Here is a 56,206-nt window from a genome sequence, read left to right as displayed (position 1 = left end):
GCCGCCTACACTGTCACTGATCCGCCACTCAAGCTTCTGCGGCGGGTCATCCCGCCGCTGCGTCTCGGGGGCGTGGCGCTCGATCTGTCCTTCTTCGTATTGATGATCATCGTGTACATCCTGATCACCGTCGTGAGGTCGGTGTTGTTGGTGTGAACGATACGGTCTTGCCGATTGCCGACGACTACGTTGAGGTGAAGTAGAGATGCCGTTGACCCCCGAGGACGTGCGGAACAAGCAGTTCACGACCGTCCGCCTCCGAGAAGGCTATGACGAGGACGAGGTCGATGCCTTCCTCGATGAGGTCGAAGCCGAACTGACCCGGCTCCTGCGGGAGAACGAGGACCTGCGCGCCAAGCTGGCCGCCGCCACCCGTGCCGCGGCGCAGAACCAGCAGCAGCAGGGTCTGCGCAAGGGACCGGACCAGCAGCAGGAGCAGCCGCAGCGTCCTGGGGCTCCTGTGCCCGCCGCCATATCCGGTCCGCAGCCGGTCCCGCCGCAGCAGCAGGGGATGGGTGGCCCGCCCCAACTGCCCGGTGGTGCACCGCAGCTGCCTCCTGGTCCCGGTGGCCACGGCCCCGGTCCGCAGGGCCCGCACGGCCCCGGTCCGATGGGCCCCGGCGGCCCCATGGGTGGCCCGATGGGCGGCCCCGGCGGACCGCAGCAGCTTCCCGGCCCCGGTGGCGGTCAGCAGGGCGGCCCCGGCGGTGACAGTGCCGCGCGCGTGCTGTCGCTGGCGCAGCAGACCGCTGACCAGGCGATCGCGGAGGCCCGTTCCGAGGCCAACAAGATCGTCGGCGAGGCCCGTAGCCGTGCCGAGGGCCTGGAGCGGGACGCCCGCGCCAAGGCCGACGCGCTGGAGCGGGACGCGCAGGAGAAGCACCGCGTGGCGATGGGCTCGCTGGAGTCGGCCCGCGCGACGCTGGAGCGCAAGGTCGAGGACCTGCGGGGCTTCGAGCGCGAGTACCGCACGCGGCTGAAGTCGTACCTGGAGAGCCAGCTGCGTCAGCTGGAGAACCAGGCGGACGACTCGCTGGCCCCGCCGCGGACCCCGGCCGCCCCCTCCCTGCCGCCGTCGCCCTCGATGGCGTCGTCCGGTGCGGGTGGCATGGGCGGCAACCACACCATGGGTGGCAACCAGCCCATGGGCGGTGGCAACCACTCCATGGCCGGTCAGTCCAGCGGTGGTCCGTCCTACGGCGGTCAGCAGCAGATGTCGCCGGCGATGACCCAGCCGATGGCTCCGGTGCGGCCGCAGGGTGGTCCGGCGCCGTTGCAGCAGACGCCGTCGCCGATGAGGGGCTTCCTCATCGACGAGGACGACAACTGAGGTCCGCCTAGCGCGTACCGTCGGCAATCAGGGCCGGGCCCCGAGGGATTCCCTCGGGGCCCGGCCCTTTTGTGTGCGTGGTGTGCCGTGCGCAGTGCGCCGTCGAGGGCCGGCCCGGGGGCCGGGGACGGAGCACGGCTGCCCCGGCGCGGGTGACGCCGGGGCAGCTGTGCGAACGGTCGGATTACGCCTTACGGAGGCGGAACGTCAGTGCCAGTGCCTCGTCCGAGAAGGCGGGGCCGAAGCTGTCGTCCGCCTCGCCGGTGGCGAAGTCCGTGGCGAGCACCTCGTCGGCGATCAGGGCGGCGTGGTCGGTCAGCGCCGTGGTGGCCTCGTCGTCCGTGGACCGCCAGCGCAGGGCGATCCGGTCCGCGACGTCCAGGCCGGAGTTCTTCCGGGCCTCCTGGATCAGCCGGATCGCGTCGCGGGCCAGGCCCGCCCGGCGCAGCTCCGGGGTGATCTCCAGGTCGAGGGCGACCGTGGCACCGGCGTCGGACGCCACCGACCAGCCCTCGCGCGGGGTTTCGGTGATGATGACCTCGTCGGGGGAGAGGGTGACGGTCTCACCGTCGACCTCGACGGCGGCCGTGCCCTCGCGCAGCGCGAGGGAGAGGGCCGCGGCGTCCGCGCCGGCGATGGCCTTGGCGACCGCCTGGACGCCCTTGCCGAACCGCTTGCCGAGCGCACGGAAGTTGGCCTTGGCGGTGGTGTCGACGAGGGAGTCGCCGCCCCCTCGACCAGAGGAGGAGTCGGTGAGCGAGGCCAGCGAGCTGACGTTGAGCTCCTCGGCGATCTGCGCGCGCAGGTCCTCGTCCAGGTCCCCAAAGCCCTGAGCCGCGACCAGCGTGCGGGACAGCGGCTGCCGGGTCTTGACACCGGACTCGGCGCGGGCGGCGCGGCCCAGTTCCACCAGCCGGCGGACCAGCAGCATCCGCTCGGAGAGGGCCGGGTCGATGGCGTCGCGGTCGGCGACCGGCCACGACGACAGGTGGACCGAGTCCGGGGCGTCCGGGGTGACCGGGACGACCAGGTCCTGCCAGACCCGCTCGGTGATGAACGGGGTCAGCGGCGCCATCAGCCGGGTGACCGTCTCGATGACCTCGTGGAGGGTGCGCAGCGCGGCCGCGTCGCCCTGCCAGAAGCGGCGGCGGGAGCGGCGGACGTACCAGTTGGAGAGGTCGTCGACGAAGGCCGACAGCAGCTTGCCGGCGCGCTGGGTGTCGAACGCCTCCAGGGCGCCGGTGACCTGCTCGACCAGGGTGTTCAGCTCACCCAGCAGCCAGCGGTCCAGCAGCGGGCGGTCGGCGGGGGCCGGGTCGGCGGCGGACGGTGCCCAGTCGGAGGTGCGGGCGTACAGCGCCTGGAAGGCCACCGTGTTCCAGTACGTCAGCAGCGTCTTGCGGACCACTTCCTGGATGGTGCTGTGGCCCACCCGGCGCGCGGCCCACGGGGAGCCGCCGGCGGCCATGAACCAGCGGACCGCGTCGGCGCCGTGCTGGTCCATGAGCGGGATCGGCTGGAGGATGTTGCCCAGGTGCTTGGACATCTTCCGGCCGTCCTCGGCGAGGATGTGGCCCAGGCAGACCACGTTCTCGTACGACGACTTGTCGAAGACCAGGGTGCCGACGGCCATCAGCGTGTAGAACCAGCCGCGGGTCTGGTCGATGGCCTCCGAGATGAACTGCGCCGGGTAGCGCTTCTCGAACAGCTCCTTGTTGCGGTACGGGTAGCCCCACTGCGCGAACGGCATCGAGCCCGAGTCGTACCAGGCGTCGATCACCTCGGGGACGCGGGTGGCGGTGAGCGTGCAGCCCTCGTGGGTGCAGGGGAAGGTGACCGCGTCGATGTACGGGCGGTGCGGGTCCAGGCCGGACTGGTCGGTGCCGGTCAGTTCGCTCAGCTCGGTGAGCGAACCGACGCAGGTGAGGTGGTTCTCCTCGCAGCGCCAGATGGGCAGCGGGGTGCCCCAGTAGCGGTTGCGGGACAGCGCCCAGTCGATGTTGTTGTTCAGCCAGTCGCCGAAGCGGCCGTGCTTGACCGACTCGGGGAACCAGTTGGTGTTCTCGTTCTCCCGGAGCAGGGCGTCCTTGACCGCGGTGGTGCGGATGTACCACGACGGCTGGGCGTAGTAGAGCAGCGCGGTGTGACAGCGCCAGCAGTGCGGGTAGCTGTGCTCGTAGGCGATGTGCCGGAACAGCAGGCCCCGGGCGTCGAGGTCGGCCACCAGGGCCTCGTCGGCCTTCTTGAAGAACTGGCCGCCGACGAGCGCGAGCTGCTCCTCGAAGGTGCCGTCCGGGCGGACCGGGTTGACGACCGGCAGGCCGTACGCCTTGCAGGTCTTGAGGTCGTCCTCACCGAAGGCGGGCGCCTGGTGGACCAGGCCGGTGCCGTCGTCGGTGGTGACGTACTCGGCGTTGACGACGAAGTTGGCGCCCTCCAGCTCGACGAGGGAGAACGGGCGCTCGTAGGACCAGCGCTCCATCTCACGGCCGGTGAAGGACTGACCGGTGGCCTCCCAGCCCTCGCCGAGGGCCTTCTCCAGCAGCGGCTCGGCGACGACCAGCTTCTCCGTGCCGTCGGTGGCGACGACGTAGCGCACGTCGGGGTGCGCGGCGGCGGCGGTGTTGGAGACCAGGGTCCAGGGGGTGGTGGTCCAGATGAGGAGGGACGCCTCGCCGGCCAGCGGGCCGGAGGTGAGCGGGAGGCGGACGTAGACCGAGGGGTCGACGACGGTCTCGTAGCCCTGCGCCAGCTCGTGGTCCGACAGGCCGGTGCCGCAGCGCGGGCACCAGGGGGCGACGCGGTGGTCCTGGACCAGCAGGCCCTTGGCGAAGATCTCCTTCAGCGACCACCACACCGACTCGATGTAGTCGGGGTCCATGGTGCGGTACGGGGCGTCCAGGTCGGTCCAGTAGCCCATCCGCGTGGTGAGCTCGGCGAAGGCGTCGGTGTGGCGGGTCACCGACTCGCGGCACTTGGCGTTGAACTCGGCGATGCCGTACGCCTCGATGTCCTTCTTGCCGTTGAAGCCCAGCTCCTTCTCCACGGCCAGCTCGACCGGGAGGCCGTGGCAGTCCCAGCCGGCCTTGCGGTCGACGTGGTAGCCCTGCATCGTGCGGAACCGGGGGAAGACGTCCTTGAAGACCCGGGCCTCGATGTGGTGGGCGCCGGGCATGCCGTTGGCGGTCGGGGGGCCCTCGTAGAAGACCCACTCGGGCCGGCCCTCGGACTGCTGGAGGGTGCGGGCGAAGACCTTCTGCTCCTGCCAGAAGTCGAGCACCGCGTGCTCGAGGGCGGGAAGGTCTACCTGGGCGGGTACCTGTCGGTACCGGTGCTGCTCACTCATCGGGGCTTCCTCCGGCGGATCCCTGCTGCTTCTCCGTCCGGAGGGACGAGAGCCTGGGCTCCCGCGGTACCACCCTCCTTGGCGGTGCTGGCGCACCGCCCCCTCATTGGGGTCGCGCTGCCGGTTCTACTCGCCTTGGGTGGCCCGAGGCCCGTGGGCAGAGCCCACTGTCCAAAGCTTTCTTCCGGCGGCTCCGGGGTGATCTTCACGTCGGGCACGCCCCCGGGCTTCCACCGTCCCCGGGTCGCTACCGGCTGCGTACGACGCTACTCGTCCCATCGTTGCCTCTCGCTGGGGCCCAGTGTACGGGGCGGGGCCGGGCGCGGCCGACCGAATTCCGGCGGTCCGGGGCGAGGCCGGTGCGGGGTGCCCGGCGGCCGGCCCCGGGGCGTGACCCGAATGGCCAGTGGCCCGCAGTGCCCGGCGGTGGAGCGGTTACCGGGCCGACAGGAGGGCACAACCGAGGCAGACCGGACTTCCGGGCCGGTGGCAGGACCCGTCGGGGCGGTGCGTCCCGTTGCCGCGTGGCGTGTGGCGATTTATCGTTCCCGTCACGATTCGCGAACGAAGTCACATGTGTGAAGGGGTCGCGGCCATGGTGGCGAAAAAGACCGCCGCGGAGAAGAGCACGACGCCTGCCGACGAGGCCGTCGCGAAGCAGCCTGCACCGAAGAACGGCGCTCCGAAGAAGGCGGCTCCGAAGAAGGCCGCCGCCAAGAAGACGGCGTCCGGCACGGGCACGCCCAGGAAGGCCACGGCCGCGAAGGCCACGGCCAAGAAGGCTGCGGCGAAGAAGGCCGCGAAGAAGGCTCCGGCCAAGAAGACCGCGGTGTCCGCCAAGAAGACGGGAGCCAAGACGGTGGTGGCGAAGAAGACGGCGGCCGCGACGGCCAAGGGACAGGGCGCCGGCGCGGCGTCGCCGACCAGGGTGGCCGCGGCGCCCGGCGAGCTCGCCGTACGGCCCGGTGAGGACCCCTGGACGCCGGCCGAGGTCGCGGAGGCGCGCACCGGGCTCCTGGAGGAGGCGGAGCGGCTGCGGCTGGAGATCACCTCGGCCGAGGACGCCATCGCCGGGCTGATGCGCGACTCCGGCGACGGGGCCGGTGACGACGAGGCCGACACCGGCACCAAGAACATCACCCGCGAACACGAGCTGGCGCTGGCCTCCAACGCCCGCGAGATGCTCCTGCAGACCGAGCGGGCGCTGGGCCGGCTGGACGCGGGCACCTACGGGCTGTGTGAGAACTGCGGCAATCCCATCGGCAAGGCGCGGATGCAGGCCTTCCCGCGGGCGACGCTGTGTGTGGAGTGCAAGCAGCAGCAGGAGCGCCGCTGAGCAGGGCCCCCGCAGCAGGTCGTCGCGGGCCGCACCCGTAGCGCCCGGCGCCGCTGGGGTGTGCCGTACTCTCGTGGTTCAGCCAGGCACGGCCTGGCCGCGGACACAACGGCCTGAGGGACTCACACGTGGCAGAGGCGGAGCGCATCACCGGTACGCCGGAACCCGAGCCGGGTTCCGGGACGGATCCCACACCGGGAACCGAAGGGGGCGGGCCGGCGGCACCCGAGCAGGGTGCCGGCCGCGGCAAGCGGCGGATCACCGCGCTGCTGCTGGTGGCGCTGGTGGCGTACCTGCTCGACCTGGGCAGCAAGCTGCTGGTCGTGGCGAAGCTGGAGCACCACGAGCCGGTGCAGGTCATCGGGACGTTGCTGCAGTTCAGCGTGATCCGTAACCGCGGGGCCGCCTTCAGCATCGGCGAGGCCCTGACGATCTTCCTCACCATCATCGCGGCGGTGGTGATTCTGGTGATCTTCCGGATCGCCCGCAAGCTCTACAGCCTGCCCTGGGCCATCGCGCTGGGGCTGCTGCTCGGCGGCGCCTTTGGCAACCTCACCGACCGGATCTTCCGCTCGCCGGGCGTCTTCGAGGGCGCGGTGGTCGACTTCATTGCCCCCGCGCACTTCGCGGTCTTCAACCTCGCCGACTCCGCGATCGTCTGTGGCGGCATCCTGATCGTCATCCTCTCCTTCCGGGGGCTGGACCCCGACGGGACGGTCCACAAGGACTGACCCCGCAGGCCGGGGCTGACGGGCCGTCGGGCCCCGGCCCCCGGCCGCCGGGCAGGTCACCCCGGTGCAACTGCCATACTCGTGGGGTGAGCACCCTTCCCGAGATCCGCACCCTGCCCGTACCGGACGGCCTTGAGGGCGAGCGCGTGGACGCCGCGCTGGCCCGGATGTTCGGCTTCTCCCGGACGAAGGCGGCCGAGCTGGCCGCCACAGGCAAGGTCCGGGTCGACGGGGCGGAGGTGATGAAGTCCGAGCGGGTGCGCGGCGGCGCCTGGCTGGAGGTCGAGATCCCGCGGGTCGCGCCGCCCGTGGAGATCGTCGCCGAGCCCGTCGAGGGCATGGAGATCGTGCATGACGACGACGACATCGTCGTGATCGTCAAGCCGGTCGGGGTGGCCGCCCACCCGAGCCCGGGCTGGACCGGCACCACCGTGATCGGCGGCCTGGCCGCGGCCGGGTACCGCATCTCCACCTCCGGTGCCGCCGAGCGCCAGGGCATCGTGCACCGCCTCGACGTCGGCACCTCGGGCCTGATGGTGGTCGCCAAGTCCGAGCGCGCCTACACCCTGCTTAAGCAGCAGTTCCGGGAGCGGACGGTCGACAAGCGCTACCACTCCCTGGTCCAGGGCCACCCGGACCCGATGAGCGGCACCATCGACGCCCCCATCGGCCGGCACCCGCAGCACGACTACAAGTGGGCGGTCACCGCCGACGGCAAGCCGTCCGTCACGCACTACGACCTGATCGAGGCGTTCCGCGCGGCCAGCCTGCTCGACATCAAGCTGGAGACCGGGCGCACCCACCAGATCCGCGTCCACATGGCCGCCCACCGCCACCCGTGCGTCGGCGACCTGACCTACGGCGCGGACCCCACCCTCGCCAAGCGGCTGGGCGTCGGCCGGCAGTGGCTGCACGCGGTCCGGCTGGGCTTCGAGCACCCCTCCGACGGCCGCTGGGTCGAGTACGCGAGCGGTTACCCCGACGACCTCCAGCACGCGCTGGACACCGTCCGGGACGAGAGCAGCTGACGGACCGCACGCCGCGCGTCCGTGCCACACGTCCGGAGACCGGGCCCGGCCGCAGGCGTCTGGCACGCTGGGGGCGGAAAGTGATCGAATTCGACCACCCCGGAGCGTAGCCACCGTGGAACAGCTGGCTCTGTTGTTCGTCCTGCTGCTCGGAGCCGTGGTCATGGTGCCGGTCGGGGACCGGCTGGGGCTGCCGTCACCGGTGCTGATGACCCTCGCGGGGGCCGTCCTGGCGCTGGTGCCGTTCGTCCCCAACGTCGACATCCCGCCCGAGTTCATCCTGCCGGTGGTGCTGCCGCCGCTGCTCTACGCGGCGGTGCAGCGCACCTCCTGGCGACAGTTCACCGCCAACCTGCGCCCGATCTTCCTGCTCGCGGTGCTGCTGGTGTTCGCCACCACGGCCGCGGTCGCCGCGGTCGCCCAGGCCGTGGTGCCCGGGATGCCGGTGGCCGCCGCGGTGGTGCTCGGCGCGCTGGTCGCCCCGCCCGACCCGGTCGCCGCGACCGCCGTCGCCGGCAAGCTGGGGCTGCCCCGCCGGATGCTCTCGATCCTGGAGGGCGAGGGGCTCTTCAACGACGTCACCGCGATCGTGCTCTACCACGTCGCGCTGGCCGCCGTGGTCACCGGCTCCTTCTCGGTGCCCGCCGCGCTCGGCTCGCTGGTGCTCTCCGCGGTGGTCGCCATGGCGGTCGGCCTGGCGCTGGGCTGGGCCACCAACAAGCTGATGAGCCTGCTCGGCGATCCGACGCTGCAGATTGGGCTGACGCTGCTGGTGCCCTTCCTCGGCTACGTCCTGGCCGAGTCGCTCAAGGGGTCGGGGGTGCTGGCGGTGCTGACCACCGGGCTGTTCCTGGCCGAGTACGCGGTGGACCCGGACGATGTGCTGGGCCGGCTCGCCGGCTACACCTTCTGGGAGGTCGTCGACACCCTCGTCACCGGCGTCGCCTTCGGGCTGATCGGCCTGGAGCTGCACACCATCCTCGCCACCGCCGCGCACCGCTGGGGCGAGCTGATCGGCGCCGGCGTCGCCGTCGTCGGGGTGGTCGTCGGCGTCCGCCTGCTGTGGCTGCTGCCCGCCGCCTGGCTCGCCAAGCGCATGCACCGGCGCCGCGACTACGACGAGGACATCCCGGTCAGCTGGCGGGAGACGGTGATCGTCTGGTGGTCGGGGATGCGCGGGGTGGCCTCGGTGGCGCTGGCGCTGGCCCTGCCGTACGGCATCGACGGCGCGGAGTTCCCCTACCGCGGCGAGATCCTCTTCATCGCCTTCACGGTGGTGCTCTCCACCCTGCTGGTCCAGGGGCTGACGCTGCCCTGGCTGGTGCGCCGGCTGCGGGTGCGGGCCGACGCCGATGCGGCCGACGCGCTGGAGCGGGAGCTGGCGCTGCGGGTGATCAAGGCGGCCAAGCGGCGGTTGCAGGAGGTGCTGGAGGTCGAGGAGGTGCCCGAGGAGGTCCGGGACCAGCTGGCGCGCCGCGCGTTCGACATCGGGGCCCGGATCACTCCGGAGATCATCGACGACGAGCGGCGCGAGCTGTTCGACAAGCGCATCTCCCGGGTGCGCAAGGTGCAGCGCATCCAGGGCGAGATGCTCTCGGCGGCCCGGCACGAGGTGCTGGCGGCGCGCAGTGAGCCGGGCGTCGACCCCGAGGTCGTGGACCGGGTGCTGCGCCACCTGGACATCCGCAGTCTGCGGGCGGTGCCGTAGCGCGGGCCGCTTCCCGTGCCCGGTCCCGTGTCGTGGTCCGCGTCCGCGTCCCTCGTACGGCGCGGCCTCACCGCTCCGGCTGCCCGCCGGCGCGGTCCAGCGGGGCCGGCCCGGTGCTGATCCGCGGCAGCGCGTAGGCGTGCTCGGTCCGCAGCCAGTCGAGCATCCGCTCGCGGACCTCGCAGCGCACCGTCCAGATGGTGTCCGAGTCCCGGGCGGTCACCAGCGCCCGCACCACGATCGTCGACGGTGTGGTGTCGGTGACCACCAGGCTCCAGGAGCGGCCGTCCCAGTCCGGGCTCTCCTGGAGGATCTCGTGCAGCCGCTGGCGCATCTTCTCCACCGGGGCGCTGTGGTCCAGGTGGAACAGCACGGTGCCGGTCATCTGCGCCCCGCCGCGCGACCAGTTCTCGAAGGGCTTGCCGGTGAAGTACGACACCGGCATGGTGATCCGCCGCTCGTCCCAGGTCCGCACGGTCAGGAAGGTCAGGGTGATCTCCTCGACGGTGCCCCACTCGCCGTCGACGACGACCGTGTCACCGATCCGCACCATGTCGCCGAAGGCGATCTGCAGCCCGGCGAAGAGGTTGCCGAGGGTGGACTGGGCGGCGATACCGGCGACGATGCCCAGCAGCCCGGCCGACGCCAGCATGGAGGTGCCCACCGCCCGCATCTGCGGGAACGTCAGCAGCATCGAGGCGGCCGCGACCACGATCACCACGGCCGTCACCACCCGCTGGATCAGCGTCACCTGGGTCCGCACCCGGCGTACCCGCGCCGCGTCCCGGGCGCCGGCCGCATAGCGCGAGTACGACGACTCCACGATCGCCGCCGCGGCCCGGACGACCAGCCAGGCGGTGGCCGCGATCAGCACCAGGCTCAGCGCCTGCCCGATCCCGTCCGCGTGCTGCTCGGTGTACGCCAGCCCGGTCTCGTCGTACGCGCCGCGCAGCAGGGCCGCGCACAGCGCCACCCGGAGCGGTATCCGGCAGCGGCGGAGCAACCCCCACAGCGGGGTCTCGGGGTGCGCGGCATCGATCCGGCGCAGCATCCGGTCGGCGAGCCAGACCAGGACGAGCGTGACCAGGACCGAGCCGCCGACGACGACGACCGGACGCAGCACGTGCTCCACGGACACGGGGTTCCTCCTCGGGCAGGGGGCGCTGTGGTGTGCTGGTACCCGGTCTCCGCGCTAGTAACTGGCACGATGGGGCCACAAGAGTTCTACCCAGGGAAGTGATGCAGTGCCGCCTACCACCGAGCCCACGGCCAGCGGGCCCTCGACGATCGTGCTGTTCCATTCGGTGTGCGGGCTGCGCCCCGCGGTGCACGCCGCCGCGGACCGGCTGCGCGCCGCGGGACACGAGGTGATCGTCCCCGACCTGTTCGACGGCCGCACCGCGGAATCGGTGCCGGACGGCATCCTCATCAAGGACGAGATCGGCAAGGACGAGTTGCTCAAGCGGGCCATCACCGCCGTCGCGCCGTACTCCGACCGCGGCCTGGTCTACGCCGGCTTCTCCTTCGGCGGCTCGGTCGCCCAGACCCTCGCGCTGGGCGACGAGAAGACCCGCGGGCTGCTCCTGCTGCACGGCACCTCCGACATCGCCGAGGACGCGTCCGCCGACGACCTGCCGGTGCAGCTGCACGTCGCCGACCCCGACCCGTACGAGCCGCACGACTGGCTGAACGCCTGGTACCTGCAGATGCGCCGGGCCGGCGCCGACGTGGAGGTCTTCCGTTACGCCGGCGCCGGCCACCTCTTCACCGACCCGGACCTGCCGGACCACGACGCCGAGGCGGCGGAGAGCGCCTGGAAGGTGGCGCTGGGGTTCCTGGCCGACCTCTGAACGCCCGGGTGCAGTAGGAGGGGCGGGGCGCGTCAGGCCACCGGCGCGTCCGCCCGCTCGACCTGCTGGCTGCCGGTGCGCGTCCGGTAGGAGCGCAGGTGCGCGCTGGTGGCCTGCGGGTCGGTCTTGTCGGAGATGCCGAAGTAGTCCATCTGCGTGCGCTCGGCGGTGACGTCCAGCACCCCGTAGCCGTGCGAGTCCATGTCCAGCCACTTCACATGGCGGTTGGCGGCGCGGATGGCGGCGACCCCGGCCAGCGAGACGGTGTGCGGCGCGACGTGCAGGAAGTCGTCCACGTTGTCGGAGGTGACCGAGGTGACCACGAACTCGGTCGCCACCGGCCGGGTGGCCGGGTAGGTCGCCGCCTGCAGCGGTACGTCGTTGGCCCAGGCCATGTGGATGTCGCCGGTCAGGAACACGGTGTTGTCGATGCCGCGGTCGCTGAGGTGGTGCAGCAGCTCGCGCCGGTCGTCGGTGTAGCCGTCCCACTGGTCGGTGTTGATCGCCAGCCCCTCCTTGGGTATCCCGAGGATCTCGGCGAGCGGGCCGAGCAGGTGGGCGGGCACCGAGCCGAAGGCCACCTGCGAGATCATCACCGAGGTGCCCACCAGCCGCCAGGCGGTGTCCGAGCGCTCCAGGCCGGCCTTCAGCCAGTCCAGTTGGGCGCGCCCGGTGAGGGTGCGGGAAGGGTCGTCGACCGCGCCGCTGCCGGGCTTGGCCTGCTCGTCGCGGAACGAGCGCAGGTCCAGCAGGTGCAGGTCGGCGAGGGTGCCGAAGCGCAGCCGGCGGTAGGTGGTGCCGGCGATCGAGGGGCGCACCGGCATCCACTCGAAGTACGCCTGCTTCGCGGCGGCCATCCGCGTGGACCAGGAACCCTCGGTGCCCGGTGTGTGGTTGACCGCGCCGCCCTTCCAGGCGTTGTCGGCGAACTCGTGGTCGTCCCAGATGGCGATGACCGGGTGGGCGGCGTGCATGGCCAGGGCGTCCGGGTCGGTCTTGTGGACGCCGTGCCGGGTGCGGTAGTCGGCGAGGGTGAGCAGCTCGTTGGCGGGGGAGTGCGGGCGGACGACGTACTTGAACTCCGGGTACTCACCTGACTTGTACTCGTAGAGGTAGTCGCCGAGGTGCAGCACCGCGTCCAGGTCGGTGCGGGCGGCCAGGTGGCGGTACGGGGAGAAGTAGCCGGACTCCCAGTTGGCGCAGGAGACCACGCCGAAGCGGACGTTGCCCGCCGAGGTGCCGGCGGGGGGTGCGGTACGGGTACGGCCGACGGGGGAGCGCTGCCCACCGGCGGTGAAGCGGAAGTAGTAGACGGTGGCCGGGCGCAGGCCGCGGACATCGGCCTTGACGGTGTGGTCGGCAGCGGCCGAGGCGGTCACCTTGCCCCGTGCGACGACGGCGGTGAAGCCCTTGTCGGTCGCCACCTCCCAGGCCACCTCGGTGGCCGGCCCCCGGCCGGAGCCCGGGGTGGCCGACGGGGTCGGGGTGACCCGGGTCCACAGCAGGACACCGTCCGGGAGCGGGTCACCTGAGGCGATGCCGTGCTGGAAGACCTGTCCCCCGTCGGGGTCTTCCGCGGCGTGCGCGGTGGCGGCGCCGGCGAACGGCAGAAGGGCAGCGGTGGCGGCGACGGCCGTGACGGCGGTGCGGCGCGAGATCTGGTCGTGATCGGTCACGGCCGCACACCCTACTGGCCGGTAAGGGCCCAACGGGAGGGCGTGGTCCGGGATTTCCCAGAATTCGCCCTCCCGTTGCCGACCGGTCGCTCAGTGCGAGCCCGTGGGGTCCTTTTCGCCCTCGCGGATCCCCTTTCCGCCGTCCTTGCCGGGCGGCGTCCCCTTCGCCGGGCCGAACTCCCTGTCGACCATCTTCTTGAAGTTGGCCTCGGCGAGCTGGTTGTACTGCTCCTGCGTCATCCGCTGCTCGGGGATCTTGTCCATCGCCAGCTTCTTGTCGCCGTGCATGAACGTCGGGGTGCCCCGGACGCCCTTGCGGCCGAAGAGCGCGGTCATGTCCATCGTCCAGCGGTCGTAGGTGCCCTTCTTGACCGCGGTCTCGAACGCCTTGTTGTTCCTCAGCTCCGGTACGTCGGCGGCCACCTTGAGCAGTTCGGAGTCCTTGGCGTAGAGGTCCTCGCGCTCGTCGGGGTGGAACTTGGTGGAGTACAGCGCGGCCTTGTACTTCAAGAACGCCTCCGGGCTGACGTTCAGCGCCGCACCGAGCGCGCTCAGCGCGTTCTTGGAGCCCTCACCGCCGCCCGCCCCGTCGATGAAGGTGTACATCGTGAACCGCACCTTGTAGCGGCCGTCCTCGATGTCCTTGAGCAGCGCCTTGCCGCTGCTCTGCTCGAAGGCCGCGCACGCCGGGCAGCGGACGTCCTCGAAGACCTCCAGGGTCTGCTTGGCCTTCGGGTCGCCGATCAGGATCTCGGTGTGGTCCTTGCCCTGGGTGTGCGCCGGGGCGATCTGCTTGGCCTCCTTGGCGGCCTCCCAGCCGGTCGGTGCGGTGGCCTTCATGATGCCGAAGCCGACGCCGCCGGCCACCGCCAGCGCGCCCACCACGGCGCCCGCCACGACGAGTTGGCGGCGCATCCGTTCCTGCTTCTTCTGGCGCTCGCGCTCGGCGCGGATGCGCTCGCGGGCCGCGGTCCTGGCCTGCTGACTGTTGCTCATGGTTCCCCCTCGAAGGGTCGGGTGGTTCGTACGGTCGGTCAGGCGGCGGCCGGGGGCGGGCCGCGACGCCGTACGCAGTGCACGAGGAGGGGGAGCGGGCGGGCCGGAGGTGAGGGGTGCGGCGGGCGGATCCGCCGGCGGGGCGGGGCGGGCGCGGCACCGGCCACCGCGGCCGCGGTCCGCAGCGGACGGACGGTGGTGGCCGCGGCGGCACACAGCACGGCGTTCAGGGCGGCGTCGCCGCGGTGCAGCCAGCCGGCGGCCAGCAACCCGACCGCGAGGTGGGCGGCGAGCAGCAGCCAGGGCGCGGCCGCCGGCACGGCCGGCGGCAGCGGGGTCCCGGCATGGGCCGCCGCCCTCGCCAGGGGGGTGCCCAACTCGCCGCCCTGGCAGAGCAGATGGAAGCCGACCGAGTCGAGCGGGCCGGTGACCGGGCCGCCGGCCCGGCCGTAACAGGTGTGCTGGCCGGCGGTGAAGACGGTGTCCGCGGCCAGTTCCAGCGGCACCAGCAGCGCGGCGACGGCCCGGTAGCCGCGCTCCCGGCCGGTCAGAAGATAGGCGGCGGCGAACACGCCGGCGCAGATCGCGGTGACCGTCGCGGGCGGCAACGGGGCGTGCGAGAGCAGCACATGGGAGGTAGCGGACAGGGTGGTGCACAGCGCGGTGAACAGCACCGCCCGCACCGTCCTGAACGGGGCCGTCCCGGCCCCGGGGTCCGCTCCCGTCGCCTGCATGGCCGGAGTCTGCCATGTCCACGGCACCCGGCCGGGTCAAGATTTGGCATCGGCCGGCGTGCGGACCGCACGCCGGCCGAGGATCAGTGCCCGCAGGGGGTCACTAGGGGGTCACTTCTTCAGCGCCGCGTCGACCATCGAGTTGAAGCTCTGCACGGTCGACGGCGCCACCTTGCCCTGGGGGCTGTCGGTGCCGATGACGGTGTCGTTGACCTTCAGGCTCGGGGTGCTGGTGACGTCCTTGTGCTTGTTGAACTCCGCCGACATCTCCAGCGCCCACCGGTCGAAGGTGCCCTTCTTGACGTCCTTCTGGAAGGTGGCGTTGCCCTTCAGAGCCGGGACGGTGTCCGCGACCTTGATCAGGTAGCTGTCGTCGGCGAACTTGTCCGGGCCGGTCTCGTTCGGGTGGAACTCCTTGGAGTACAGCGCGTACTTGTACTTCAAGAAGGCGTCCGAGCTGACGTTGAGCGCGGCGCCCAGCGCGGACAGCGCGTTCTTCGAGCCGGTGCCCCTGAGGTTGGCGTCGAGGAAGGTGCCCAGGTGGTACGAGGCCTTGTAGCGGCCGTCCTTGATGTCCTTCTCGACGGTCGCGCCGACGGTCTGCTCGAAGGCGGCGCAACCGGGGCAGCGCGGGTCCTCGAAGAGGCTCAGGGTGTTCTTGGCGTCCGGCTTGCCGATCACGACGGTTTCGCCGGCCGCCCCGGAGGTGTGGGCGGGCTTGACGAGCGGGGCCTTGGCGGCCTTCGCCCACGTCTGGCTGTTGCCCGCGCTGTCCGCGGCGGTGGCGCCCGAGTCGCTGCCGCCCGAGGTGGCGACCGCCACCCCGATGCCGCCGGCTATCGCCAGTACCGCGACGATCGCTCCGCCGACGGTCAGCTGCCGGCGCAGCTTGTCCTTCTTCGCCTGCCGCTCGCGCTCGGCGCGCAGCCGCTCGCGGGCTGCCTGCTTGTTGGCCTGGTTGTTGCGGTTGCTCATGGCTGTTCCTGCTCCGTGGGAATCCGTGGGACGTGCGGTGCGTGCTCTCGGGGCGCCGCGCGGGGTGCGGGCGCGACCGCGCTGCGGGGCCGGGCGGGAGGGCCGGCGCTCACGCAGCGAGCGCGCAGGGCGGCCCTCGGCGTACGACGCAGTGCACGAGCAGGGGGAGGGCGCGGGCCCGGTGCCCGGTCCCCACCGGGGTGGCCGCCGGGCGGCGCGGGGCGGTGGCGGCGATGACCGCGACGGCGATCAGCAGCGGGCGGAACGCGACCGCGGCCACCGCGCCCAGCAGTTGGATCAGCGCGGTCTCGCCGCGGCGCAGCCAGCCGGCCGCCAGCAGCCCGACGGCCAGGTGCGCGGCGAGCAGCAGCACCCAGGTCGCGGCGGGAGCGGCGGGGTCCTCGGACAGTCGCGTCAGCGGGCCGCCGACCGCGCCGCCGCCGCAGAGCAGGTCCACTCCCAGCGAGCGCAGCGGTCCGGCGACCGGGCCGCCCGCCGTTCCGTAACAGGTGTGCTGCCCCAGGCTGAAGACCAGGTCGGCGGCGAGCTCCAGGGGCACCAGCAGCGCAGCGATCCGCCAGTAGCCGCGCTCCCGGCCGGCCAGCGCGTAGGCCAGGGTGAAGACCGCCGCACCGATCGCGGCGACGGTGGCCGGTGGCAGCGGCATACGGGACAGCAGGACGTGCGACGCCGAGGACAGCGTCACGCACAGCGCCGTGAAGAGCGCCGCGCGCAGTGCCCGCAGGTGTGCCGCCGAGATGTCCATTGCTGCCGAGTGTGCCATGGGCCGGGATAAGCGGCGCCTAAGGGGGCCCGAACCCGTACCGACCGGGAAGTACCGGTCAGTACGGGGCGGAACGGATCCCCTCGGGCGCCCGCCGCCCGTCCTTACAGGCCCGGGATCCGGCCGTTGCGGAACAGGTCCACGAAGATCTGGTGGTCGGCACGAGCCCGGGCCCCGTAGGAGTGCGCGAAGTCCACCAGCAGCGGCGCGAAGCCGTGCTCGTCGGCCGCGATGGCCGCGTCGATGGCCCGCTCGGTCGAGAACGGCACCAGGGAGTGGCCGCTCTCGTCGTCCGCAGCGGCGTGCATGGTCGCCGTCGCCCGCCCCAGGTCGGCGACCACCGCGGAGATCTCCTCCAGGTCGTCGATGTCCGACCAGTCCAGGTCGACCGCGTACGGCGAGATCTCGGCGACCAGCTGGCCCTTCCGGCTGCCGCCCTCCTCGATCTCCGTCCAGCCCAGCCAGGGGTCGGCGTGGTCCTGCAGCGCGCGCTGGGAGATCACCGTGCGGTGGCCCTCGTGCTGGAAGTAGCCGCGCACCGCGGGGTCGGTGATGTGCCGGGAGACCGCCGGCGTCTGCGCCTGCTTCATGTAGATCACCACATCGTTCTCCAGGGCGTCGCTGTTGCCCTCCAGAAGGATGTTGTACGACGGCAGGCCGGCCGAGCCGATGCCGATGCCGCGGCGGCCCACCACGTCCTTGACGCGGTAGGAGTCCGGGCGGGTCAGGCTCGACTCCGGCAGCGTCTCCAGATAGCCGTCGAAGGCGGCGAGCACCTTGTAGCGGGTCGCCGCGTCCAGCTCGATGCTGCCGCCGCCGTCGGCGAAGCGCCGCTCGAAGTCGCGGATCTCGGTCATCGAGTCCAGCAGCCCGAACCGGGTCATCGAGCGGGCGTCGCGCAGCGCGGCCAGCAGCGGGCCCTCGGCGGTGTCCAGGGTGAAGGGCGGCAGCTCGTCCTTGTCGGCGCCCTTGGCCCCGGACGCCAGGGCGTGGATCCGCTCCCGGTAGGCGGCGGCGTAGATCCGCACCAGGTCCGAGATCTGTTCGTCGCTGAGCGCCTTGGCGTAGCCGATCAGCGCCACCGAGGCGGCGAACCGCTTGAGGTCCCAGGTGAACGGGCCGACATAGGCCTCGTCGAAGTCGTTGACGTTGAAGATCAGCCGCCCCGTGGCGTCCATGTACGTGCCGAAGTTCTCGGCGTGCAGGTCGCCGTGGATCCACACCCGGCCGGTCCGCTCGTCCAGGAACGGGCCGGTGTCCCGGCCGCCGTCCTGGGCGGCGTACGCCTCCAGGTCGCGGTAGAACAGGCAGGCGGTGCCCCGGTAGAAGGCGAACGCGGAGGCGGCCATCTTCCGGAACTTGACGCGGAAGGCCGCGGGGTCGGCGGCGAGCAGCTCCCCGAAGGCGGTGTCGAAGACGGTGAGGATCTCCTCGCCGCGCTGGGCGGCGTCCTGCGCCGGGGCGTGCTGGGACGGCATCGCTGGGTGCCTCCTGGGGTGCGGAAGGTGGTACGGAGAGCCGTGGCGGCCGGTGGGTCGGCCGGTGTCGCGGATCTGCCACTGACAACGGGCGAGGCTACTCGTGAGTGCCCCGCGATTGTCAGTCCGGAGTCGTAGACTTCGAGACCGTTCCACCCCTGGTCGCCGCCCGTCCACCGGTCGTCCGACCACTGCACCCCGACCGGGGCGCCTGCGCCCCGACCCGTACTTCCGGAGGTCTTCCGCCGTGGCCAAGCCGCCGTTCACGCACCTGCATGTCCACACCCAGTACTCGCTGCTGGACGGTGCGGCGCGGCTGTCGGACATGTTCAAGGCGGCCAACGAGATGGGCATGTCGCACATCGCGATGTCCGACCACGGAAACCTCCACGGCGCGTACGACTTCTTCCACTCCGCGCAGAAGGCCGGGGTGACGCCGATCATCGGGATCGAGGCGTATGTCGCGCCCGAGTCGCGGCGCAACAAGCGCAAGATCCAGTGGGGCCAGCCGCACCAGAAGCGCGATGACGTCTCCGGTTCGGGTGGTTACACCCACAAGACCATCTGGGCGGCGAACAAGACCGGTCTGCACCACCTCTTCCGGCTCTCCTCGGACGCCTACGCCGAGGGCTGGCTGCAGAAGTGGCCGCGGATGGACAAGGAGACCATCGCCCAGTGGTCGGAGGGCCTGATCGCCTCCACCGGCTGCCCGTCCGGCGAGCTGCAGACCCGGTTGCGCCTGGGCCAGTACGAGGAGGCGCGGCAGGCGGCGTCGGACTACCAGGACATCTTCGGCAAGGACCGGTACTTCCTGGAGCTGATGGACCACGGCATCGAGATCGAGCGCCGGGTCCGCGACGACCTGCTGAAGATCGGCAAGGAGTTGGGCATCCCGCCGCTGGTCACCAACGACTCGCACTACACCTACGCCCACGAGTCGACCGCGCACGACGCCCTGCTGTGCATCCAGACCGGCAAGAACCTCTCCGACCCGGACCGCTTCCGCTTCGACGGGACGGGCTACTACCTCAAGTCCACGGAGGAGATGTACGCCATCGACTCCTCCGACGCCTGGCAGGAGGGGTGCGACAACACCCGGCTGGTCGCCGAGCAGATCGACACCACCGGGATGTTCGAGAAGCGCGACCTGATGCCCAAGTTCGAGATCCCCGACGGCTTCACCGAGGTCACCTGGTTCCAGGAGGAGGTCCGGGTCGGCATGAAGCGCCGGTTCCCGGGCGGCGTCCCCGAGGACCGCCAGAAGCAGGCCGAGTACGAGATGGACGTCATCATCCAGATGGGGTTCCCCGGCTACTTCCTCGTGGTCGCCGACTTCATCATGTGGGCGAAGAACAACGGCATCGCGGTCGGCCCCGGCCGAGGCTCCGCGGCCGGTTCGATCGTGGCGTACGCCATGGGCATCACCGACCTCGACCCGATCGAACACGGCCTGATCTTCGAGCGGTTCCTCAACCCCGAGCGCGTGTCCATGCCCGATGTCGACATCGACTTCGACGAGCGTCGGCGCGTCGAAGTGATCCGGTACGTCACGGAGAAGTACGGCGCCGACAAGGTCGCCATGATCGGCACCTACGGCAAGATCAAGGCGAAGAACGCCATCAAGGACGCCGCCCGGGTCCTGGGCTACCCGTACGCCATGGGCGACCGCCTCACCAAGGCCATGCCCGCCGACGTCCTCGGCAAGGGCATCGACCTCGACGGCATCACCAACCCCGAGCACCCGCGCTACAGCGAGGCGGGCGAGATCCGGGGGATGTACGAGAACGAACCGGACGTCAAGAAGGTCATCGACACCGCCAAGGGCGTCGAGGGCCTGGTCCGGCAGATGGGTGTGCACGCGGCCGGCGTGATCATGTCCAGCGAGCCCATCGTCGACCACGCCCCGGTCTGGGTCCGGCACACCGACAACGTCACCATCACGCAGTGGGACTACCCGCAGTGTGAGTCGCTCGGCCTGCTGAAGATGGACTTCCTGGGCCTGCGCAACCTCACCATCATGGACGACGCCGTGAAGATGGTGAAGAAGAACAAGGGCGTCGACCTGGAGCTGCTCTCGGTCCCGCTGGACGACCCCAAGACCTACGAGATGCTCTGCCGCGGTGACACCCTCGGCGTCTTCCAGTTCGACGGCGGCCCGATGCGCTCGCTGCTGCGGCTGATGAAGCCCGACAACTTCGAGGACATTTCCGCCGTCTCGGCCCTGTACCGCCCGGGCCCGATGGGCATGGACTCGCACACCAACTACGCGCTGCGCAAGAACGGCCTCCAGGAGATCACCCCGATCCACCCGGAGCTGGAGGAGCCGCTCAAGGAGGTCCTCGGCCTCACCTACGGCCTGATCGTCTACCAGGAGCAGGTGCAGAAGGCCGCCCAGATCATCGCCGGGTACTCCCTCGGCGAGGCCGACATCCTCCGCCGCGTGATGGGCAAGAAGAAGCCCGAGGAGCTGGCGAAGAACTTCGTGCTCTTCCAGGAGGGCGCGAAGAAGAAGGGCTTCTCCGACCAGGCCATCCAGGCGCTGTGGGACGTCCTGGTCCCGTTCGCCGGCTACGCCTTCAACAAGGCGCACTCCTCCGCGTACGGCCTGGTCACCTACTGGACCGCCTACCTCAAGGCCAACTACCCGGCCGAGTACATGTCCGCGCTGCTGACCTCGGTGCGCGACGACAAGGACAAGTCGGCGGTCTACCTCAACGAGTGCCGGCGCATGGGCATCAAGGTGCTGCCGCCGAACGTCAACGAGTCCGAGGCGAACTTCGCCGCCCAGGGCGACGACGTGATCCTCTTCGGCCTCACCGCGGTCCGCAACGTCGGCCAGAACGTCGTCGACTCGATCATCCGCTGCCGCAAGGCCAAGGGGAAGTACTCCTCCTTCCCCGACTACCTCGACAAGGTCGACGCGGTGGTCTGCAACAAGCGCACCACCGAGTCCCTGATCAAGGCAGGTGGCTTCGACGAGCTGGGCCACACCCGCAAGGGCCTGATGGCGCACTACGAGCCGATGATCGATAACGTCGTCCAGGTCAAGCGCAAGGAGGCCGAGGGGCAGTTCGACCTCTTCGGCGGGATGGGCGACGACAGCGCCGACGAGGGCCCCGGCTTCGGTCTGGACATCGAGTTCTCGGATGTGGAGTGGGACAAGACCTACCTCCTCGCCCAGGAGCGGGAGATGCTCGGCCTCTACGTCTCCGACCACCCGCTCTTCGGCCTGGAGCACGTCCTCTCCGACAAGGCCGACGCCGCCATCGCCCAGCTCACCGGCGGCGACTACTCCGACGGCTCGATCGTCACCATCGGCGGCATCATCTCCGGCCTCCAGCGCAAGATGACCAAGCAGGGCAACGCCTGGGCCATCGCCACCGTCGAGGACCTGGCCGGCTCCATCGACTGCATGTTCTTCCCGGCGACCTACCAGCTGGTGTCGACCCAACTCGTCGAGGACACCGTGGTGTTCGTCAAGGGTCGCCTCGACAAGCGGGAGGACATCCCGCGGCTGGTCGCCATGGAGATGATGGTCCCCGACCTCTCCGAGGCGGGCGCCAACGCCCCGGTGACGATCACCATCCCGACCGTGAAGGTCACCCCGCCGATGGTCGAGAAGCTCGGCGAGGTGCTGAGCAGCCACCGCGGTTCCACCGAGGTGCGGATCAAGCTGCTGGGGGCGCGCAAGACCACGGTGCTGCGGCTGGACCGGCACCGGGTGACGCCCGACCCCTCGCTCTTCGGCGACCTCAAGGTGCTGCTCGGCCCGTCCTGTCTGGCCGGCTGACCCGCGGTGCCACCCCGGCCGGACGCCGGCCGGGCTCCGGACGTACGCCGTGCGGCCCGCACCGGACCGCCGGTCGCCCGCCGGGGCGCGTCACGCCAAGGGGCGCGCCCCGTGTGGACGCGCCCCTCAACAGCACCGCGGCTTACGTCAGTTGTGGCCGAAACGCCGTTCGCGGTTCTTCCGCGCCAGGTCGCCGGGGTTGGCACCGGTCGACCTGGCCTGCGCCTCCATGGCCGACTTCTGGGCTTCCTGCTGGCCGCGTTCGGCCGCGGAGGCCGACTTCTGCTGCTGACTACGGTTCTGCTTCTTGTCCTTGGCCATGACCGTTGCCTCCTGAGGGGGAATCTGGGATCGGGGCCGGGACCAGACTTACACGGCGGACAGAACCCTGCATTTCGGGCAATTACCCTCTGTGATGCGGATGATCACGCGCTGTACTCATGATCCTTGCCGAATCCGCCACGCCGGTGATCGAGTTCGGGCAGTTAACGCCCGTAGGCTCGGGCAGACTCGAAGGAAAGCCGAAGAGAACTCGTGCCATGGGCCGAGCCGGGGGGCGACCGGACTTTCAACACCTCAGGGAAGAGGGTGGAACGTGGATCGCTGCGTCGTCCTGGTGGACGCCGGTTACTTGCTCGGTGCCGCTGCGAGCCTGCTCGCCGGAGAGCCCGCCCGTTCCCGCATCACCGTCGATCACGCCGCCCTCATCCAGGGCCTGCGGCAGCGCGCCGAGGCGGACACCGAACGCCCGCTGCTGCGGATCTACTGGTTCGACGGCGCCCCCGACCGCGTCCCCCAGCCCGAGCACCGCCGGCTGCGGGTGATGCCCCGGGTCACCGTCCGGCTGGGCGCCCTGACCCGCAGCGACGGGCGCTGGGCGCAGAAGGGCGTGGACGCCGCGATGCACGCCGAGCTGACCGAGCTCGCCCGCAACCGCGCCTGTTCCGACATCGTCCTGGTCACCGGCGACGGCGATCTGCTGCCCGGCTTGATGTCGGCCAAGGAGCACGGCGTCGCGGTCCACCTGTGGGCCGTCCAGGCCGCCGACGGCGACTACAACCAGTCCGAGGATCTGGTCGCCGAGGCCGATGAGCGCCGGGTGCTGGACCGCAGCTGGATTACCCGCGCGGTGCGCGCCAAGGAGCTCGGCGGCCCCTGCGCCTCCCCTCCCGCTCCCCGTCCCGAGATCGCCGCGATCCTCTCCGCACCGCTGCCCGAGTCCGCGGTCGCCGCCGCGGCGGCCGCCGCCTCCGCCTCCGGCCCGGACCACGGCGACCCCACACAGGAGCGCAACGGCTCCGTGAACGGGACACGGCCCGCCGCCGACGGCCGCCCCGCCGGCGCCGAGCCGGTCGCCGCCGGCGCCAAGGGCGTCCCCACGCCCAAGGACCTCGCTGGGCTCGGCCGGGACCGCGCCGCGGGCCAGGGTGCGGCCGGCAACGGCGACCGGTCCGCGGCCGGCGCCACCCTGCGCTGGTCCTCCGACAAGGGCTGGGTCGAGCGCGGCGGGCCGGTCGGTGAGCCCGCCGAGACCGCCGGGCTGCCCACCCTCGCCCAGCTCACCAGCGCCGAGCAGCGCTGGGCCGACCGCGAGGAGGACATCACCGCGGTCAGCGGCGACCCCTTCGAGGTCGGTCAGGTCTTCGCCCGCCGCTGGACCGAACGGCTCTCCGACTCCGCGCACCTGACGCAGCTGTCGACCGAGTACCCGCGCATCCCGCACCGCATCGACGGTGAACTGCTGCGCTACGCCGCCCGGTTCGGGCTGCTCGCCCACAAGGACGACCAGATCGACGAGCACGACCGCTATGCGATCCGGGCCGGATTCTGGCGCGAGGTCGATCTGCGCTCCGCCGCCGAGCAGGCACCGGCCGGGGGCTGACCGGGCGCGGCGGACCCGGAGGGGCCATCCGTTCCGGCACGCCCTCGGGTGACCCGCGGGCCGGAGGTGGCCCGGGGACGCGTACCCTCGTAGCTCGTGAGGACGGGCGCAACACAGGCGGAGCGCGGCGGGCCGGTGTGCGCCGTGCGGGACCTGGTCAAGACGTACCCCGCGATGCGCGGGCGCCGCGGCGCGGCACAGGCGCCCGCCGTACGGGCCAACGACGGCATCAGCCTGGACGTGCGGCGGGGGGAGATCTTCGGGCTGCTCGGCCCCAACGGCGCCGGCAAGTCCACGCTGGTGCGCCAGCTGACCGGACTGCTGCGCCCGGACTCCGGCAGCATCGCCGTACTGGGCCACGATCTGGTGCGCCACCCGGAGCGGGCCGCCCGGCTGCTCGGCTACCTGGGGCAGGAGTCCACCGCACTCGATGAGATGACCGTGGCCCTGGCCGTGGAGACCACCGGCCGGCTGCGCGGCCTGGGCGCCCGGGCCGCGCGCGCCGAGCGGGACGCGGCGGTCGACGAGCTGGGCCTGGCGGACATCGCGGGCCGCGCCCTGAAGAAGCTGTCCGGCGGCCAGCGCCGGCTGGCCTGCTTCGCCACCGCGCTGGTCGGCGAGCGGCCGCTGCTGGTGCTGGACGAGCCCACCACCGGTATGGACCCGGTCGCGCGGCGCGCGGTATGGGCCGCGGTGGACCGGCGTCGGGCCGAGCGCGGTGCCACCGTGGTGCTGGTGACCCACAACGTCCTGGAAGCCGAGAGCGTGCTCGACCGGGTCGCGGTGATCGACCGGGGCCGGGTGATCGCCTGCGACACGCCCGGCGGGCTGAAGGACAGGTTCAGCGACGAGGTCCGGCTGGAGCTGGTCTGGCGCGACCGACCGCCGCTGGAGGTGCCCGAGGTCGCCGCCCTGGAGGCCGCGGCCCGCACGTCCGGCCGCCGCTGGACCCTGCGGCTGCCTCCCGACCGGGCCCGCTCCGCGGTCGCCGCGGTCACTGCCGGGCCGGCCTTCGCGGCGCTCGACGACTTCACCCTGGCCACGCCGAGCCTGGAGGACGTGTACCTGGCGCTCGGCGGACGCGGCGAGGGACTGGTGAAGGCATGACCGGGCGGGACGGCCGGCCCGGGCACGGGGCCGGCGACCGGATGAACGGCCGGACGGGCCGCGGACGTATGGAGTACCGCAGACGGAGCGAGAAGGGCCGGGTGGCAGCGTGAGTGTGGTTCCCGCGCAGGCGGTGGCCGGGGCGTCCCCCGGGGCCGGGGCGTGGACCGGGGACGGGGCCGCCCCGCTGGCGCCGCGCGCCCGTTTCCTGCCCGCGCTCGGCGCCGTCTACCGTGCCCAGCTCTCCCGGGCCCGGGTCGCCCGGATCCCGCTGCTGTTCGTCGCCACCTTCCAGTCCATCGGGATCATGGTCCTGCTGCGCGGCGTGGTGGACGGCGGCGCCGCGGCGCGGTCGGTGGTCTCCGGCTCCAGCGTCCTGGTCGTCGCCTTCGTGGCGCTCAACCTGCTCGCCCAGTACTTCGGCCAGCTGCGAGCCGGCGGCGGCCTCGACCACTATGCGACGCTGCCGGTCCCGCCGGCCGCCGTGGTCCTCGGCGCCGCCGCCGCGTACGCCTCCTTCACCGTGCCCGGGACGGTCGTCACCGCCGTCACCGGCTGTGTGCTCTTCCAGCTGCCGATGGCCCATCTCTGGGTGCTGGCCGCGGTGCTCCCGCTCGCCGGGGCCGCGCTGGCCGGGCTCGGCGCGGCCCTCGGGCTGCTCGCGCCGCGCCCCGAACTCGCCACCCTCTGCGGCCAGTTGGGCATGTCGGCGGCGCTGCTGCTGGGGGTGCTGCCGGCCGCGCGGATGCCCGAGGCGGTCGGCTGGGCCCGCGATCTGCTGCCCTCGACCTACGGCGTGGAGGCGCTGGCGCGCAGCTTCGGCCCGCGCCCGGACTGGGCCGCGGTCGTCGCCGACCTGGGCGTCTGCGCGGCCGTCGGGGTGCTCTCGCTGGCCGTCGCGACCTGGGCCTACCGGCGGGCGGCCGCCCGATGACCGCAGCCGCCACCCCGAACCGGCGTCCTGCCGCCGGGCCCTGCGGCCCCACCTGGCACGATGACGGGGTGACCGCACCGCTGACGCCACCCGACAACCAACCGCCCGAAGAGCCGCAGCACCCCGAGGCGGCACCCGCGGGCCACGGAGCCACCGACGGGCCCGACGGCCCCGAGCTGAGCCGTGAGCTGCGCGAGGCCGCGCTGATCGCGCTGGTGGTCGCGGTGAGCGGCGTCCTGCTCGGCGTGCTGTGGAACTGGCTCGCGCCGCATGTCCCGCTGATCGCCGACACCCGCAACGTCTACCTGAAGAACACCGAGGGCGAGGAGGCCATCGGCGCCGACGGCACCTTTGTGCTGCTGTCCCTCGGGTTCGGCGCGCTCAGCGCAGCCGGGGCCTTCCTCTTCCGCCGGCGCGGCGGGATCCCGCTGGTCGTGGCGCTCGTCGTGGGCGGGCTGCTGGGCGCGGGGCTGGGCTGGCTGACCGGGATGTGGCTGGGGCCCACCGCGGACGTGGTCGCGCACGCCAAGCAGGTCGGTCCGGGCGTGACCTTCGACGGCCCGCTGCGGCTCCAGGCCAAGGGCGCACTGCTGGCCTGGCCGATCGCCGCGATGCTGATGCAGCTGGCGCTGACCGGCCTGTTCGGCCCCCGCGACCCGGAGCCGCCGGCCCCCGACTGGTACGGCGCCCACGACGCGTACGAGGCCCATGGCCCGTACGGCGACCCCGCCGGTCCGGCCACCCCTGACGCGCACGAGGACACCGGTGCCGCCGGCGTCGCCGACCGGCAGGACGGCGGGCTGGACGCCCGTCGTGACGAGCGGCACGGGGACCGGCACGACGCGCGTGGCGATCAGGGGCCGCCCACCGCCGCGGGCTGACCCCCGGCTGACCCCGCTCTGGAGGGCAGCCCCAGTCGTCAGGCAGCGACGCAGCAGCGGGGCGGCCGGTACGCACCGGCCGCCCCGCTCGTCATGCGGCCCGGCGCTCCACCCGTTGTGCCACCCGCTGTTCCGGCCGTGGCCCGGCAGTGGTGCGGCCGTGGCCCGTCCGTTGCCCGGGTCCGGTCAGGCCCGTGCGATCGGCGCCACCAGCGCCCTGGTGAGCGCCACCAGATCCGCCGGCGCCAGTTCGACCTCCAGCCCGCGTCGCCCCGCCGAGACACAGACCGTGGGCCGGCCCTCGGCCGAGGCGTCCAGGACCGTCCGCAGCCGCTTGCGCTGGCCCAGCGGGGAGATCCCGCCGCGGACGTACCCCGTGCTGCGCTCGGCTGCCGCCGGATCGGCCATCGCCGCGCGCTTGCCGCCCACCGCGGCCGCCAGCGCCTTGAGGTCCAGGGAACCGGAGACCGGCACCACGGCGACCGTCAGGGTGCCGTCGACGTCCGCCAGCAGGGTCTTGAACACCTGGTCGGCCGGGACGCCGAGCGCCTCGGCGGCCTCCTCGCCGTACGACGCGGTGGCCGGATCGTGCGCGTAGGAGTGCGTGGTGAAGGGAACGCCGGCCTCGGTGAGGGCGACGGTGGCAGGGGTGCCGGCGGACTTCTTCGACTTCTTCGCCAACGGTTTCGTGCCTCGCGTCCGGGGGGGCTGGTCGTCAGTTGGGGCTGGTCGGCTGGCGGGTCAGCTCCACCGCCGGCAGCGACGGGAGCTTACCGAGCACGGCCGACTCCTGGCGCAGCATTTTCAGCTCCTGGGCCAGCCGGTCCGTGGTGTCCGGCGCCTCCAGCAGCCGCTGCTTGGCGGGGACATCCAGGACGGCGGCCGCGGCGACGAGGTAGGAGAGCACCGACGGGTCGGCCGGCAGGTCCTGCCCGCTGGACAGCGTCCGCTCGTTCGCCCAGGCCAGCCGCTTCTGATAGGTGCGGAAGGCGCGCACGACCCCGGAGGCGAGCGCGCCCGGGGCCTCGCCCTGCTCCTCGGTCAGCTCCTCGACCTCGGCCGTCAGATACGGGCCCGAGGCGTCCACCGACAGCAGCCGGAATCGGGTGGTGCCGGTGGCCAGGACCTCATACCCGGTGTCGTCGCTGTCCGACTTCTCCCGGATGGTGGCCGCGTCCGCGATACAGCCCACGGTGTGGAAGGCCTGCACCGGGTCGTCGCCGAAGCCCGCGGCGGGCCCCTGAGCGGCCGGCACGGTGGTGTCCGGCAGGCCCTGTGCGGTCGGTGCCACCTCCCGGCCGTCCCGGATCGCGATCACCGCGAAGCGCCGGTCGTCCTCGGGCACCGCGCTCAGGTCGCGCATCATCGCGCGGTACCGCGCCTCGAAGACGTTCAGCGGGAGCACCAGCCCCGGGAACAGCACCGAGTTCAGCGGGAAGAGCGGGAGGCGGAGGGAGGTCACAGCCGGTAAGCCTAGAGCCTGGGGAGCCGGGGGCCACCACCCGCACCCCCGGTCCGTCCCTCCGCGGCCCGCGGACGCCCGCACCGCGCCGCTGCCTGCCTGCCGCCTGCCCGCCGCCTTCCCTTCCCCTCCCCTTGCCCCTTGCCTCCCTCTCTCCTCCCTCCCTACTGCCGCCGCAGCAGTCGGGAGGCGCCGGCCGCGACCGTGGTGGCCAGCACCCAGCCCGCCATGATCAGCACCGCCGCCGCCCACTGCGCGGTGCCGCCCGGCTTCCACGCCGCGCTCTGGTTGAGGTCGATCACCGGCAGCAGCAGGTCGAGGGAGTAGAGGTAGGGGTTCCACGGCGGGGACTCGCCGGCCTTCAGGGGCGGTGGCGGGGACATCGAGAAGTAGAGCGTGCCGATCGCCCACAGCACCGCCATCCACACCGCGGCCCGCCCCGGGCGGTAGCCGTACGCCACCGTCCAGTCCTGCAGGAACCCCCAGGTCTTGGCCGCCAGTGGCAGGGTCTCCCGGCGCCGCCGCTGCTTGGCCAGCAGCACCTCGCGGGCATCGGCGTCCTCGCCGCTGGCGCGCAGCGAGGCGGCCAGCATCTCGTACGGCTCGGGCGCGTACTCGGGCGTCGCCGCGGCCACCCAGCGCAGCCGCTGGGAGAGCGGGAAGTGGCCGCGGGGGATCAGGGTCTCGTAGGCGAAGCCGGCCATCCACAGCCCGCCCAGGCCCGGCCAGCTCGCCGACTTGTCGACGAGGTTGACCACCCGGGCGCCGGAGAGGATCACCCGGCCCCGCTGCGGGCGCTCGCCCAGGAACCGCAGCTCGGGCGTCTGGATCCGGCGCAGCGACAGCTCCTGGTCGGCCTCCATCACGAAGCGGGCGTGCTCAAAGTCCACCGCGTCGCCGAACCGCCCGTCGTCCAGCCGCATCCCGCCCTCGCACTCGAAGCGCTGCATGCGGGTGCCGCGGGCGGGGGTCTGGGGGGTGCCGTACGGGGGAGTGGCGCTGCTGGAGAACGGGGAGTTCGCCAGGCCCGCCGCGGTCAGGTAGAGGGTGCGCTCGACGGTCAGCTGCGGGGCGTTCAGCGCCCGGCGCCCGAAGGGGTTGCTCAGGTGGCTGCCGCGCAGGCTCAGCGAGACGCCGACGGTGGCGCCGCGCAGCGACAGCTCCCCGTACGACTCCAGCATCTCGGCCTGCAGGTCCTGGGCGACGGTCAGCCCGTCCGCCATCAGCGAGCGGCCCTGCCGGTCCTTGTGCACCACCGTCTGATTGAGCATCAGGTCCGTGCCGATGTGGGCGTCGGTGAGTCGGATGCCGGAGTGCACCACACAGCGCGGCAGATGGAGATCGCCCTCGGTCTGCAGCCGCGCCGCCTCCAGCCGCGGTATGGCGCAGTTCACCAGCCGCAGGGTGGTCCACCGGCTCTCCGGCAGCACCACCTCCGCCTCGAACCGGCAGTCCCGCAGCTCCACGAATGGCTTGATCGCGCCGCCCGCGACGTCCAGGGCGTCCGTGATGTAGGCACCGGTGAGCTTGAGCGCGGAGACCCGGCCGGGCTGTGCCGGCGGTCCGTCGAGCAGCAGCAGCGCCACCACCCGTGCCCGCACCCGGCGCTCGGGGCCCCACAGGTGCTGACCGTGCGGATCGTCCCGGGCCGGGTCGCCGATGTGCAGGTCGCAGGTGCTGCCGTTGCGGAAGGCCTGCCACATGCTCCATTCCGCGGAGGTCAGCCGCAGGTCGGCGGGCGCGTCGCCGTCCCTGGTCACGGTCACTGGTGTCCCCCCTCGTTCGCCCTGTGGTGTGGTGCAGCGTGTCGCAACCTGTTCGGACGTACCTCGCGCGTGGTCCGCGCACGAGAGCCATGGCCGTCCCGCAGGTCTCCCCGTATGCCGCTACGTGGCCCTTGCCCGCCCGGTGAGGGGTTGAACACGCGTGGTCAGGGGCCAACTCCGGTCAACTTCGCGGGCCCGGATCACGGTGCGTCCGCACCGCGCGCCGCTGTGTATCACCCAGTGATACGGGCGCTCGGGCGCAAGAGCGGGTCTGAGACACTGGGGGCGTGATCTCCCGAATCGACCTGCGCGGTGACGCCCTCCCCGAGGGCGGCGCCCTGCGCGACCTGCTGCCCCGTGCCGAGTTCGACGTGGAAGCCGCCCTGGAGACGGTGCGGCCCCTCTGCGAGGACGTACGCCATCGCGGCACCGCGGCGCTGATCGACTACGCGCGGCGGTTCGACGGTGTGGAGATCGAGCGGGTCCGGGTCCCGGCCGAGGCGCTCACCGGCGCCCTGGCGGAGCTGGACCCGGCCGTCCGCGCCGCCCTGGAGGAGTCGATCCGGCGCGCCCGGACCGTCCACCGCGAGCAGCGCCGCACCGACACCACCACCAAGGTGGTCCCGGGCGGCACGGTCACCGAGCGCTGGGTCCCGGTCGAGCGGGTCGGGCTGTACGTCCCCGGTGGCCGCTCGGTCTACCCCTCGTCCGTCGTGATGAACGTCGTCCCCGCCCAGGAGGCCGGCGTCGCCTCCCTCGCCGTCACCTCCCCGCCGCAGGCGGACTTCGGCGGCCTGCCGCACCCCACGATCCTGGCGACCTGCGCCCTGCTCGGCGTGGACGAGGTCTACGCGGCCGGCGGTGCCCAGGCGATCGCGATGTTCGCCTACGGCACCGAGGAGTGCCTGCCCGTCAACCTCGTCACCGGCCCCGGCAACATCTATGTCGCCGCCGCCAAGCGCCTGCTCAAGGGCCGGATCGGCATCGACGCCGAGGCCGGTCCCACCGAGATCGCGATCCTCGCCGACGACACCGCCGACCCGGTGCACCTCGCCGCCGACCTGATCAGCCAGGCCGAGCACGACCCGATGGCCGCCGCCGTCCTGGTCACCGACTCCGTCGAACTGGCCGACGCCACCGAGAAGGAGCTGGCGCCGCAGATCGCCGCGACCCGGCACGTCGACGACCGGATCGTCCCGGCGCTGTCCGGCCGGCAGTCGGCCATTGTCCTGGTCGACGGGCTCGACGAGGGCCTGCGCGTGGTGGACGCCTACGGCGCCGAGCACCTGGAGATCCAGACCGCCAACGCCTCCGCCGTCGCCGCCCGGGTCACCAACGCGGGCGCGGTCTTCGTCGGCCCCTACGCCCCGGTCTCGCTGGGCGACTACTGCGCCGGCTCCAACCACGTCCTGCCCACCGGCGGCTGCGCCTGCCACTCCTCCGGGCTGTCCGTGCAGTCCTTCCTGCGCGGCATCCACATCGTGGACTACACCCGCGATGCGCTGGCCGAGGTCGCCCACCACGTGGTGACCCTCGCCGAGGCCGAGGACCTCCCGGCGCACGGCGCGGCGATCAAGGCAAGGTTCGACTGGAAGGTTCCCGGCGCCAAGTGACCGGTATCGACGATCTCCCCATCAGGGACGAACTGCGCGGCAAGTCCCCGTACGGCGCCCCCCAGCTGACGGTGCCCGTACGCCTGAACACCAACGAGAACCCCTACCCGCTGCCCGAGCCGCTGGTCCGGCGGATCGGTGAGCGGGTGACCGAGGCCGCCCGCCACCTCAACCGCTACCCCGACCGGGACGCGGTCGAGCTGCGCACCGAGCTGGCCCGCTACCTCACCCGCACCGGCGGCCACCCGGTCGCCAAGGAGCAGGTCTGGGCGGCCAACGGCTCCAACGAGGTCATCCAGCAGCTGCTGCAGACCTTCGGCGGCCCGGGCCGCACCGCCCTCGGCTTCGAGCCGTCGTACTCCATGCACGCGCTGATCTCGCGCGGCACGGGCACCGGCTGGATCTCTGGGCCGCGTCGGGACGACTTCACCATCGACCTGGACGCGGCCACCGCGGCCATCGCCGAGCAGCGCCCCGACGTGGTCTTCGTCTGCTCGCCCAACAACCCCACCGGCACCGCCGTCGAGGCCGAGACGGTGCTGGCGCTGTACGACGCCGCGCAGGCCGCCCGGGCCGACGGCGCGGGGGCGCTGGTCGTGCTCGACGAGGCCTACGGCGAGTTCAGCCACCGGCCCTCGCTGCTCCCGCTGATCGAGGGCCGGCCGAACTTGGTCGTCTCCCGGACGATGTCCAAGGCGTTCGGCGCCGCCGGGCTGCGGCTGGGCTATCTGGCCGCCGACCCCGCCGTCGTCGACGCCGTCCAGCTGGTGCGGCTGCCGTACCACCTCTCGTCCGTCACCCAGGCCACCGCGCTCGCCGCGCTGGAGCACACCGATACGCTGCTGAAGTACGTCGAGCAGCTCAAGGCCGAGCGGGACCGTCTGGTCACCGAGCTGCGGACGATCGGCTGTCAGGTCACCGACTCCGACGCCAACTTCGTGCAGTTCGGCCGCTTCGACGGCGAGGGCGGCGCGCACGCCGCCTGGCAGGCGCTCCTGGACCAGGGCGTGCTGGTCCGGGACAACGGCGTACCGGGCTGGCTGCGGGTCACCGCCGGCACCCCGGCGGAGAACGACGCGTTCCTGGACGCGGTCCGCACGCTGTTCAAAGAACGCAGCTCGAAGGAGAACGAGGCATGACCCGCGTAGGACGCGTGGAGCGTACGACCAAGGAGACGTCCGTACTCGTCGAGATCGACCTCGACGGCCGGGGCGAGGTCGAGGTGTCGACCGGCGTCGGCTTCTACGACCACATGCTCGACCAGCTCGGCCGGCACGGCCTGTTCGACCTCAAGGTCAAGACCGACGGCGACCTGCACATCGACACCCACCACACCATCGAGGACACCGCCCTCGCGCTGGGCGCCGCCTTCAAGCAGGCCCTCGGTGACAAGTCCGGCATCTACCGCTTCGGCAACTGCACCGTCCCGCTGGACGAGTCGCTCGCCCAGGTCACCGTCGACCTCTCCGGCCGCCCCTACCTGGTGCACACCGAGCCGGAGAACATGGCGCCGATGATCGGCACCTACGACACGACGATGACCCGGCACATCTTCGAGTCCTTCGTCGCCCAGGCCCAGATAGCGCTGCACATCCACGTCCCGTACGGGCGCAACGCCCACCACATCGTGGAGTGCCAGTTCAAGGCGCTGGCCCGGGCGCTGCGTTACGCCAGCGAGCGCGACCCGCGCGCGGCCGGCATCATCCCGTCCACGAAGGGTGCGCTGTAGTCCCGATGAACGGACTGTCCACCGTCTTCATCCTGCTGGGCCTCTTCCTCCTGGGCGGGGTCTACTCCTTCTGGAAGCAGCAGATGCCCAAGGGCCTCCTGGTGCTGCTGTCCGTCGGCTCGGCGTTGTGCCTGGCCGCCGGCGTGCTGCGGCTGGAGGTGTGGAATTGACCGCCTCCGGCAAGAAGGTCGTCGTCCTCGACTACGGCTTCGGCAACGTCCGCTCCGCCGAGCGCGCCCTGGCGCACGTCGGCGCCGAGGTGGAGATCACCCGCGACTACGAGCGGGCGATGAACGCCGAGGGGCTGCTGGTCCCCGGCGTCGGCGCGTTCGCGGCCTGTATGCAGGGGCTCAAGGAGGCCCGCGGCGACTGGATCGTCGGCCGGCGGCTGGCCGGCGGCCGCCCGGTCATGGGCATCTGCGTCGGGATGCAGATCCTCTTCGGCCGCGGCATCGAGCACGGTGTGGAGACCGAGGGCCTGGACGAGTGGCCCGGCACGGTCGGCCCGCTGAAGGCCGACATCGTCCCGCACATGGGCTGGAACACCGTCGAGGCCGCCGAGGGCTCGCAGCTCTTCGCCGGGCTGCCCGCCGACGCCCGCTACTACTTCGTGCACTCCTACGCGGTGCACGACTGGGAGCTGGAGGTCGGCAACCCGCACATCGCCGCGCCGAAGGTCACCTGGGCCACCCACGGCCAGCCGTTCGTGGCTGCGGTGGAGAACGGCCCGCTGTGGGCCACCCAGTTCCACCCCGAGAAGTCCGGCGACGCCGGCGCCCAGCTCCTGACCAACTGGATCAACACCCTGTGAGCCCCCTGATGCCGAAGCTCGAACTCCTCCCCGCCGTCGACGTCCGCGACGGCCAGGCCGTCCGCCTCGTCCACGGCGAGTCCGGCTCCGAGACCTCCTACGGCGACCCGCTTCAGGCGGCCCTCGCCTGGCAGCGGGCCGGCGCCGAATGGCTGCACCTGGTCGACCTCGACGCCGCCTTCGGCACCGGGGACAACCGCGCGCAGATCGCCGAGGTCGCTCGCTCCATGGACATCAAGGTGGAGCTGTCCGGCGGCATCCGCGACGACGACACGCTCGCCGCGGCGCTCGCCACCGGCTGCCGCCGGGTCAACCTCGGCACCGCCGCCCTGGAGACCCCTGAGTGGGTCGCCAAGGTCATCGCCGAACACGGCGACCAGATCGCGGTCGGCCTGGACGTGCGCGGTACGACGCTGCGCGGCCGCGGCTGGACCCGCGACGGCGGCGACCTCTACGAGACGCTGGCCCGCCTCGACGCCGAGGGCTGCGCCCGCTACGTCGTCACCGACATCAACAAGGACGGCACCCTCCAGGGCCCCAACCTGGAGCTGCTGCGCAATGTCTGCGCCGCCACCGACCGCCCGGTCGTCGCCTCCGGCGGCGTCTCCTCGCTCGACGACCTGCGGGCGCTGGCGGAGCTGGTCCCGGTGGGCGTCGAGGGCGCGATCGTCGGCAAGGCGCTCTACGCCAGGGCGTTCACCCTCGAAGAGGCGCTGGAGGCCGTCTCGTCATGAGCAGGGGCGTACGACGCGTCACGGCCGCCGGGCCGTCGGCGGAGGACCCCTGGGCGGAGGCCTTCGGCCGCGCCCGGGCGGTGCAGCTGCCGGGCGGCCTGGTCCTGGTCTCCGGCTGCACCTCCGTCGCCGACGGGCAGCTCGTCGACGGCGGTCCCCACGAGCAGGCGGTCACCGCCTTCCGCTCGGCCCTGGCGGCGCTGGCGCAGCTCGGCCTCGGCCGTGACGACGTCGTGCGCACCCGTATGTACCTCACCCATGCCCGGGACGTGGACGAGGTCGGGCGCGCCCACAAGGAGCTGTTCGGCGCCGTCCGTCCCGCCGCAACCATGATCATCGTCTCCGGCCTCGTGGACCCTCGCCTGGTCGTCGAGGTAGAGGTGGAGGCGTACAGAGAGGCCACCGAGTCATGACACTGGCCGTACGAGTCATCCCCTGCCTGGACGTCGACAACGGACGGGTCGTCAAGGGCGTCAACTTCCAGAACCTGCGGGACGCCGGCGACCCCGTCGAGATGGCGAAGATCTATGGCGACGAGGGCGCCGACGAGCTGACCTTCCTCGACATCACCGCCTCCTCCGGCAACCGCGAGACCACCTACGACGTGGTCCGCCGCACCGCCGAGCAGGTCTTCATCCCGCTGACCGTCGGCGGCGGGGTGCGCACCCCCGAGGACGTCGACAAGCTGCTGCGGGCCGGCGCCGACAAGGTCGGCGTCAACACCGCCGCCCTCGCCCGCCCCGAGGTGATCCGGGAGATCGCCGAGCGCTTCGGCAGCCAGGTCCTGGTGCTGTCGGTGGACGCCCGCCGCACCGATGCCGGCACCCCCTCCGGGTTCGAGGTCACCACCCACGGCGGGCGCCGCGGCACCGGCATCGACGCCGTCGAGTGGGCGCACCGCGCCGCCGAACTGGGCGCCGGCGAGATCCTGTTGAACTCCATGGACGCCGACGGCACCAAGGACGGCTACGACGTCGCGATGATCGAGGCGGTGCGCAAGCACGTCACCATCCCGGTGATCGCCTCCGGTGGCGCCGGCAAGCTGTCCGACTTCGCCCCGGCGGTCGCCGCCGGCGCCGACGCGGTGCTGGCCGCCTCCGTCTTCCACTTCGGCGACCTGCGGATCTCCGAGGTCAAGGGCGCCCTGCGGGAGGCGGGACACCCGGTCCGCTGACCCTGCCCGCCCGCCGCGTGCCCGCCCCGCGGAGCACGGGGCGGGCACCGGGCGGGCACCGGCCGGATCAGCGGGCCCTGCGGGCCGCCCGGGCGAACTCCCGGTTCATCCTGGTGATGCTGAACAGCTCGATGCCCTTGGGACAGGCGGTGGCGCACTCACCCGCCAGGGTGCAGCCGCCGAAGCCCTCCTGGTCCATCTGCGCCACCATCTCCCGCACCCGGCTCTCCCGCTCGGGCGCGCCCTGCGGCAGCACATTGAGGTGGTTGACCTTGGCGGAGGTGAACAGCATCGCGGCGCCGTTCGGGCAGGCCGCCACGCAGGCGCCGCAGCCGATGCACTCGGCGTGCTCGAAGGCGGCGTCGGCGTCCGGCTTGGGCACCGGCGTGGCGTGCGCCTCGGGCGCGGAGCCGGTCGGCGCGGTGATGTAGCCGCCGGCCTGGATGATCCGGTCGAACGCGGAGCGGTCCACCACCAGGTCCTTGACCACCGGGAACGCCGCGGCCCGCCAGGGCTCGATGTCGAGGGTGTCGCCGTCCCGGAAGGACCGCATGTGCAACTGGCAGGTGGTGGTGCTTCCCCACGCTCTCGAATCCGCTCGAGCAGGGGAGACCCCATTCGGTCCGTGCGCCTCGCCGTTGATGACCAGCGAGCAGGCGCCGCAGATGCCCTCGCGGCAGTCGTGGTCGAAGGCGACCGGGTCCTCACCGCGGAGGATCAGCTGCTCGTTGAGGGTGTCGAGCATCTCCAGGAAGGACATGTCCGGGGAGATGCCGTCCACCTCGTACGTGGACATGGCGCCGTCGGCGCCGGCGTTCCGCTGCCGCCAGATGCGCAGGGTGAGCCTCATGCGTAGCTCCGCTGGGTGGGGTGGACGTACTCGAAGACCAGGTCTTCCTTGTGCAGGACGGGGGCCGCGCCGGTGGCGGTGAACTCCCAGGCCGCGACGTAGCAGAACTCCTCGTCGCGGCGTGCGGCCTCGCCGTCGGGCGTCTGCGACTCCTCGCGGAAGTGGCCGCCGCAGGACTCGCCGCGGTGCAGTGCGTCGAGGCACATCAGCTCGGCGAGCTCCAGGTAGTCGACGACCCGGTTGGCCCTCTCCAGGGCCTGGTTGAACTCTTGGCCGGTGCCGGGCACCTTCAGCCGGCGCCAGAACTCCGCGCGGATCTGTGGGATCCGCTCCAGCGCCTTGCGCAGCCCCGCCTCGGTGCGGGCCATCCCGCAGTACTCCCACAGCAGTTCACCGATCTCGCGGTGGAAGGAGTCGGGGGTGCGGTCGCCGTCGACGGCCAGCAGCCGGGCCAGCCGCTCCTCGGTCTCCCGCACGGCCGCGGTGACGGCCGGGTGGCCGGCGCTCACCGCGGCCTCCTGGGGGTGGCGGGCCAGGTAGTCGTTGATCGTCGAGGGCAGTACGAAGTAGCCGTCGGCCAGGCCCTGCATCAGGGCCGAGGCGCCCAGCCGGTTGGCGCCGTGGTCGGAGAAGTTGGCCTCGCCGATCGCGAACAGCCCGGGGACGGTGGTCTGCAGGTCGTAGTCGACCCACAGGCCGCCCATCGTGTAGTGCACCGCCGGGTAGATCCGCATCGGGACCCGGTAGGGGTCCTCGTCGGTGATCCGGGCGTACATCTCGAAGAGGTTGCCGTACTTCGCCTCGACCGCCGCTCGCCCCATCCGCGCGAGGGCGTCCGCGAAGTCCAGGTACACGCCCTGGCCGCCGGGCCCGACCCCGCGCCCCTCGTCACAGACGTGCTTGGCGGCGCGGGAGGCGATGTCGCGCGGGACCAGGTTGCCGAAGGAGGGGTAGAGCCGCTCCAGGTAGTAGTCCCGCTCGTCCTCGGGGATCCGGTCCGGCGGGCGGGTGTCGCCCCGGGCCTTCGGCACCCAGATGCGGCCGTCGTTGCGCAGCGACTCGCTCATCAGCGTCAGCTTGGACTGGTGGTCGCCGGTGCGCGGGATGCAGGTCGGGTGGATCTGGGTGAAGCAGGGGTTGGCGAAGTACGCGCCCCGGCGGTGCGCCCGCCAGACGGCGGTTGCATTGGAGTTCATGGCGTTCGTCGAGAGGTGGAAGACGTTGCCGTAGCCGCCCGAAGCCAGCACCACCGCGTCACCGAAGTACGCCGTCAGCTCCCCGGTGACCAGGTCCCGGGCGACGATGCCGCGGGCCCGGCCGTCGACGACGATCAGGTCCAGCATCTCGGTGCGGGCGTGCAGGGTGACGTTGCCCGCGGCGATCTGCCGGGACAGCGCCTGGTACGCGCCGAGCAGTAGCTGCTGGCCCGTCTGACCGCGGGCGTAGAAGGTCCGGGAGACCTGGACGCCGCCGAACGAGCGGGTGTCGAGCAGCCCGCCGTACTCGCGGGCGAACGGCACGCCCTGGGCGACGCACTGGTCGATGATCTCGACGGAGATCTGCGCGAGCCGGTGGACGTTGGACTCGCGGGCGCGGAAGTCGCCGCCCTTGACGGTGTCGTAGAACAGCCGGTGGACCGAGTCGCCGTCGTTGCGGTAGTTCTTCGCGGCGTTGATACCGCCCTGTGCGGCGATCGAATGGGCCCGGCGCGGCGAGTCCTGGTAGCAGAACTGCTCGACGTGGTAGCCCTGTTCGGCGAGCGTGGCACCGGCCGCGCCGCCCGCCAGGCCGGTGCCGACGACGAGCACGGTGTGCTTGCGGCGGTTGGCCGGGTTGACCAGCTTCGCCTCGAAGCGGCGCCGGTCCCAGCGCTCGGCGACCGGCCCGGCCGGCGCCTTGGCGTCGGCGACCGGCGCACCGGTCGGGTAGTGCGTGTAGTCGGCGGAAGCAGCCATATCAGCTCACCACTTTGGTCATGACGGCGATGGGTACGGAGACGAAGCCCACCGTCAGCACCAGCGCGAGGGCGTTGGCGAGGGCCTTCAGGGCGCGGTCGCGGGCGCGGCTGCCGACGCCGAGGGTCTGGGCGGCGCTCCAGAAGCCGTGCCGGATGTGCAGGCCGAGCGCCAGCATCGCGACGAGGTAGATGACGTTGCCGTACCAGGTGGAGAAGGTGTCCACGACGTTCTGGTACGGGTGGCCGGGCTGGAAGCCGCCGGAGTGCACGGTGCCGGTGGTCAGGTCCAGCACGTGCCAGACGATGAACAGCCCCAGGATGACCCCGCCCCAGCGCATGGTGCGGGTGGCGTAGCTCGTACGAGCCTTGCGGTGTACGTATCCGCGGGGGCGGGCGGCGATACCGCGGCGGCTGAGCTGGTACGCGGAGGTGGCGTGTGCGACCACGGCGGCCACGAGGACGGTGCGGACCAGCCAGAGCGTCCACTCCTGGTGCATGAACGGCTCGCCGACCACCCGCAGCCAGTGCGCGTAGTGGTTGAACTCATCCGGCCCGAAGAAGATCTTCAGGTTGCCGATCATGTGGACGACCAAGTAGAGCAGCATGATCAGACCGCTCACGGCCATCACCGTCTTCTTGCCGACCGACGAGTCCCACAGCGTGGTCCCACCCGTCGCCCGACCACCACCCCTCACGGAGCGCTGTCGCGCGCTGTGCTTCTTCGACGGCCGCCGGTCCGTCCGTGTGTCCAGTGCCATGGGTCCCGACGGTAAGGAGCGATCCGCCCATCAGTCCAAGACATGGTGCGGCTGAACTCCATAGGCTGAGCCTATCGATGCCTTACCGTCCTCCCATGCAGTTGCAACAGCTCCGCTACTTCGCCGCGGTGGCCGACACCCGCCACTTCACCCGCGCCGCCGAGCGCGAACACGTCGCCCAGCCCTCGCTCTCCCAACAGATCCGGTCCCTGGAACGGGAGTTGGGTGCCGAGCTGTTCCACCGGGCCCGCGGCCACATCACCCTCACCGACGCCGGCGAGACGCTGCTGCCGTTCGCCCGGCGGATCCTCGCCGACGCCGAGACCGCCCGCCGCGAGGTCCAGGAGGTCGCCCAGCTGCGCCGCGGCCGGCTCCGGCTCGGCGCCCCGCCCAGCCTCTGCGCCAGCCTCGTCCCCGACGTGCTGAGCGCCTTCCACGCCGGCTACCCGGGCGTCGACCTGCTGGTCACCGAGGACGGCTCCCAGGACCTGGTCCGCGCCCTGGCCGACGGCGCACTGGACCTCGCCCTGATCATCACCCCGCTCCCGGTGCAGGCCCCCGCGTTGACCACCGCCGAGCTGCTGCGCGAGGAACTCGTCGTGGTCTCCGCCCCCGACCGGCCCGCCCCGGTGACCGGACGCCGCACCCGGATCCGCGTCGAGGACCTCCAGGGCCGTCCGCTCGTCATGTTCCGCCGCGGCTACGACCTGCGGGAATTCACCACCGCGGCGTGCCGGGCGGCCGGCTTCGACCCCGTCTTCACCGTCGAGGGCGGCGAGATGGACGCGGTCCTCGGCTTCGTCCGCGCCGGCCTGGGCGTCGCCGTCGTCCCCAGCATGGTCGCCGAACGCTCGGGTCTGCGGATCACCCGCTTCGCCACCCCCGGCATGCACCGCGTGATCTCCGTCGCGCACCGCGGCGACGTCTCCCCGCCGCGCGCCGCCCGCGAACTGCAACGGATCCTGATGGACCACCTGGCCCAGGGAAAGCCCTGACCTGCGTACCCCCGCGCGCGGTGCCGTGGCGGGCGGTCCGGGCCGGTCGTAGGCTGGCCGCATGTCGACCCATGCGAAGCGTGAACGGCTCCTGCTCGCCGACCTGTTGGAGAGCGCCGGACCGGAGGCGCCGACCCTGTGTGAGAACTGGAGCGCGCGGGACCTGGCCGCGCACGTGGTGGTGCGCGAGCGGCGCGCCGACGCGGCCGGCGGGCTCGTGATCAAGCCGCTGGCCGCGCGCCTGGAGCGGGTGCAGGCGGAGTTCGCGACCCGGCCGTACGAGGAGCTGATTCGGCTGATCAGGACCGGTCCGCCGCGGATGTCGCCGTTCTCGCTCAAGCAGATCGACGAGGCCTCCAACACCGTCGAGTTCTATGTGCACGCCGAGGACGTCCGGCGGGCGCAGCCGGACTGGGCCCCGCGCGAGCTGGACCCGGTCTTCGCGGACGCCCTGTGGGCGCGGATCGAGCGGATGGCCCGGGTGCTCGGCCGCAGGTCGCCGGTGGGGCTGGTGCTGCGCCGGCCGGACGGCCGGACGGCGGTGGCGCACCGCGGCACCCCGGTGGTCACGGTCGTCGGGGAGCCCGGCGAGCTGACCATGTTCGCCTTCGGCCGGCAGGAGGCCGCCGAGGTGGAGCTGGACGGCGACAAGGAGGCGGTCGAGCGGGTGACGGCGGCGAAGCTCGGGGTGTGACGGCCCGGCCCGGCACGCACCGACACCGCCCGGCACCCACCGGAACGGCCCGGGCCAAGGGCGTTTCTTGTGGGTCTTCGTGGAGCCCACGACGACCCACAAGAAGCGCCCTACCCCCGCAGCACCACCACCGCGACGACCGCACCGGCCGCCACCGCCGCCGCGAACACCGCCACCAGCACCCGCGCCGCCACCCGCGCGGCGCGGTCCGGGTCCGGCGGCGGAGGCGGCTCGGGCGGCGGCTGCTGAGGATGCATGCCTGCAGGATGCCGCACGGCACAATGGACCCATGACCCGCAGCCGCACCACCGCCGACTCCGGCCCCTCCGCTCCCGGCTCCGCCGCCCTGGATCCCGCCATCGCCGCCCGCCTCAAGCGCGGCGCCGACGGCCTGGTCCCGGCCATCGCCCAGCAGTACGACACCGGCGAGGTGCTGATGATGGGGTGGATGGACGACGAGGCGCTGCACCGCACCCTGACCACCGGCCGCTGCACGTACTGGAGCCGCAGCCGCCAGGAGTACTGGGTCAAGGGCGATACGTCCGGCCACTTCCAGCACGTCAAGTCGGTCGCGCTGGACTGCGACGCCGACACCGTCCTGGTCAAGGTCGACCAGGTCGGCGCCGCCTGCCACACCGGCGACCGCACCTGCTTCGACGCCGACGTACTCGCCACCGAGCAGGGCCGAGGCCAGTAGGCTCCGCTGACATGACCACGGGAACCACCGGCACCGCCACTCCGGACCTCGACACCTTCCGCACCCTCGCCAAGGACCGGCGGGTCATCCCCGTCACCCGGCGGCTGCTCGCGGACGGCGACACACCGGTCGGCCTCTACCGCAAGCTCGCCGCCGAACGCCCCGGCACCTTCCTGCTGGAGTCCGCCGAGAACGGCCGCACGTGGTCGCGCTACTCCTTCATCGGCGTCCGCAGCGCCGCCACCCTCACCACCCGCGACGGCCGCGCCCACTGGCTGGGCAACCCGCCGGTCGGCGTGCCCACCGAGGGCGACCCGCTCGCCGTGCTGCGCGCCACCGTCGAGACCCTGCACACCCCGCGTGACCTGATCGAGGGCGCCGGGCTGCCGCCGTTCACCGGCGGGATGGTCGGCTACCTCGGCTACGACATCGTGCGTCGCCTGGAGAAGATCGGCGAGCAGACCACCGACGACCTCGGGCTGCCCGAACTGACCATGCTGCTCACCTCCGACCTCGCCGTCCTCGACCACTGGAACGGCACGGTCCTGCTGATCGCCAACGCGATCAACCACAACGACCTCGACACCGGCGTCGACGAGGCGTACGCGGACGCGGTGGCCCGCCTGGACACCATGGCCTACGACCTCGCGCGGCCCGCGCCCGCCAGCGCCGCCGCGCTCCCGCCGTCCGAGGTCCCCCCGTACACCGCCGAGTGGGGCGGCCCCGCGTACCAAGAGGCCGTCGAGGACATCAAGGAGCGCATCCGGGCCGGCGAGGCCTTCCAGGTGGTTCCCTCCCAGCGCTTCGAAACCCCCTGCACGGCCAGCGCACTGGACGTCTACCGGGTGCTGCGGGCCACCAACCCCAGCCCGTACATGTACCTCTTCCGCTTCGAGGGCGACGCCGGCGACCCGGCCGCGGGGACCGACCCGCGCCCGGCGTTCGACGTGGTCGGCTCCAGCCCCGAGGCGCTGGTGAAGGTCGAGGACGGCCGGGCCATGGTGCACCCCATCGCCGGCACCCGGCCGCGCGGCTCCTCCGTCCAGGAGGACCAGGCCCTCGCCGACGAGCTGATGGCCGACCCCAAGGAGCGCGCCGAGCACCTGATGCTGGTCGACCTGGGCCGCAACGACCTGGGGCGGGTCTGCGAACCGGGCAGCGTCGAGGTCGTCGACTTCATGTCCGTCGAGCGCTACAGCCATGTGATGCACATCGTCTCCACGGTCACCGGCACCGTGGCCGAGGGCCGTACCGCCTTCGACGTGCTGACCGCCTGCTTCCCCGCCGGCACCCTCTCCGGCGCCCCCAAGCCGCGCGCCATGCAGATCATCGAGGAGCTGGAGCCCACCCGCCGCGGCCTGTACGGCGGCTGCGTGGGCTACCTCGACTTCGCCGGGGACTCCGACACCGCCATCGCGATCCGCACCGCTCTGCTGCGGGAGGGCACCGCCTACGTCCAGGCGGGCGCCGGGGTGGTCGCCGACTCCGACCCGGTGGCCGAGGACACCGAGTGCCGCAACAAGGCGGCGGCGGTGCTGCGCGCCGTCCACACCGCCAACCACCTGGGCGCGTAGCGGGCCCGGTCGCCCCGGCACCACCCCGCGCGCCGGACCCGCCCGGCCGGTGCGCGATAGTGGTACGCGTGAGTGCCGCATCCGCATCCGCACCCCGGACCCCTACCGACACCGAGCCCTCGGACGGCGCCCCGCCGGCCGGTGGGGACGCCACCGCGTCCACCCCGGCCCGGCCCGCGCGCGGCGCGGACCGCGGAGCCAGGAGGAGCCTCGCGCTGGCCCTGCTGGCCGGCGCGGCCGGCGCCGGTCTGGCCCTGCTGGCCTCCGGCCGCACCTGGGCCCGGGGCTCCGCCGTCCTCGCCCAGGGCGAGCTGCCGCGCACCGTGACCGGCGCCGATGTCACCGGTGTGCCTGGTGCGCTGGCCGTGGTCGGCCTGGCCGCGCTGGTCGCCGTCTTCGCGGTGCGCCGGGCCGGCCGGACCGCCGTCGCCGGCCTCCTGGCGCTCAGCGGCATCGGCATCGTCGTCGCCGCCGTACTGGGCAACGCCGACACCTCCGCACTGCGCGAGAAGGTGGCCACCGCGGTCGGAATGGCCGGCGCCGATGTGCATCGCGTCACGCACACCGGCTGGCCGTGGGTGGCCGCCGCCGGTGGGCTGCTGCTGCTGTGCGCCGGGGTGCTGGCCCTGCTGTACGGACGCCACTGGCCTGCGATGTCGGGCCGGTACGAGCGCACGGAGGGTGGCGCCCGCGGTCCGCGGCGGGCCCCGGCGGCCCCGGACCTGGACCGCCCCGAAGAGATCTGGAAGTCCCTGGACCGCGGCGAGGACCCGACCCGGTAAAAGCCTTCCGTCCGCCATCGGTGACAATGGACGCCGAGGATCACCGCGCCCCCGACCCCGGCGCGCGAGAGCAACGAGGAGCACACATGTCGAGCAGTGGCCACGGACACACCCCCGCCGCCTGGACCGGCGTCATCATCTCGTTCATCGGCTTCTGCGTCGCCGGAGCCTTCATCGTGCTGGGGAGTGTGCCCGGCTTCTGGGCCGGCATTGTGATCATCGGGCTCGGCGCCCTGGCCGGCGGTCTGATGCACGCGGCGGGTCTGGGCTCGGAGCCCAAGAAGCGCTCGGTGAAGGCCACCGCCCAGGCACAGCCGCAGGAGGGCTGAGCCGCGGTGCCGCGCCGGCACCGCCCACCGACCCACACGAGCGCCGCTCACCGGCCCGTACGCCCGCGTACGGCTGCCGAGAGGCGGCGCCGTGGTGCGTCCGGCACCCCGACGGCGGTGCCGAACGGGCGCCCCGACCGCCCCGGGGGCACACTCGCCCCGTGAGCGATCCCCTGGCACCGGCCCCGCCGCAGGCCCGGCCCGTCCGGCCGGGCGCCGGCCCGCTGCGCCGTCTGCTGCCGCCCCTGGGCGCCCTCGCGGTGGTCACCGCCGCCTTCGCCTGGGTGGGCGCGGTCGACCCCAACCAGCCCGGCCACTACCCGGTCTGCCCGCTGCTGCACCTCACCGGCCTGTACTGCCCCGCCTGCGGCGGCCTGCGCAGCGCCCACGCCGTCGCGCACGGTGACCTGGCGGCCGCACTGGGCGCCAATGCCCTCGCGGTGGCCGGCTACGCCGTCTGCGCGGTGCTCTGGGCGCGGTGGTGCGTACGGGCGGCGCGCGGCCGCACCACCGCGGGCCCACGGCTCCGCCCCGTCCACGCCTGGGCGCTGGCCGGGCTGCTGCTGGTCTTCACGGTCGTCCGCAACCTCCCCTGCGGTACCGCTCTGGCGCCCTGACCTGTGCCTCCGGGCCGCCCGGAGGCGTCCAGGGAGTGGGACCGCGGTCAACCGGATGCGAGACCTCCGTCGCCTGGCGGATACCATCAGAGAGCCGGACCGGACCACACGTCCCCCGGGGCACTGTCCACCTCCACCGCTCAAGAAGGAGGCCGCTCGCGTGAGTGTGCTCGACGAGATCATCGACGGGGTCCGCGCCGACCTCGCGGAGCGGCAGGCGCGGGTCTCCCTCGACGAGCTCAAGGAGCGGGCCCGCAAGGCGCGCCCCGCGCGGGACGGCGTCGCGGCCCTCAAGGGCGACAGCGTCACGGTGATCTGCGAGGTGAAGCGCTCCAGCCCCTCCAAGGGCGCGCTCGCCGCGATCGCCGACCCGGCCGGGCTGGCCGCCGACTACGAAGCGGGCGGCGCCGCGGTCATCTCCGTCCTCACCGAGCAGCGCCGGTTCGGCGGCTCGCTGGCCGACCTGGAGGCGGTCCGCGCCCGGGTCGACACCCCGCTGCTGCGCAAGGACTTCATCGTCACCGCCTACCAGCTCTGGGAGGCCCGCGCCTACGGCGCCGACCTCGCGCTGCTGATCGTCGCCGCGCTGGAGCAGGAGGCCCTGGTCTCGCTGATCGAGCGGGCCGAGTCGATCGGGCTGACGCCGCTGGTCGAGGTGCACGACGAGGAAGAGGTCGCCCGCGCGGTGGACGCCGGCGCCCGGATCATCGGCGTCAACGCCCGCAACCTCAAGACCCTGGAGGTCGACCGCGGCAACTTCGCCCGGGTCGCCCCCGAGATCCCCGACCACATCGTCAAGATCGCCGAGTCCGGCGTCCGCGGGCCGCACGACCTGATCGCCTACGCCAACGACGGCGCGGACGCGGTGCTGGTCGGCGAGTCGCTGGTCACCGGCAAGGATCCCCGGACCGCGGTCGCCGACCTGGTCGCGGCGGGCTCCCACCCGGCCATCCGGCACGGACGGGCCTGAAGGCCGGGGCCGGACACACCACCATGACCGCCAGCGCCTTCCGCCTCAGCCGCCCCGGGCCGGCCGCCGTGCGCGCCGCCGCGGGGGACGGCCGGCACGTGGCGCTGGCCCTGGGCTTCCCGCCCGCCGCACCCCGGCGCCCCGAGGGCACGCGCAGCGCGCTGCCCCCGTGGCACCGCGGCTGCCGGGCGCCCGCCCGCCGGGTCCACGGCCGGCGGGTCCGCTACCACATCGGCTCGGAGCCGGGACAGATCAACGGGCGCCGATGGCGCACGGCTGCCGCCCGCTGACCGGGGACCGGGTGTCCCCGGCACCGGCCTGCGCGGCAGTCCGCCCGTAGCGTCACGTCCGCAATCCGAGACGAGCGGGGCACCGGCCCCGATCGAGGAGTACGTCAGATGTCCTCCGGTTTCTTCCTGCCCGACCCCGAGGGGCGGGTCCCCAGCGCCGAGGGGTACTTCGGTGCCTTCGGTGGCAAATTCATCCCCGAGGCGCTGGTCGCGGCGGTCGACGAGGTCGCCGCCGAGTACGAGAAGGCCAAGGCGGACCCCGCGTTCGCCGCCGAGCTCGACGACCTGCTGGTCAACTACACCGGGCGCCCCAGCGCGCTCACCGAGGTCCCGCGGTTCGCCGAACACGCCGGCGGGGCCCGGGTGTTCCTCAAGCGCGAGGACCTCAACCACACCGGCTCACACAAGATCAACAACGTGCTGGGCCAGGCCCTGCTCACCAAGCGGATGGGCAAGACCCGGGTCATCGCCGAGACCGGCGCCGGCCAGCACGGCGTCGCCACCGCCACCGCGTGCGCCCTGTTCGGCCTGGAGTGCACCATCTACATGGGTGAGGTGGACACCCAGCGGCAGGCGCTGAACGTCGCCCGGATGCGGATGCTCGGCGCCGAGGTCATCGCCGTGAAGTCCGGCAGCCGCACCCTCAAGGACGCCATCAACGAGGCGTTCCGCGACTGGGTGGCCAACGTCGACCACACCCACTACCTCTTCGGCACCGTCGCCGGCCCGCACCCCTTCCCGGCCCTGGTCCGCGACTTCCACCGGGTCATCGGCGTGGAGGCCCGCCGCCAGCTGCTGGAGCGGGCCGGCCGGCTCCCGGACGCCGCCCTCGCCTGCGTCGGCGGCGGCTCCAACGCCATCGGCCTCTTCCACGCCTTCCTCCCCGACACCGGCGTCCGGCTGATCGGCTGCGAGCCGGGCGGCCACGGCGTCGAGACCGGTGAGCACGCCGCCACCCTCACCGAGGGCACCCCCGGCATCCTGCACGGCTCCCGCAGCTACGTCCTGCAGGACGAGGACGGCCAGATCACCGAGCCGTACTCGATCTCGGCCGGTCTGGACTACCCCGGCATCGGCCCCGAGCACTCCTACCTCAAGGACACCGGCCGCGCCGAGTACCGCGCGGTCACCGACGACGCGGCGATGCAGGCGCTGCGGCTGCTCTCGCGCACCGAGGGGATCATCCCGGCGATCGAGAGCGCCCACGCGCTGGCCGGGGCCCTGGAGGTCGGCCGTGAGCTGGGCCCCGACGGCCTGCTGCTGATCAACCTCTCCGGGCGGGGCGACAAGGACATGGACACCGCCGCCCGCTACTTCGGGCTCTACGACAACCAGGGCGGAGCCGACGTCAACGGCGCCGTCCAGCCCACCGGCGAGGGGGAGAAGTGATGGCCGGCAACATCGAACTGCTGAACTCGGTACTGGCCGGGGCCCGCGCCGAGAACCGCGCCGCGCTGGTCGGCTACCTCCCGGCCGGCTTCCCCACGGTCGACGGCGGCGTCCGGGCGATGACCGAGATGCTGGACGGCGGCTGCGACATCGTCGAGGTCGGGCTGCCGCACAGTGACCCGGTCCTGGACGGCCCGGTCATCCAGACCGCCGACGACATCGCGCTGCGCGGCGGCGTGAAGATCGTCGATGTGATCCGCACGGTCCGCGAGGTGCACGCCGCCACCGGCGCGCCGGTGCTCTGCATGACGTACTGGAACCCCGTCGACCGCTACGGCGTCGAGCGGTTCGCCGCCGACCTGGCCGAGGCGGGCGGGGCCGGCTGCATCCTGCCGGACCTGCCGGTCGAGGAGTCCGAGGTGTGGCGCAAGGCCGCCGAGCAGCACGGCCTGGCCACCGTCTTCGTGGTCGCGCCCAGCAGCCGGGACGAGCGTCTTGCCAAGATCACCGCGGCTGGCAGCGGCTTCGTCTACGCCGCGTCCCTGATGGGCGTCACCGGCACCCGCGAGTCCGTGGGCCGCCAGGCTCAGGAGCTGGTGGTGCGCACCCGTGCCACCACCGAGCTGCCGGTCTGTGTGGGCCTGGGGGTCTCCACCCCCGAACAGGCCGCCGAGGTCGCCGGATTCGCGGACGGGGTGATCGTCGGCTCGGCGTTCGTCAAGCGGCTGCTGACCGCCGGCGACGACCTGGACGCGGGCCTGGCCGGGGTGCGGACCCTCGCGGGCGAGCTGGCCGAGGGCGTACGCCAGCGTTCCTAGCGGCCGGGACCTGCGCCGGGCGACCGGACGGCCGGCGGTCCACGGCGGTCCCGCGGCCGTCCACGGCGGCCCGCTGGCCGTCCCTCGATAGGGCGAACATCGGTGCGGAGGGGTGCAGCGGCACCCCTCCGCTTCGTTGTCCAGGGGCGTGAGCCAGAAGAATCATGACGGAAAGAGAAGCGCCCGCGAGCGGCTGCAGGCACAGCGGGACAAGGAGAAGGCGCGCTCCCGGCGCCGCCGGCAGGCGCTCGTCGCCGGTGCGGTGGTCGGGGTGCTGGCGATCGCCGGCGGCATCGCGGTCTGGGCGACCTCGTCCGGAAGCGGCAAGGGCAGCTCGGACAACGAAACGGCCCGCCCCCGGCAGGTCGCCGGCGGGGACAAGCCGTTCGTGCCCGTGGGCGCGCCCGGTGCCCGGTCCACCCTCACGGTGTGGGAGGACTTCCGCTGCCCCGCCTGCCAGCAGTTCGAGGTCGGCTTCCGCCCGGTGATCCACCAGCTGGAGGACTCCGGCCAGCTCAAGAGCGAGTACCACCTGGTGACGATCATCGACGGCAATGCCGGCGGCAAGGGGTCGCTCAACGCCGCCAATGCCGCGCTGTGCGCCCAGGACGCCGGCCGGTTCCGGGAGTACCACGACGTGCTCTACGCCAACCAGCCGCCCGAGACGCAGGACAAGTACGCCGATACCGGCTACCTCCGCCAGCTCGCCGGCAAGGTCAAGGGCCTGGTGACGCCCTCCTTCACCCAGTGCGTCAACGAGGGCCGCTACCACGGCTTGGTGCAGAAGTCCGCCGATGCCTTCGCCAAGTCGGGCTACCGCGGTACCCCGACGGTCCTGCTCAACGGCACGGACCTCGCCAAGGTCAAGGGCGGCCGGTTCACCCCCGCCGATCTGAAGAAGATGGTCCTGGAGGCCAACAAGGGCAAGCAGCCCGGCACGGGCGCCTCGCCCGCCGGGAGCCCCGGCTCCGGATCGAAGAACGGTGCGGCACCGAAGCACGGCGAGACACCGAAGCACGGTGCCGGAGTGAAGCACGACCCCGGGGCGCAGCACGGCACCGCCTCGCAGCACGACCCCGCTTCACCGCACAGCACCGCACCGCACGCCGGCGCCTCGCCCGGCACCGGCGCCGCGCCCGGCACCGGCGCCGCGCCGGGTGCCGCGGTCCGTTCGGGAGCCGCCGCCTCCGCGGGGACCGGCACCGTCCCCGCGCCGTAGCCTCCGCCCACCGGCCCCGGCACCCTCGGACACACAGCGTCATCGCGCGAGCACGGCGTCGTTACGCAGCCGTTGCCGGGCGGGTTGCCGTCGACCCCGCCCGGCGCGGTAGCGTCGTCCCTGCCATGGACCTCGCATTCATTCCCAGCCCGTCGGTCGGCGTCGTGTATCTCGGCCCGATCCCGCTGCGCGGCTACGCGTTCTGCATCATCATCGGCGTCTTCGTGGGCGTCTGGCTCGGCAACAAGCGCTGGATCCAGCGCGGCGGCCGTTCCGGCACGGTCGCCGACATCGCCGTGTGGGCCGTGCCCTTCGGGCTGGTCGGCGGCCGCCTCTACCACGTCATCACGACGTACGAGCCCTACTTCGGCAAGAACGGCCATCCGCTCGACGCCTTCAAGGTGTGGGAGGGCGGCCTCGGCATCTGGGGCGCGGTCGCGCTCGGCGCGGTGGGCGCCTGGATCGGCTGCCGCCGCCGGGGCATCCCGATGCCGGCCTACGCCGACGCCCTGGCGCCCGGCCTGGCCCTCGGCCAGGCGATCGGCCGCTGGGGCAACTGGTTCAACCAGGAGCTGTACGGCAAGCCGACCGATGTGCCGTGGGCGCTGAAGATCAGCTCCGACCCGGCGATCGGCCGCGTCGGCGGCACCTACCACCCGACCTTCCTCTACGAGTGCCTGTGGTGCATCGGCGTCGCGGCGCTGGTGATCTGGGCGGACAAGCGCTTCCGGCTCGGCCACGGACGGGCCTTCGCGCTCTACGTCGCCGCCTACTGCGCGGGCCGCGCCTGGATCGAGTACATGCGGGTCGACGAGGCGCACCACATCCTCGGTCTGCGGCTCAACGTCTGGACCGCGCTGATCGTCTTCGCGCTGGCCATCGTCTACCTGGTGGTCTCCGCCAAGAAGGCCCCCGGCCGCGAGGAGGTCGTCGAGCCGGGCGCGCTGGAGGAGCGTGCCGAGGCCGAGGCCGCCGCCAAGGAGGCCGCGGACGCCAAGGGCGCCGACGACGGCAAGGACGCTGCGGACGGCAAGGACGCCAAGGACGGCAAGGGCGCCACGGACAGCGCCGCCGAGGCCAAGGCCGCCGCGGACGAGCCGGCCGGGGAGGACTCCCCGGAGTCCGGGGCCGACGAGGCGGAGGGCGCGCCGGCGACCGGCGACGCCAAGCCCGCCGGGAGCGGCAGCACCAAGAAGTCCTGAGACGGCCGACCGACGTCACCGGCGCCGGGCGGACCCGATCCATCGGGTCCGCCCGGCGCTCTGCTGTCCGCGCCCGGCGCCCCGTCCGCCGCCGCGGTCGTCACCGGGCGCCCGTCTCCGTCATCGCGGGGATCGCCGAGATCGCGGTGAAGGCCTGCTCGTGGGTGCGGGCACGGGCCCGGTCGCGGGTGAAGAGCTCCCGGGCGACGGTGGCCAGCGCGGCGCCGGGGGCGTGCAGGTCGAGCCGGCTGGCGCGGGCGACCTCGCTGCTCCACTCGGCCGGCACCGCCGAGGCACCGCGCAGCGCGCCGGCCAGCGCCCCGCTCATGGTGGCGATCGAGTCGCAGTCCCTGCCGTAGTTCACCGCACCCAGCACGGTGGCCCGGTAGTCGCCGCCGCCGATCAGCAACATGCCCAGGGCGATGGGGAGTTCTTCGACCGCGTGCAGCCGGGAGGGGCGGCGGGCGCCGAGCGAGGGGTTGCGGTAGTCCGGGCCGACGGTGTCGAAGGGGGCGATCGCCGCACGCAGCGGCTCGGCCCCCGCCACCGGATCGGTGACCGTGGCCGCGGCCTCGCAGACCGCCTCGATCGCGGCGCGGGTGCCGTCCTTCGCCAGCCGCAGCGCCTGGACGACGACCGAGGACGGGGTGGCGTCGGGGGCGAAGGCGGCGGCCACCGCCGCGGCGAACACCCCGGCGGCCTCCCGACCGTACGAGGACTGGTGGGCCCCGGCGATGTCCAACGCCTCGGCGTAGGCCCGGTCCGGGTTGCCGGCGTTGACCACACCGGCCGGTGCCATGTACATGGCCGCACCGCAGTTGACGATGTTGCCGACGCCGGCCTCGCGGGGGTCGGCGTGCCCGTAGTGCAGCCGCGCCACGATCCACTTCTCGGCGAGGAAGATCCGCTGTAGCGGCAGCGCCTCGGCCTCCAGCTCCGGGATCCAGCGCGGGGTGCCGATCAGGTCCGGGACGAGGTGGTCGGCGATGTCGTAGGCGTCGAGGTGGTCGCGTACCGACTCGTAGACCCGGACCAGCGCATGGGTCATCAGGGTGTCGTCGGTGACGTGGCCGTCGCCCTTGTGGTACGGCGTGAGCGGGCGGGCGGTGCGCCAGTCGTCGTGGAACGGGCCGACGATGCCGGTGATCGGGCCCCCGTGCCGCCCCACGATCTCCTCCGGCGTCCGGCCCTGCACCGGGCCGCCCAGCGCGTCGCCGACGGCGGCCCCGACCAGGCAGCCGATCGCCCGGTCCTCCAGGGACGGGGTGTCGGGTGCGGTGGGTGGGGCGGGCGGAACCGGTGGTGCGGGGGTGGCCGGCAGTACCTGGGTGGCCGGGACGGCGAGGGCATCCGGTACCGGAGCCTCCGGCGTCGTCTCGCTGGTGTACGTCATGGGCGGAGGGGTCCTTCCACGGGGCGGGGGAGAGGGACGGGGCCGGCCCCGCCCCCGGTGCTATCCGTGCCACGCGGCGTCCCGGCTGTCCTGCCCCGGGCGGCAGGGTCACCCGGTCGACTCCTCCCGAGGGCACCGCGGAGCGCGGTCAACACCCTCTGTGAGCGGGATCTCATGGCCGTCCTCGGGATAAAACCGCAGGTCAGAAGGGTAAGTTCGGCCTTCCTTGCTAGCGGCGGAGGCGCTTGTGTGCGTAGCGTCAAGGCGTTCCAGGGGGAAGTGCCGCCATCGGCCCACACCTCGCTGCAGGGAGTAGGTCCCGATATGTCCGTCATGGAGATCATGGATGCCGCGGCGCCGACGCACGCCGCCCATCGCGACAACCACACCCACCGGGATGTGAACGGCGGCTGGCTGCGCCCCGCCGTCTTCGGTGCGATGGACGGGCTGGTCTCGAACCTCGCCCTGATGACCGGCGTCGCCGGCGGGGCGCTGTCGCAGCAGACCATCATCATCACCGGACTCGCGGGCCTGGCCGCCGGCGCCTTCTCGATGGCCGCGGGGGAGTACACCTCGGTCGCCTCGCAGCGCGAGCTGGTGCAGGCCGAGCTGGACATCGAGCGCACCCAGCTGCGCAAGCACCCCAAGGATGAGCAGGAGGAGCTTGCGGCGCTCTATGTGTCGCGCGGCGTCGAGCCGGAGCTGGCCCGTCAGGTCGCCGAGCAGCTGTCCCGGGACCCCGATCAGGCCCTGGAGATCCACGCGCGCGAGGAGCTGGGCGTCGACCCGTCCGACCTGCCGTCCCCCGCTGTTGCGGCGATTTCGTCCTTTGGATCTTTTGCGCTGGGTGCGCTCCTGCCCGTTCTTCCCTATCTGCTGGGGGCCTCCGCCCTCTGGCCCGCGGTGCTGCTCGCGCTGGCCGGGCTCTTCGCCTGCGGTGCCGTCGTGGCGCGGGTGACGGCGCGTTCCTGGTGGTTCAGCGGACTGCGGCAGCTGGCCCTGGGCGGCGCCGCCGCGGGTGTGACGTACGCCCTGGGCGCGCTGTTCGGAACCGCCGTAGGGTGACGACCCATACGGGTGACTGCATAATTACCGCGTTACCCAGCGGTTTCGTTTCGTTGACGACCGGGCATAAGGCCCAGGCGTCGCGGGCAACGTCGCTCGCCGAACGCCGCCTGTAGGACGGCTCCAGACCCGTCCGCGTTCTGGGCCACCGCCCCTGCGGTGTCCGCATGTTGGAATCCCCTTTTTGCTTTTCGAGAAGGGGGCCATCCTGTAACCTGCACGAAATTTCGCGGAGGGCCAACGTCGTCCCTCGGCAATGCCTTGCCACGACGACGTATGGGAGAGCCGATGCGCAACGCGTCCACGCACTCCGCGACCACCAACAGCGCCCCCGGCGCCGCGTGGTCGCCCATGGACGGGCGCCCCGCCCAGCAGGGGATGTACGACCCGCGCAACGAGCACGACGCCTGTGGCGTCGGCTTTGTGGCCACCCTCACCGGCGAGGCCAGCCACGCACTGGTCGAGCAGGCGCTCACCGTCCTGACGAATCTGGAGCACCGCGGTGCCACCGGCTCCGAGCCCGACTCGGGCGACGGCGCCGGCATCCTGCTCCAGGTGCCGGACGCGTTCCTCCGCGAAGAGGTCACCTTCGAGCTCCCCGAGGCCGGCGGCTACGCCGTCGGAATCGCCTTCCTGCCCTCCGATGCCCACGAAGCGGCCGCATCCGTCTCGAAGATCGAGACGATCGCCGCCGAGGAGGGCCTGGAGGTGCTGGGCTGGCGGGTCGTCCCGGTCGCCCCGCAGCTGCTCGGCAACGGCGCCCGCGCCACCATGCCGGCCTTCTCCCAGCTGTTCGTCGGCGATGGGGAGAACACCGGTCTGGCGCTGGACCGCAAGGCCTTCGCGCTGCGCAAGCGCGCCGAGCGGGAGGCGGGCGTCTACTTCCCCTCGCTGTCCGCCCGGACGATCGTCTACAAGGGCATGCTGACCACCGGCCAGCTGGAGCCCTTCTTCCCGGACCTGTCCGACCGCCGCTTCGCCACCGCCATCGCGCTGGTCCACTCGCGGTTCTCCACCAACACCTTCCCGAGCTGGCCGCTGGCCCACCCGTACCGCTTCGTCGCGCACAACGGCGAGATCAACACGGTCAAGGGCAACCGCAACTGGATGCGCGCCCGCGAGTCCCAGCTCGCCTCGCAGCTCTTCGGCGGCGGCGACCCCGAAAAGCTCGAGCGGCTCTTCCCCGTCTGCACCCCCGACGCCTCCGACTCCGCCTCCTTCGACGAGGTCCTGGAGCTGCTCCACCTCGGCGGCCGCTCGCTGCCGCACTCGGTGCTGATGATGGTCCCGGAGGCCTGGGAGAACTCCACCTCCATGGACCCGGCCCGGCGCGCGTTCTACCAGTACCACTCCACGATGATGGAGCCCTGGGACGGCCCGGCCTGCGTCACCTTCACCGACGGCACCCAGGTCGGTGCGGTGCTGGACCGCAACGGCCTGCGCCCGGGCCGCTACTGGGTCACCGACGACGGCCTGGTCGTGCTCTCCTCCGAGGTCGGCGTCCTGGACATCGACCCCGCCAAGGTCGTCCGCAAGGGCCGGCTGCAGCCCGGCCGGATGTTCCTGGTGGACACCGCCGAGCACCGCATCATCGAGGACGACGAGATCAAGGCGCAGCTCGCCGCCGAGCAGCCCTACCAGGAGTGGCTGGACTCCGGTCTGATCGAGCTGGCCGACCTGCCCGAGCGCGAGCACATCGTGCATACCCACGCCTCGGTCACCCGCCGCCAGCAGACCTTCGGCTACACCGAGGAAGAGCTCCGCGTCATCCTGGCCCCGATGGCCAAGGCCGGCGCCGAGCCGATCGGCTCGATGGGCACCGACTCGCCGATCGCCGCGCTCTCCGAGCGCCCCCGGCTGCTCTTCGACTACTTCACCCAGCTCTTCGCGCAGGTCACCAACCCGCCGCTGGACGCCATCCGCGAGGAGCTGGTCACCTCGCTGATCTCCTCGCTGGGCCCCCAGGGCAACCTCCTGGAGCCCACCCCGGCCTCCTGCCGCAGCGTGACGCTGCCGTTCCCGGTGATCGACAACGACGAGCTGGCCAAGCTCATCCACATCAACGCCGACGGCGACATGCCCGGCATGAAGGCCGTCACCCTCTCCGGCCTCTACCGGGTCTCCGGCGGCGGTACGTCGCTGGCCGCCCGGATCGACGAGATCTGCGCCGAGGCCGACGCCGCCATCGACGACGGCGCCCGGCTGATCGTGCTCTCCGACCGGCACTCCGACGCCGAGCACGCGCCGATCCCCTCGCTGCTGCTGACCGCCGCGGTCCACCACCACCTGATCGCCACCAAGGAGCGTACCCAGGTCGGTCTGCTCGTCGAGGCCGGCGATGTGCGCGAGGTGCACCACGTCGCGCTGCTCATCGGCTACGGCGCCGCCGCGGTCAACCCGTACCTGGCGATGGAGTCCGTCGAGGACCTGGTCCGGGCCGGCACCTTCCTGCCCGGCGTCGAGGCCGAGACCGCCATCAAGAACCTCATCAAGGCGCTCGGCAAGGGCGTGCTGAAGGTGATGTCCAAGATGGGCATCTCCACCGTCGCCTCCTACCGGGGCGCGCAGGTCTTCGAGGCCGTCGGCCTGGACGAGGAGTTCGTCGCCCAGTACTTCCACGGCACCGCCACCAAGATCGGCGGCGCCGGCCTGGAGGTCATCGCCCGCGAGGTCGCCGCCCGGCACGCCAAGGCCTACCCGGCCTCCGGCATCGCCTCGGCGCACCGCGCGCTGGAGATCGGCGGCGAGTACC

At 72.5% G+C, this 56,206-nt stretch carries 52 protein-coding genes (2 of these 52 running past the window's edge); 35 read left to right on the top strand and 17 right to left on the bottom strand.

Annotated features, from left to right (window positions below; translation table 11 throughout):
- A protein-coding gene (locus AB0G84_RS16110) for a YggT family protein (protein WP_030415214.1) crosses the window boundary here: on the top strand, nt 1-156 show its 3' portion. 138 nt of this gene lie to the left of the window's left edge; only the last 156 of its 294 coding nucleotides appear in the window; its start codon lies beyond the left edge, outside the window; its stop codon occupies nt 154-156.
- A gap of 49 nt (nt 157-205) precedes the next feature.
- Nucleotides 206-1,330, top strand: a complete 1,125-nt coding sequence (locus AB0G84_RS16105) for a DivIVA domain-containing protein (RefSeq protein ID WP_361320468.1) — start codon at nt 206-208, stop codon at nt 1,328-1,330.
- Nucleotides 1,331-1,514: 184 nt separating this feature from the next.
- Here the strand turns inward: AB0G84_RS16105 and ileS are convergent, their stop codons facing one another.
- Entirely contained in the window at nt 1,515-4,676 is a 3,162-nt protein-coding gene (ileS, locus tag AB0G84_RS16100) for an isoleucine--tRNA ligase (protein WP_361320466.1), read from the bottom strand.
- A 595-nt stretch (nt 4,677-5,271) separates the two neighbouring features.
- Between ileS and AB0G84_RS16095 the strand changes: the two genes are divergently transcribed.
- From AB0G84_RS16095 to AB0G84_RS16080, 4 genes are all read left to right on the top strand, one after another.
- Nucleotides 5,272-6,012 carry a TraR/DksA C4-type zinc finger protein gene (locus AB0G84_RS16095; protein WP_361320464.1) on the top strand — a complete coding sequence of 247 codons (741 nt, stop codon included), beginning with the start codon at nt 5,272-5,274 and terminating at the stop codon, nt 6,010-6,012.
- 128 nt (nt 6,013-6,140) lie between these two features.
- Nucleotides 6,141-6,743 (top strand): signal peptidase II, encoded by a 603-nt coding sequence (gene lspA, locus AB0G84_RS16090; RefSeq protein ID WP_361320462.1) that lies wholly within the window; start codon nt 6,141-6,143, stop codon nt 6,741-6,743.
- A gap of 86 nt (nt 6,744-6,829) precedes the next feature.
- Nucleotides 6,830-7,771 carry an RluA family pseudouridine synthase gene (locus AB0G84_RS16085; RefSeq protein ID WP_361320460.1) on the top strand — a complete coding sequence of 314 codons (942 nt, stop codon included), beginning with the start codon at nt 6,830-6,832 and terminating at the stop codon, nt 7,769-7,771.
- Nucleotides 7,772-7,886: 115 nt separating this feature from the next.
- Nucleotides 7,887-9,479, top strand: a complete 1,593-nt coding sequence (locus tag AB0G84_RS16080; protein ID WP_361320458.1) for a Na+/H+ antiporter — start codon at nt 7,887-7,889, stop codon at nt 9,477-9,479.
- Between the two features lie 67 nt (nt 9,480-9,546).
- On the opposite strand, the gene AB0G84_RS16075 is transcribed toward AB0G84_RS16080, so the two are convergent.
- Nucleotides 9,547-10,611, bottom strand: a complete 1,065-nt coding sequence (locus AB0G84_RS16075; RefSeq protein ID WP_361320569.1) for a mechanosensitive ion channel domain-containing protein — start codon at nt 10,609-10,611, stop codon at nt 9,547-9,549.
- Nucleotides 10,612-10,723: 112 nt separating this feature from the next.
- Between AB0G84_RS16075 and AB0G84_RS16070 the strand changes: the two genes are divergently transcribed.
- On the top strand, nt 10,724-11,329 hold the full coding sequence (locus AB0G84_RS16070) for a dienelactone hydrolase family protein (protein WP_361320456.1): 606 nt from the start codon (nt 10,724-10,726) through the stop codon (nt 11,327-11,329).
- A 32-nt stretch (nt 11,330-11,361) separates the two neighbouring features.
- On the opposite strand, the gene AB0G84_RS16065 is transcribed toward AB0G84_RS16070, so the two are convergent.
- The 6 genes from AB0G84_RS16065 to AB0G84_RS16040 form a co-directional block, all read right to left on the bottom strand.
- Complete coding sequence (locus AB0G84_RS16065; RefSeq protein ID WP_361320454.1) at nt 11,362-13,005, bottom strand: alkaline phosphatase D family protein; 1,644 nt, start codon at nt 13,003-13,005, stop codon at nt 11,362-11,364.
- Between the two features lie 90 nt (nt 13,006-13,095).
- Entirely contained in the window at nt 13,096-14,001 is a 906-nt protein-coding gene (locus AB0G84_RS16060; RefSeq protein WP_361320452.1) for a thioredoxin domain-containing protein, read from the bottom strand.
- 38 nt (nt 14,002-14,039) lie between these two features.
- Nucleotides 14,040-14,735, bottom strand: a complete 696-nt coding sequence (locus AB0G84_RS16055; protein ID WP_361320451.1) for a hypothetical protein — start codon at nt 14,733-14,735, stop codon at nt 14,040-14,042.
- A 111-nt stretch (nt 14,736-14,846) separates the two neighbouring features.
- Nucleotides 14,847-15,710, bottom strand: a complete 864-nt coding sequence (locus AB0G84_RS16050; RefSeq protein ID WP_361320449.1) for a thioredoxin domain-containing protein — start codon at nt 15,708-15,710, stop codon at nt 14,847-14,849.
- A gap of 109 nt (nt 15,711-15,819) precedes the next feature.
- Complete coding sequence (locus AB0G84_RS16045) at nt 15,820-16,476, bottom strand: hypothetical protein (protein ID WP_361320448.1); 657 nt, start codon at nt 16,474-16,476, stop codon at nt 15,820-15,822.
- A gap of 122 nt (nt 16,477-16,598) precedes the next feature.
- Nucleotides 16,599-17,972 carry a DUF2252 domain-containing protein gene (locus AB0G84_RS16040; protein ID WP_361320446.1) on the bottom strand — a complete coding sequence of 458 codons (1,374 nt, stop codon included), beginning with the start codon at nt 17,970-17,972 and terminating at the stop codon, nt 16,599-16,601.
- A gap of 247 nt (nt 17,973-18,219) precedes the next feature.
- Here AB0G84_RS16040 and dnaE point away from each other — a divergent pair, with 247 nt between their 5' ends.
- Nucleotides 18,220-21,762 (top strand): DNA polymerase III subunit alpha, encoded by a 3,543-nt coding sequence (gene dnaE, locus AB0G84_RS16035; RefSeq protein WP_361320444.1) that lies wholly within the window; start codon nt 18,220-18,222, stop codon nt 21,760-21,762.
- A gap of 147 nt (nt 21,763-21,909) precedes the next feature.
- Here the strand turns inward: dnaE and AB0G84_RS16030 are convergent, their stop codons facing one another.
- Nucleotides 21,910-22,083, bottom strand: coding sequence for a hypothetical protein (locus AB0G84_RS16030; protein ID WP_361320442.1), 174 nt, complete (start codon nt 22,081-22,083; stop codon nt 21,910-21,912).
- Between the two features lie 274 nt (nt 22,084-22,357).
- Between AB0G84_RS16030 and AB0G84_RS16025 the strand changes: the two genes are divergently transcribed.
- From AB0G84_RS16025 to AB0G84_RS16010, 4 genes are all read left to right on the top strand, one after another.
- Nucleotides 22,358-23,644 (top strand): NYN domain-containing protein, encoded by a 1,287-nt coding sequence (locus AB0G84_RS16025; RefSeq protein WP_361320440.1) that lies wholly within the window; start codon nt 22,358-22,360, stop codon nt 23,642-23,644.
- Between the two features lie 96 nt (nt 23,645-23,740).
- On the top strand, nt 23,741-24,751 hold the full coding sequence (locus AB0G84_RS16020; protein WP_361320438.1) for an ABC transporter ATP-binding protein: 1,011 nt from the start codon (nt 23,741-23,743) through the stop codon (nt 24,749-24,751).
- Between the two features lie 133 nt (nt 24,752-24,884).
- On the top strand, nt 24,885-25,685 hold the full coding sequence (locus tag AB0G84_RS16015) for an ABC transporter permease (protein ID WP_361320567.1): 801 nt from the start codon (nt 24,885-24,887) through the stop codon (nt 25,683-25,685).
- A 68-nt stretch (nt 25,686-25,753) separates the two neighbouring features.
- Nucleotides 25,754-26,566, top strand: coding sequence for an ABC transporter permease (locus AB0G84_RS16010; RefSeq protein WP_361320436.1), 813 nt, complete (start codon nt 25,754-25,756; stop codon nt 26,564-26,566).
- Between the two features lie 186 nt (nt 26,567-26,752).
- On the opposite strand, the gene ybaK is transcribed toward AB0G84_RS16010, so the two are convergent.
- The 3 genes from ybaK to AB0G84_RS15995 all read right to left on the bottom strand — a co-directional run bounded on the left by ybaK (nt 26,753) and on the right by AB0G84_RS15995 (nt 29,794).
- Nucleotides 26,753-27,247, bottom strand: a complete 495-nt coding sequence (gene ybaK, locus AB0G84_RS16005; RefSeq protein ID WP_361320434.1) for a Cys-tRNA(Pro) deacylase — start codon at nt 27,245-27,247, stop codon at nt 26,753-26,755.
- A 34-nt stretch (nt 27,248-27,281) separates the two neighbouring features.
- Entirely contained in the window at nt 27,282-28,028 is a 747-nt protein-coding gene (locus AB0G84_RS16000) for an LON peptidase substrate-binding domain-containing protein (protein WP_361320432.1), read from the bottom strand.
- A gap of 164 nt (nt 28,029-28,192) precedes the next feature.
- Nucleotides 28,193-29,794, bottom strand: coding sequence for an oxidoreductase (locus AB0G84_RS15995; protein ID WP_361320431.1), 1,602 nt, complete (start codon nt 29,792-29,794; stop codon nt 28,193-28,195).
- A 287-nt stretch (nt 29,795-30,081) separates the two neighbouring features.
- Here AB0G84_RS15995 and hisD point away from each other — a divergent pair, with 287 nt between their 5' ends.
- Genes hisD through hisF form a run of 8 tightly spaced genes read left to right on the top strand, consistent with a single transcriptional unit; the run spans nt 30,082 to nt 35,855 of the window.
- Nucleotides 30,082-31,407, top strand: coding sequence for a histidinol dehydrogenase (gene hisD, locus AB0G84_RS15990; RefSeq protein WP_361320429.1), 1,326 nt, complete (start codon nt 30,082-30,084; stop codon nt 31,405-31,407).
- Nucleotides 31,404-32,546 (top strand): histidinol-phosphate transaminase, encoded by a 1,143-nt coding sequence (locus AB0G84_RS15985; RefSeq protein ID WP_361320427.1) that lies wholly within the window; start codon nt 31,404-31,406, stop codon nt 32,544-32,546. Before hisD ends, AB0G84_RS15985 begins: the two co-directional genes overlap by 4 nt.
- Nucleotides 32,543-33,136 carry an imidazoleglycerol-phosphate dehydratase HisB gene (gene hisB, locus AB0G84_RS15980; RefSeq protein ID WP_066932313.1) on the top strand — a complete coding sequence of 198 codons (594 nt, stop codon included), beginning with the start codon at nt 32,543-32,545 and terminating at the stop codon, nt 33,134-33,136. The genes AB0G84_RS15985 and hisB overlap by 4 nt, the downstream gene beginning before the upstream one ends.
- Nucleotides 33,137-33,141: 5 nt before the next feature.
- Nucleotides 33,142-33,306, top strand: coding sequence for a hypothetical protein (locus AB0G84_RS15975; RefSeq protein ID WP_361320425.1), 165 nt, complete (start codon nt 33,142-33,144; stop codon nt 33,304-33,306).
- Nucleotides 33,297-33,947 (top strand): imidazole glycerol phosphate synthase subunit HisH, encoded by a 651-nt coding sequence (hisH, locus tag AB0G84_RS15970; RefSeq protein WP_361320423.1) that lies wholly within the window; start codon nt 33,297-33,299, stop codon nt 33,945-33,947. The genes AB0G84_RS15975 and hisH overlap by 10 nt, the downstream gene beginning before the upstream one ends.
- Before the next feature lie 8 nt (nt 33,948-33,955).
- A complete protein-coding gene (gene priA, locus AB0G84_RS15965; protein ID WP_361320565.1) occupies nt 33,956-34,681 on the top strand; it encodes a bifunctional 1-(5-phosphoribosyl)-5-((5-phosphoribosylamino)methylideneamino)imidazole-4-carboxamide isomerase/phosphoribosylanthranilate isomerase PriA in 726 nt (241 codons plus the stop codon).
- Entirely contained in the window at nt 34,678-35,094 is a 417-nt protein-coding gene (locus AB0G84_RS15960; protein ID WP_361320421.1) for a Rid family hydrolase, read from the top strand. Before priA ends, AB0G84_RS15960 begins: the two co-directional genes overlap by 4 nt.
- A complete protein-coding gene (gene hisF / locus AB0G84_RS15955; RefSeq protein WP_361320419.1) occupies nt 35,091-35,855 on the top strand; it encodes an imidazole glycerol phosphate synthase subunit HisF in 765 nt (254 codons plus the stop codon). The genes AB0G84_RS15960 and hisF overlap by 4 nt, the downstream gene beginning before the upstream one ends.
- 67 nt (nt 35,856-35,922) lie before the next feature.
- Here the strand turns inward: hisF and AB0G84_RS15950 are convergent, their stop codons facing one another.
- Genes AB0G84_RS15950 through AB0G84_RS15940 form a run of 3 tightly spaced genes read right to left on the bottom strand, consistent with a single transcriptional unit; the run spans nt 35,923 to nt 39,288 of the window.
- Entirely contained in the window at nt 35,923-36,705 is a 783-nt protein-coding gene (locus AB0G84_RS15950; protein ID WP_361320417.1) for a succinate dehydrogenase/fumarate reductase iron-sulfur subunit, read from the bottom strand.
- The gene (locus tag AB0G84_RS15945; protein WP_361320415.1) at nt 36,702-38,660 is read right to left on the bottom strand and encodes a fumarate reductase/succinate dehydrogenase flavoprotein subunit; all 1,959 of its coding nucleotides are present in this window, start codon (nt 38,658-38,660) and stop codon (nt 36,702-36,704) included. Before AB0G84_RS15945 ends, AB0G84_RS15950 begins: the two co-directional genes overlap by 4 nt.
- 1 nt (nt 38,661) lies before the next feature.
- Nucleotides 38,662-39,288, bottom strand: a complete 627-nt coding sequence (locus AB0G84_RS15940; RefSeq protein ID WP_361320563.1) for a succinate dehydrogenase — start codon at nt 39,286-39,288, stop codon at nt 38,662-38,664.
- 227 nt (nt 39,289-39,515) lie between these two features.
- On the opposite strand from AB0G84_RS15940, the gene AB0G84_RS15935 reads away from it, so the two are divergent.
- Nucleotides 39,516-40,415: a LysR substrate-binding domain-containing protein gene (locus tag AB0G84_RS15935; protein WP_361320413.1), complete on the top strand. Its 900-nt coding sequence runs from the start codon at nt 39,516-39,518 to the stop codon at nt 40,413-40,415.
- A 61-nt stretch (nt 40,416-40,476) separates the two neighbouring features.
- A complete protein-coding gene (locus AB0G84_RS15930) occupies nt 40,477-41,109 on the top strand; it encodes a TIGR03085 family metal-binding protein (RefSeq protein ID WP_361320411.1) in 633 nt (210 codons plus the stop codon).
- Between the two features lie 110 nt (nt 41,110-41,219).
- Here AB0G84_RS15930 and AB0G84_RS15925 read toward each other — a convergent pair whose 3' ends face one another.
- Nucleotides 41,220-41,366, bottom strand: a complete 147-nt coding sequence (locus tag AB0G84_RS15925; protein WP_361320409.1) for a hypothetical protein — start codon at nt 41,364-41,366, stop codon at nt 41,220-41,222.
- Between the two features lie 32 nt (nt 41,367-41,398).
- Here AB0G84_RS15925 and hisI point away from each other — a divergent pair, with 32 nt between their 5' ends.
- From hisI to lgt, 11 genes are all read left to right on the top strand, one after another.
- A complete protein-coding gene (gene hisI, locus AB0G84_RS15920) occupies nt 41,399-41,806 on the top strand; it encodes a phosphoribosyl-AMP cyclohydrolase (RefSeq protein WP_361320407.1) in 408 nt (135 codons plus the stop codon).
- 11 nt (nt 41,807-41,817) lie between these two features.
- Nucleotides 41,818-43,380, top strand: coding sequence for an anthranilate synthase component I (locus AB0G84_RS15915; RefSeq protein WP_361320405.1), 1,563 nt, complete (start codon nt 41,818-41,820; stop codon nt 43,378-43,380).
- Between the two features lie 68 nt (nt 43,381-43,448).
- Nucleotides 43,449-44,162: a TIGR02234 family membrane protein gene (locus AB0G84_RS15910; RefSeq protein ID WP_361320403.1), complete on the top strand. Its 714-nt coding sequence runs from the start codon at nt 43,449-43,451 to the stop codon at nt 44,160-44,162.
- 86 nt (nt 44,163-44,248) lie between these two features.
- Nucleotides 44,249-44,491: an HGxxPAAW family protein gene (locus AB0G84_RS15905; RefSeq protein ID WP_361320401.1), complete on the top strand. Its 243-nt coding sequence runs from the start codon at nt 44,249-44,251 to the stop codon at nt 44,489-44,491.
- A gap of 173 nt (nt 44,492-44,664) precedes the next feature.
- Nucleotides 44,665-45,108 carry a DUF2752 domain-containing protein gene (locus tag AB0G84_RS15900; RefSeq protein ID WP_361320561.1) on the top strand — a complete coding sequence of 148 codons (444 nt, stop codon included), beginning with the start codon at nt 44,665-44,667 and terminating at the stop codon, nt 45,106-45,108.
- A gap of 160 nt (nt 45,109-45,268) precedes the next feature.
- Entirely contained in the window at nt 45,269-46,078 is an 810-nt protein-coding gene (gene trpC / locus AB0G84_RS15895; protein WP_361320399.1) for an indole-3-glycerol phosphate synthase TrpC, read from the top strand.
- A gap of 23 nt (nt 46,079-46,101) precedes the next feature.
- A complete protein-coding gene (locus tag AB0G84_RS15890) occupies nt 46,102-46,368 on the top strand; it encodes a hypothetical protein (protein WP_361320397.1) in 267 nt (88 codons plus the stop codon).
- A 108-nt stretch (nt 46,369-46,476) separates the two neighbouring features.
- A complete protein-coding gene (gene trpB, locus AB0G84_RS15885; protein ID WP_361320396.1) occupies nt 46,477-47,757 on the top strand; it encodes a tryptophan synthase subunit beta in 1,281 nt (426 codons plus the stop codon).
- On the top strand, nt 47,757-48,575 hold the full coding sequence (trpA, locus tag AB0G84_RS15880) for a tryptophan synthase subunit alpha (protein ID WP_361320394.1): 819 nt from the start codon (nt 47,757-47,759) through the stop codon (nt 48,573-48,575). Before trpB ends, trpA begins: the two co-directional genes overlap by 1 nt.
- A 148-nt stretch (nt 48,576-48,723) precedes the next feature.
- The gene (locus AB0G84_RS15875) at nt 48,724-49,794 is read left to right on the top strand and encodes a thioredoxin domain-containing protein (RefSeq protein ID WP_361320392.1); all 1,071 of its coding nucleotides are present in this window, start codon (nt 48,724-48,726) and stop codon (nt 49,792-49,794) included.
- A 125-nt stretch (nt 49,795-49,919) separates the two neighbouring features.
- On the top strand, nt 49,920-50,996 hold the full coding sequence (gene lgt / locus AB0G84_RS15870; RefSeq protein ID WP_361320390.1) for a prolipoprotein diacylglyceryl transferase: 1,077 nt from the start codon (nt 49,920-49,922) through the stop codon (nt 50,994-50,996).
- Nucleotides 50,997-51,096: 100 nt separating this feature from the next.
- On the opposite strand, the gene AB0G84_RS15865 is transcribed toward lgt, so the two are convergent.
- A complete protein-coding gene (locus tag AB0G84_RS15865; RefSeq protein WP_361320389.1) occupies nt 51,097-52,389 on the bottom strand; it encodes an ADP-ribosylglycohydrolase family protein in 1,293 nt (430 codons plus the stop codon).
- Between the two features lie 333 nt (nt 52,390-52,722).
- On the opposite strand from AB0G84_RS15865, the gene AB0G84_RS15860 reads away from it, so the two are divergent.
- The gene (locus AB0G84_RS15860) at nt 52,723-53,454 is read left to right on the top strand and encodes a VIT1/CCC1 transporter family protein (RefSeq protein WP_361320559.1); all 732 of its coding nucleotides are present in this window, start codon (nt 52,723-52,725) and stop codon (nt 53,452-53,454) included.
- A gap of 288 nt (nt 53,455-53,742) precedes the next feature.
- Nucleotides 53,743-56,206, top strand: the 5' portion of a protein-coding gene (gene gltB / locus AB0G84_RS15855; RefSeq protein WP_361320387.1) for a glutamate synthase large subunit. The gene runs 2,150 nt beyond the window's last position; 2,464 of the gene's 4,614 nt are visible here — the first part of the coding sequence; it begins with the start codon at nt 53,743-53,745; the stop codon falls past the right edge of the window.

It is taken from the genome of Streptomyces sp. NPDC020742 (assembly GCF_040641675.1).
In the GTDB taxonomy this organism is placed as follows: Bacteria; Actinomycetota; Actinomycetes; order Streptomycetales; family Streptomycetaceae; genus Streptomyces.
This window is presented reverse-complemented; position numbering and strand designations above follow the sequence as displayed.

What these genes read in the sequence shown, in the direction of transcription:
- AB0G84_RS16050 (WP_361320449.1), bottom strand. Translation starts at nt 15,710, where the DNA reads ATGAGCAACCGCAACAACCAGGCCAACAAGCAGGCAGCCCGCGAGCGG.
- AB0G84_RS16040 (WP_361320446.1), bottom strand. Translation starts at nt 17,972, where the DNA reads ATGCCGTCCCAGCACGCCCCGGCGCAGGACGCCGCCCAGCGCGGCGAG.
- priA (WP_361320565.1), top strand. Translation starts at nt 33,956, where the DNA reads ATGCCGAAGCTCGAACTCCTCCCCGCCGTCGACGTCCGCGACGGCCAG.
- AB0G84_RS15890 (WP_361320397.1), top strand. Translation starts at nt 46,102, where the DNA reads ATGACCGCCAGCGCCTTCCGCCTCAGCCGCCCCGGGCCGGCCGCCGTG.
- AB0G84_RS16105 (WP_361320468.1), top strand. Translation starts at nt 206, where the DNA reads ATGCCGTTGACCCCCGAGGACGTGCGGAACAAGCAGTTCACGACCGTC.
- AB0G84_RS15975 (WP_361320425.1), top strand. Translation starts at nt 33,142, where the DNA reads ATGAACGGACTGTCCACCGTCTTCATCCTGCTGGGCCTCTTCCTCCTG.
- AB0G84_RS15865 (WP_361320389.1), bottom strand. Translation starts at nt 52,389, where the DNA reads ATGACGTACACCAGCGAGACGACGCCGGAGGCTCCGGTACCGGATGCC.
- AB0G84_RS15860 (WP_361320559.1), top strand. Translation starts at nt 52,723, where the DNA reads ATGGAGATCATGGATGCCGCGGCGCCGACGCACGCCGCCCATCGCGAC.
- ileS (WP_361320466.1), bottom strand. Translation starts at nt 4,676, where the DNA reads ATGAGTGAGCAGCACCGGTACCGACAGGTACCCGCCCAGGTAGACCTT.
- AB0G84_RS16045 (WP_361320448.1), bottom strand. Translation starts at nt 16,476, where the DNA reads ATGGACATCTCGGCGGCACACCTGCGGGCACTGCGCGCGGCGCTCTTC.
- hisF (WP_361320419.1), top strand. Translation starts at nt 35,091, where the DNA reads ATGACACTGGCCGTACGAGTCATCCCCTGCCTGGACGTCGACAACGGA.
- AB0G84_RS16030 (WP_361320442.1), bottom strand. Translation starts at nt 22,083, where the DNA reads ATGGCCAAGGACAAGAAGCAGAACCGTAGTCAGCAGCAGAAGTCGGCC.
- AB0G84_RS15905 (WP_361320401.1), top strand. Translation starts at nt 44,249, where the DNA reads ATGTCGAGCAGTGGCCACGGACACACCCCCGCCGCCTGGACCGGCGTC.
- AB0G84_RS15960 (WP_361320421.1), top strand. Translation starts at nt 34,678, where the DNA reads ATGAGCAGGGGCGTACGACGCGTCACGGCCGCCGGGCCGTCGGCGGAG.
- lgt (WP_361320390.1), top strand. Translation starts at nt 49,920, where the DNA reads ATGGACCTCGCATTCATTCCCAGCCCGTCGGTCGGCGTCGTGTATCTC.
- AB0G84_RS15935 (WP_361320413.1), top strand. Translation starts at nt 39,516, where the DNA reads ATGCAGTTGCAACAGCTCCGCTACTTCGCCGCGGTGGCCGACACCCGC.
- trpA (WP_361320394.1), top strand. Translation starts at nt 47,757, where the DNA reads ATGGCCGGCAACATCGAACTGCTGAACTCGGTACTGGCCGGGGCCCGC.
- AB0G84_RS15930 (WP_361320411.1), top strand. Translation starts at nt 40,477, where the DNA reads ATGTCGACCCATGCGAAGCGTGAACGGCTCCTGCTCGCCGACCTGTTG.
- AB0G84_RS15950 (WP_361320417.1), bottom strand. Translation starts at nt 36,705, where the DNA reads ATGAGGCTCACCCTGCGCATCTGGCGGCAGCGGAACGCCGGCGCCGAC.
- AB0G84_RS16095 (WP_361320464.1), top strand. Translation starts at nt 5,272, where the DNA reads ATGGTGGCGAAAAAGACCGCCGCGGAGAAGAGCACGACGCCTGCCGAC.
- AB0G84_RS16055 (WP_361320451.1), bottom strand. Translation starts at nt 14,735, where the DNA reads ATGCAGGCGACGGGAGCGGACCCCGGGGCCGGGACGGCCCCGTTCAGG.
- AB0G84_RS15915 (WP_361320405.1), top strand. Translation starts at nt 41,818, where the DNA reads ATGACCACGGGAACCACCGGCACCGCCACTCCGGACCTCGACACCTTC.
- AB0G84_RS15945 (WP_361320415.1), bottom strand. Translation starts at nt 38,660, where the DNA reads ATGGCTGCTTCCGCCGACTACACGCACTACCCGACCGGTGCGCCGGTC.
- AB0G84_RS15925 (WP_361320409.1), bottom strand. Translation starts at nt 41,366, where the DNA reads ATGCATCCTCAGCAGCCGCCGCCCGAGCCGCCTCCGCCGCCGGACCCG.
- AB0G84_RS16060 (WP_361320452.1), bottom strand. Translation starts at nt 14,001, where the DNA reads ATGAGCAACAGTCAGCAGGCCAGGACCGCGGCCCGCGAGCGCATCCGC.
- hisB (WP_066932313.1), top strand. Translation starts at nt 32,543, where the DNA reads ATGACCCGCGTAGGACGCGTGGAGCGTACGACCAAGGAGACGTCCGTA.
- trpB (WP_361320396.1), top strand. Translation starts at nt 46,477, where the DNA reads ATGTCCTCCGGTTTCTTCCTGCCCGACCCCGAGGGGCGGGTCCCCAGC.
- AB0G84_RS15940 (WP_361320563.1), bottom strand. Translation starts at nt 39,288, where the DNA reads ATGGCCGTGAGCGGTCTGATCATGCTGCTCTACTTGGTCGTCCACATG.
- hisI (WP_361320407.1), top strand. Translation starts at nt 41,399, where the DNA reads ATGACCCGCAGCCGCACCACCGCCGACTCCGGCCCCTCCGCTCCCGGC.